Origin of the sequence: Asaia sp. W19, assembly GCF_003994335.1 — a bacterium.
In the GTDB taxonomy this organism is placed as follows: domain Bacteria; phylum Pseudomonadota; class Alphaproteobacteria; order Acetobacterales; family Acetobacteraceae; genus Asaia.
The window spans coordinates 1-57,671 of record NZ_PNQZ01000031.1 but is presented as its reverse complement, the minus strand read 5'-3'; the positions used below and the strand labels follow the sequence as shown (position 1 = coordinate 57,671).

At 59.2% G+C, this 57,671-nt stretch carries 45 protein-coding genes, 1 tRNA gene and 1 riboswitch (1 of these 47 running past the window's edge); of the genes, 30 read left to right on the top strand and 16 right to left on the bottom strand.

Annotated elements, in window-relative coordinates:
- From flgG to C0V97_RS07270, 8 genes are all read left to right on the top strand, one after another.
- Positions 1–746, top strand: partial view of a flagellar basal-body rod protein FlgG gene (flgG, locus tag C0V97_RS07305; RefSeq protein WP_023980023.1) — the 3' portion only. The gene continues 40 nt to the left of window position 1, outside the view; 746 of the gene's 786 nt are visible here — the last part of the coding sequence; its start codon lies off the left edge, out of view; it ends in the stop codon at positions 744–746.
- 7 nt (positions 747–753) lie between these two features.
- Positions 754–1,752, top strand: a complete 999-nt coding sequence (flgA, locus tag C0V97_RS07300) for a flagellar basal body P-ring formation chaperone FlgA (RefSeq protein ID WP_233582030.1) — start codon at positions 754–756, stop codon at positions 1,750–1,752.
- 32 nt (positions 1,753–1,784) lie between these two features.
- Positions 1,785–2,507 (top strand): flagellar basal body L-ring protein FlgH, encoded by a 723-nt coding sequence (gene flgH, locus C0V97_RS07295; RefSeq protein ID WP_127101974.1) that lies wholly within the window; start codon positions 1,785–1,787, stop codon positions 2,505–2,507.
- A gap of 787 nt (positions 2,508–3,294) precedes the next feature.
- The gene (locus C0V97_RS07290) at positions 3,295–5,076 is read left to right on the top strand and encodes a methyl-accepting chemotaxis protein (protein ID WP_127101973.1); all 1,782 of its coding nucleotides are present in this window, start codon (positions 3,295–3,297) and stop codon (positions 5,074–5,076) included.
- Positions 5,077–5,304: 228 nt separating this feature from the next.
- On the top strand, positions 5,305–6,618 hold the full coding sequence (locus tag C0V97_RS07285; protein WP_127101972.1) for a methyl-accepting chemotaxis protein: 1,314 nt from the start codon (positions 5,305–5,307) through the stop codon (positions 6,616–6,618).
- Between the two features lie 650 nt (positions 6,619–7,268).
- Positions 7,269–8,951 carry an Hsp70 family protein gene (locus C0V97_RS07280; protein ID WP_127101971.1) on the top strand — a complete coding sequence of 561 codons (1,683 nt, stop codon included), beginning with the start codon at positions 7,269–7,271 and terminating at the stop codon, positions 8,949–8,951.
- 17 nt (positions 8,952–8,968) lie between these two features.
- Complete coding sequence (locus tag C0V97_RS07275) at positions 8,969–11,569, top strand: hypothetical protein (RefSeq protein ID WP_127101970.1); 2,601 nt, start codon at positions 8,969–8,971, stop codon at positions 11,567–11,569.
- A gap of 145 nt (positions 11,570–11,714) precedes the next feature.
- The gene (locus C0V97_RS07270) at positions 11,715–12,620 is read left to right on the top strand and encodes a sugar phosphate isomerase/epimerase family protein (protein ID WP_233582029.1); all 906 of its coding nucleotides are present in this window, start codon (positions 11,715–11,717) and stop codon (positions 12,618–12,620) included.
- A 54-nt stretch (positions 12,621–12,674) separates the two neighbouring features.
- On the opposite strand, the gene C0V97_RS07265 is transcribed toward C0V97_RS07270, so the two are convergent.
- Complete coding sequence (locus tag C0V97_RS07265) at positions 12,675–13,892, bottom strand: cation:proton antiporter (protein WP_127101969.1); 1,218 nt, start codon at positions 13,890–13,892, stop codon at positions 12,675–12,677.
- Positions 13,893–14,099: 207 nt separating this feature from the next.
- On the opposite strand from C0V97_RS07265, the gene C0V97_RS07260 reads away from it, so the two are divergent.
- Positions 14,100–14,948, top strand: coding sequence for a M48 family metallopeptidase (locus C0V97_RS07260; protein ID WP_127101968.1), 849 nt, complete (start codon positions 14,100–14,102; stop codon positions 14,946–14,948).
- Positions 14,949–15,046: 98 nt separating this feature from the next.
- On the opposite strand, the gene C0V97_RS07255 is transcribed toward C0V97_RS07260, so the two are convergent.
- Entirely contained in the window at positions 15,047–17,287 is a 2,241-nt protein-coding gene (locus tag C0V97_RS07255; RefSeq protein WP_127102019.1) for a TonB-dependent siderophore receptor, read from the bottom strand.
- On the opposite strand from C0V97_RS07255, the gene C0V97_RS18875 reads away from it, so the two are divergent.
- Positions 17,189–17,446, top strand: coding sequence for a hypothetical protein (locus C0V97_RS18875; RefSeq protein ID WP_370265174.1), 258 nt, complete (start codon positions 17,189–17,191; stop codon positions 17,444–17,446). The two genes, C0V97_RS07255 and C0V97_RS18875, sit on opposite strands and share 99 nt — an antisense overlap.
- A 95-nt stretch (positions 17,447–17,541) precedes the next feature.
- Positions 17,542–17,744, bottom strand: a riboswitch (cobalamin riboswitch).
- Positions 17,745–17,872: 128 nt separating this feature from the next.
- Here the strand turns inward: C0V97_RS18875 and C0V97_RS07250 are convergent.
- From C0V97_RS07250 to C0V97_RS07230, 5 genes are all read right to left on the bottom strand, one after another.
- Positions 17,873–19,897 (bottom strand): phosphocholine-specific phospholipase C, encoded by a 2,025-nt coding sequence (locus C0V97_RS07250; RefSeq protein ID WP_127101967.1) that lies wholly within the window; start codon positions 19,895–19,897, stop codon positions 17,873–17,875.
- A gap of 17 nt (positions 19,898–19,914) precedes the next feature.
- Complete coding sequence (locus tag C0V97_RS07245) at positions 19,915–22,293, bottom strand: TonB-dependent receptor (RefSeq protein ID WP_127101966.1); 2,379 nt, start codon at positions 22,291–22,293, stop codon at positions 19,915–19,917.
- A gap of 119 nt (positions 22,294–22,412) precedes the next feature.
- Positions 22,413–22,841 (bottom strand): DUF2809 domain-containing protein, encoded by a 429-nt coding sequence (locus C0V97_RS07240; protein ID WP_158625366.1) that lies wholly within the window; start codon positions 22,839–22,841, stop codon positions 22,413–22,415.
- Between the two features lie 20 nt (positions 22,842–22,861).
- A complete protein-coding gene (locus tag C0V97_RS07235) occupies positions 22,862–23,743 on the bottom strand; it encodes a DUF817 domain-containing protein (protein WP_127101964.1) in 882 nt (293 codons plus the stop codon).
- A gap of 77 nt (positions 23,744–23,820) precedes the next feature.
- Positions 23,821–26,121: a TonB-dependent receptor domain-containing protein gene (locus C0V97_RS07230; protein WP_158625365.1), complete on the bottom strand. Its 2,301-nt coding sequence runs from the start codon at positions 26,119–26,121 to the stop codon at positions 23,821–23,823.
- Positions 26,122–26,279: 158 nt separating this feature from the next.
- Between C0V97_RS07230 and C0V97_RS07225 the strand changes: the two genes are divergently transcribed.
- From C0V97_RS07225 to C0V97_RS07210, 4 genes are read left to right on the top strand one after another with little or no spacing between them, the layout of a single operon-like run.
- Positions 26,280–27,212: a hemin ABC transporter substrate-binding protein gene (locus C0V97_RS07225; RefSeq protein ID WP_158625364.1), complete on the top strand. Its 933-nt coding sequence runs from the start codon at positions 26,280–26,282 to the stop codon at positions 27,210–27,212.
- Complete coding sequence (locus C0V97_RS07220; RefSeq protein WP_127101961.1) at positions 27,209–28,225, top strand: iron ABC transporter permease; 1,017 nt, start codon at positions 27,209–27,211, stop codon at positions 28,223–28,225. Before C0V97_RS07225 ends, C0V97_RS07220 begins: the two co-directional genes overlap by 4 nt.
- Positions 28,222–29,040, top strand: a complete 819-nt coding sequence (locus C0V97_RS07215) for an ATP-binding cassette domain-containing protein (protein WP_127101960.1) — start codon at positions 28,222–28,224, stop codon at positions 29,038–29,040. The genes C0V97_RS07220 and C0V97_RS07215 overlap by 4 nt, the downstream gene beginning before the upstream one ends.
- A gap of 19 nt (positions 29,041–29,059) precedes the next feature.
- Positions 29,060–29,374 (top strand): antibiotic biosynthesis monooxygenase, encoded by a 315-nt coding sequence (locus C0V97_RS07210; protein ID WP_127101959.1) that lies wholly within the window; start codon positions 29,060–29,062, stop codon positions 29,372–29,374.
- Positions 29,375–29,500: 126 nt separating this feature from the next.
- Here C0V97_RS07210 and C0V97_RS07205 read toward each other — a convergent pair whose 3' ends face one another.
- From C0V97_RS07205 to C0V97_RS07195, 3 genes are read right to left on the bottom strand one after another with little or no spacing between them, the layout of a single operon-like run.
- The gene (locus C0V97_RS07205) at positions 29,501–30,004 is read right to left on the bottom strand and encodes a CinA family protein (protein WP_127101958.1); all 504 of its coding nucleotides are present in this window, start codon (positions 30,002–30,004) and stop codon (positions 29,501–29,503) included.
- The gene (locus C0V97_RS07200; RefSeq protein WP_127101957.1) at positions 29,997–31,949 is read right to left on the bottom strand and encodes a lytic transglycosylase domain-containing protein; all 1,953 of its coding nucleotides are present in this window, start codon (positions 31,947–31,949) and stop codon (positions 29,997–29,999) included. Before C0V97_RS07200 ends, C0V97_RS07205 begins: the two co-directional genes overlap by 8 nt.
- A complete protein-coding gene (locus C0V97_RS07195; protein WP_255424175.1) occupies positions 31,936–32,532 on the bottom strand; it encodes a TerC family protein in 597 nt (198 codons plus the stop codon). Before C0V97_RS07195 ends, C0V97_RS07200 begins: the two co-directional genes overlap by 14 nt.
- A gap of 147 nt (positions 32,533–32,679) precedes the next feature.
- Between C0V97_RS07195 and purB the strand changes: the two genes are divergently transcribed.
- The 10 genes from purB to C0V97_RS07145 all read left to right on the top strand — a co-directional run bounded on the left by purB (position 32,680) and on the right by C0V97_RS07145 (position 41,052).
- Positions 32,680–34,011 (top strand): adenylosuccinate lyase, encoded by a 1,332-nt coding sequence (purB, locus tag C0V97_RS07190; RefSeq protein ID WP_127101955.1) that lies wholly within the window; start codon positions 32,680–32,682, stop codon positions 34,009–34,011.
- A 98-nt stretch (positions 34,012–34,109) separates the two neighbouring features.
- Positions 34,110–35,498, top strand: coding sequence for a sugar porter family MFS transporter (locus tag C0V97_RS07185; protein WP_127101954.1), 1,389 nt, complete (start codon positions 34,110–34,112; stop codon positions 35,496–35,498).
- A gap of 109 nt (positions 35,499–35,607) precedes the next feature.
- Positions 35,608–36,372, top strand: coding sequence for a phosphoribosylaminoimidazolesuccinocarboxamide synthase (gene purC, locus C0V97_RS07180; RefSeq protein WP_025886165.1), 765 nt, complete (start codon positions 35,608–35,610; stop codon positions 36,370–36,372).
- Complete coding sequence (gene purS / locus C0V97_RS07175) at positions 36,369–36,611, top strand: phosphoribosylformylglycinamidine synthase subunit PurS (RefSeq protein ID WP_127101953.1); 243 nt, start codon at positions 36,369–36,371, stop codon at positions 36,609–36,611. Before purC ends, purS begins: the two co-directional genes overlap by 4 nt.
- Positions 36,608–37,009, top strand: coding sequence for a Rap1a/Tai family immunity protein (locus tag C0V97_RS07170; RefSeq protein ID WP_127101952.1), 402 nt, complete (start codon positions 36,608–36,610; stop codon positions 37,007–37,009). The genes purS and C0V97_RS07170 overlap by 4 nt, the downstream gene beginning before the upstream one ends.
- Positions 37,006–37,707 (top strand): phosphoribosylformylglycinamidine synthase subunit PurQ, encoded by a 702-nt coding sequence (gene purQ / locus C0V97_RS07165; protein WP_127101951.1) that lies wholly within the window; start codon positions 37,006–37,008, stop codon positions 37,705–37,707. Before C0V97_RS07170 ends, purQ begins: the two co-directional genes overlap by 4 nt.
- Entirely contained in the window at positions 37,704–39,902 is a 2,199-nt protein-coding gene (purL, locus tag C0V97_RS07160) for a phosphoribosylformylglycinamidine synthase subunit PurL (RefSeq protein WP_127101950.1), read from the top strand. Before purQ ends, purL begins: the two co-directional genes overlap by 4 nt.
- Before the next feature lie 3 nt (positions 39,903–39,905).
- The gene (locus tag C0V97_RS07155) at positions 39,906–40,136 is read left to right on the top strand and encodes a BolA family protein (protein ID WP_127101949.1); all 231 of its coding nucleotides are present in this window, start codon (positions 39,906–39,908) and stop codon (positions 40,134–40,136) included.
- A gap of 104 nt (positions 40,137–40,240) precedes the next feature.
- Complete coding sequence (gene grxD, locus C0V97_RS07150) at positions 40,241–40,576, top strand: Grx4 family monothiol glutaredoxin (protein WP_127101948.1); 336 nt, start codon at positions 40,241–40,243, stop codon at positions 40,574–40,576.
- Between the two features lie 167 nt (positions 40,577–40,743).
- Entirely contained in the window at positions 40,744–41,052 is a 309-nt protein-coding gene (locus tag C0V97_RS07145) for a hypothetical protein (RefSeq protein ID WP_127101947.1), read from the top strand.
- A gap of 357 nt (positions 41,053–41,409) precedes the next feature.
- Here the strand turns inward: C0V97_RS07145 and C0V97_RS07140 are convergent, their stop codons facing one another.
- The 3 genes from C0V97_RS07140 to C0V97_RS07130 are packed head-to-tail and all read right to left on the bottom strand — an operon-like array spanning position 41,410 to position 44,239.
- A complete protein-coding gene (locus C0V97_RS07140; RefSeq protein WP_233582027.1) occupies positions 41,410–41,745 on the bottom strand; it encodes a YraN family protein in 336 nt (111 codons plus the stop codon).
- Positions 41,746–41,780: 35 nt separating this feature from the next.
- Positions 41,781–42,779 (bottom strand): porphobilinogen synthase, encoded by a 999-nt coding sequence (hemB, locus tag C0V97_RS07135; RefSeq protein WP_127102017.1) that lies wholly within the window; start codon positions 42,777–42,779, stop codon positions 41,781–41,783.
- A gap of 2 nt (positions 42,780–42,781) precedes the next feature.
- Complete coding sequence (locus tag C0V97_RS07130; protein ID WP_127101946.1) at positions 42,782–44,239, bottom strand: APC family permease; 1,458 nt, start codon at positions 44,237–44,239, stop codon at positions 42,782–42,784.
- 123 nt (positions 44,240–44,362) lie between these two features.
- On the opposite strand from C0V97_RS07130, the gene glyA reads away from it, so the two are divergent.
- Complete coding sequence (gene glyA / locus C0V97_RS07125; RefSeq protein ID WP_127101945.1) at positions 44,363–45,670, top strand: serine hydroxymethyltransferase; 1,308 nt, start codon at positions 44,363–44,365, stop codon at positions 45,668–45,670.
- A 145-nt stretch (positions 45,671–45,815) separates the two neighbouring features.
- On the opposite strand, the gene C0V97_RS07120 is transcribed toward glyA, so the two are convergent.
- From C0V97_RS07120 to C0V97_RS07110, 3 genes are all read right to left on the bottom strand, one after another.
- Positions 45,816–46,847 (bottom strand): succinylglutamate desuccinylase/aspartoacylase family protein, encoded by a 1,032-nt coding sequence (locus C0V97_RS07120; protein WP_127101944.1) that lies wholly within the window; start codon positions 46,845–46,847, stop codon positions 45,816–45,818.
- Positions 46,844–47,995: an acetylornithine deacetylase gene (gene argE, locus C0V97_RS07115; RefSeq protein ID WP_233582026.1), complete on the bottom strand. Its 1,152-nt coding sequence runs from the start codon at positions 47,993–47,995 to the stop codon at positions 46,844–46,846. The genes C0V97_RS07120 and argE overlap by 4 nt, the downstream gene beginning before the upstream one ends.
- A 72-nt stretch (positions 47,996–48,067) precedes the next feature.
- Complete coding sequence (locus tag C0V97_RS07110; protein ID WP_127101942.1) at positions 48,068–49,192, bottom strand: DEAD/DEAH box helicase; 1,125 nt, start codon at positions 49,190–49,192, stop codon at positions 48,068–48,070.
- A gap of 45 nt (positions 49,193–49,237) precedes the next feature.
- On the opposite strand from C0V97_RS07110, the gene C0V97_RS07105 reads away from it, so the two are divergent.
- The 5 genes from C0V97_RS07105 to C0V97_RS07085 form a co-directional block, all read left to right on the top strand.
- Positions 49,238–50,167 (top strand): mitochondrial fission ELM1 family protein, encoded by a 930-nt coding sequence (locus C0V97_RS07105; RefSeq protein ID WP_127101941.1) that lies wholly within the window; start codon positions 49,238–49,240, stop codon positions 50,165–50,167.
- A gap of 44 nt (positions 50,168–50,211) precedes the next feature.
- Positions 50,212–52,098, top strand: coding sequence for a hypothetical protein (locus C0V97_RS07100; RefSeq protein WP_127101940.1), 1,887 nt, complete (start codon positions 50,212–50,214; stop codon positions 52,096–52,098).
- 67 nt (positions 52,099–52,165) lie between these two features.
- Positions 52,166–52,240, top strand: a tRNA-Val gene (locus C0V97_RS07095).
- 1,094 nt (positions 52,241–53,334) lie between these two features.
- Positions 53,335–55,368, top strand: a complete 2,034-nt coding sequence (locus tag C0V97_RS07090) for a hypothetical protein (protein ID WP_127101939.1) — start codon at positions 53,335–53,337, stop codon at positions 55,366–55,368.
- 1,362 nt (positions 55,369–56,730) lie between these two features.
- The coding region (locus C0V97_RS07085) for an outer membrane beta-barrel protein (RefSeq protein ID WP_127102016.1) at positions 56,731–57,671 on the top strand (941 nt) is incomplete at its 3' end.

Sequence of the window (57,671 nt, the reverse complement as noted above, 5' to 3'; positions counted from 1 at the left end):
AGACGACGAACGTGGAGACAATTTCGAACAATATCGCGAATATGACGACGACTGGTTACAAGCGCCGTCGTGCGGAATTTCAGGATCTCATTTATCAAGACCTGCGTCGCGCCGGTACGATGAGCTCTGATACGGGCGACCTCGTTCCTGCGGGGGCTCAGGTGGGTCTGGGTGTCAGAACCGCAGGTATCTATCGTATCAACGAGCAGGGCACGCTGGAACAAACGGGTAATTCGCTCGATCTTGCGATCGAGGGGCGTGGCTATTTCCGTGTCACGCTGCCATCGGGTGAATATGCCTATACTAGGGACGGAACATTTTCCCTTTCGGAAGACGGCACGATCGTCACGGCTGACGGATACCCGCTCTCTCCCAATATATCTGTTCCGAATAACGCCGAAAACATCACAATCGATCAGTCAGGGCAGGTGCAGTACACATTATCGGGTCAAACGACCGCGCAGGTGGCCGGACAATTACAGCTTGCAACGTTCCAGAATGAAAATGGCCTGACTGCGATGGGTCAAAACCTTTTCACGGAGACGACCTCGTCCGGGACCGCCAATTTAAGCACGCCGCAAAGCGAGGGCTACGGCTCGGTCCGTCAGGGGTTCGTTGAAGAATCCTCGGTCAACGTCGTCACCGAGATTACTGCCTTGATCACTGCGCAACGCGCTTATGAAATGAATAGTAAGGTCATTACCGCTTCGAACGAGATGCTACAAACCCTGACCAATCTGCGGTGACATGGAAATGCGGGGGCTCACGATCGCTCTGATGGCGGGACTGATGCTGGTCTGCGTAACCGGGCCTGGCGATGCTGCGACGCTGCGCAGTTCGTCAATGATTTCCGCATCCACAGTCCGCCTCTCCGACATATTTTCCGGCCTAGAGCCGGGGCAGGATCGCGTACTCGGGCCGGGTCCCGCTCCTGGAACGAGTATTCAGGTCGGAGGTCAGCAATTGATTGCCTTGGCCGATCAGTACGGCGTTGATTGGGAGGATCAATCATCTTCCGCCTCAATGACCATTACCCGCGCAGGCAGAATTCTGGATGAAGCCTATTTCATCGCGTTGATACGGAAAAACTTGCCAGATCTCGGCGAAGGCCCTGTTTCCATCGCACTTCATGATTTCCATCCGATGATGGTATCGTCAGACGAGGCCGAGCCGGTCGTGCTTTCTGACGTCAAGTGGGATCAGCGAAGCGGCTGGTTTTCTTCCACTGTCTATAGGGCGCATCCTTCAGGGGATTTGACGTCAGACTCGTTCATGCTGACTGGCGTTGTACATGCCACTCAACGCGTGATGGTCTTCACTCACTCCCTTCCAGCTGGAAGCGTGATTACCTCGGCTGATGTCAGGATGGACGAGTCCTATGCCGGGCATATTCCGTCTCGTGCCGTAACCGATGAAAGTGAAGCCGAGGGGCAGACGGTCAGCCGCGGTGTCGTAGCTGGCGCCGCGGTCATCGCTCAAGATCTCCAACGGACCGTTCTTATGCACAAGGGAGACCCGGTTCTGATATCCTATGTCGCGCCAGGGTTGAGGCTATCGATTGCGGGACGGGTTTTGGAAGATGCCGCAGCCCGTCAGCAGGTACGGGCACTTAACGAGGCAAGCGGCATGATTGTAAGCGGACGGGTCATGGATAGTTCGAACGTTGAGGTCGAATTGACGAGCCATCCCGTGCCTTCTGACCCCAATACGATGCGTCGGCTTTCGGCGTCCCTGCGCAATCCCGCGCCTTGACAGATTATTGGCGATAAATAGGCCCCGATACGATGAAACTTGTGCTCTCAGGTGGCTCGTTAATTGCTCTGCTTCTGCTGAGCGGCTGCACGTCGTTGGCTGATCTGACAGAATTGGGGCATCCGCCTAGAATGACGCACACCTCGGATCCGACCCAGTCTCCGGATTATCGTCCGGTGACCATGCCCATGCCGCCTCTTCAGCCCCCGCCGACAGAAGTGGGCAGTTTGTGGCGTTCCGGCAGTCGCGCTTTTTTTAAAGATCAGCGCGCCTCTCAGGTAGGGGACCTGATCACGATCAATGTCAATATTTCTGACAATGCAGCTCTGAATGATAATACGACTGTTGCCGGGAGCGGTTCGCAAACATTTGGTATCCCGAGCTTTTTCGGTGCACAGGGTAAGGTACTATCCAGCAGCAGCGCGCTCGATACCAGTAGTGCAAGCGCGAATACCGGGGCCGGTGTCATTCGCCGCAACGAAACGGTCACTCTCGCTCTCGCTGGGACGGTGACGCAGGTTCTGCCAAACGGCAATTTTGTTGTCGTTGCGAGGCAGGAAGTACGTATCAATGGCGAGTTGCGTCAACTGATGGTCAGCGGGGTTGTGCGACCCCAGGACATCACCGAGGACAATATCGTTACCCACGACCGCATTGCGGAGGCGAGGATATCCTATGGCGGTCGTGGGCAGTTGACCACTGTACAAAGCGCTCGTTGGGGACAGCAGATCATGAACGGTGTGCTGCCATTCTGATCTGTCACCTCGATGCTCTACAGCTCAGCTTTCTGAATGGATAGTCCGGAAAACCGAGATCGAAAGCGGTGACGCGGTGAAATGCCCCGGCGCGTCAATGTCGAAAGCCAGGCTAGGAAAATGGAGCCGGCAAGGCTCCATCTCGACGCTGGCCTAACTGACACACTCGCCATATCTGACCCACGAGTTTTTTTTTAAGGGTTCTTCTCGCTTAAAGCCCCGCGATATTTCTGCCGAATCGATACAGAAGTATGGATCCCACCAAGGCTTTCCAACGCGCGTGGCTATGTTCTTTTAACGATTGGCCCCTACGAATCGAAGCTCTCGCTAGAAATAGATGATTGAGAGTATCGCATGCTAACGAAATTATTGGTCCTGTGCGCAGGCTTGGGGATCGCAGAGACATTATGCGTGGCGATATTGTCCGGTATCGGAGAATGGCTCGCGGATTTCGATCAATTCAATGGATCCTTGGAAAAACTAACGGCCATCTGCGAGATTTCAGCCGTGCTTTCTTTTTCGGGCGCAACGTTGTTCGGTTTTCTGAAGATGGCGCTGAGACCGGGCTTACCAAGCAACTTTGAGAAGCAAGATATAACCTCCGGCTAAGCGCTCATACCATTTTACAGCAGGGCTGTTCCTCGTCTTATAGGGCGGCAAAAGCGTTTTCCAGGATCTGATGTTGAGACGGTGTTTCGATAGCGGAATATCGCTCATCGGTGAGACGATTTTTTAATAATTATGGAGGACGAATGGGGGGTACGCTGAGAAAAGGCTCAACCTCCCCATGTTCAATGTCCTTCTCTTCAAAACCAAGATTGCGCTGGTTGCAATAACATTGACGCTTGTGACGTTCATCGGTGCCGGGTTTCTGGTGAGTAACCAGTTACAATCTGGCTCGCGATATCGATCCTTCATTAATTCTGATGACCGCGGCACCATTATGCTTGCGCGTATCAGTGATAAGCTGAACGCATTATTGTATGCTTCTCACTTGCTCATTGACCAGGCTGGCAGCCCCTTCATCGGTGATGTCGTCACACGCTTCCAGAAGGACATGAAAGGGACGCGAGAGATCTTCGCTGAAGCGGTGCGAGTCGATCCGCGTCTTATCCCGACGCTCGATCCGCTCTTGTCACGCTACGGCACCTTCGAACAGCAACTCAACAGTCTTCTTGCCGCACTGAACAAAGGGGATGTGGCGAAGATGCGCCTGATCGCACAGGCATCTGATCAGGATGGTGTTCATCTTGCAATCGACATCGGTGCCATTACCGGCCGCCGTATCACTCAGGTTGAGATCGCCTCGAACCGTCTCGCGCAGGAGACGAGTGTTTCCGTACGCAATTGTGTCATCGGTCTCGTCCTTGTTCAGATCATCATTCTCGTCATAACCCTCCTTATGAGCCAGAGAACAATCGTTGCGCCGCTCCTGAGGGTCCGTGATCGCATGCTTGGGATTGCTGAGGGGCGTTTGGACGACAATATCCCCTGCCTCGAGCGAGGGGACGAAGTGGGTGACATGGCCAAGGCTCTCAGCACGATCCAGGCCGGGTTGCAGCAGGCCAAGGCTCAAGCTGCCGAGCAAGCGGTCGAGCGAGAGGCCGTGGCGAAAGAGCGGGCCGAGAATGCCGCGCGCGTTGCCAAGGAATTGGAAGAAGAATCCCGTGCGGTCGAAGCCATACGCAACGGCTTGGCAGCTGCCGCCGAGGGCAATCTAGTTTATCGTATAGACGTGCCGTTGCCGCAGCGCCTTCAGGTGATGAAGACCGATTTCAACGATGCATTCGAGCGGCTCAACCAGACATTCTCGGTTATCCAGCAGAGCGTTATGGCGATCGGCTCCGGCACCGGAGAAATTTCTGTCGCCTCGAACGACATGTCGCGCCGCACGGAGCAGCAGGCGGCGAGCATTGAGCAGTCGTCGGCGGCCATCGAACGTGTTGTCAGTATGCTTAAAGATGCCGCCGATAGTGCCAAGAAGGCAGCAACCGTAACGGATGACACCCGCCTAGGAGCCGAAAAGTCGGGCTCGATGGTCCATAATGCCGTCAATGCCATGAGCCAGATCGAGAGCAGCTTCGCCCAGATTAGTCAGGTGATTGGGCTGATCGATGAAATTGCTTTCCAGACCAATCTGCTTGCCCTGAACGCGGGCATCGAGGCAGCGCGCGCAGGAGACGCGGGGCGCGGATTCGCCGTGGTCGCAACAGAGGTGCGGACCCTTGCGCAGCGTTCCACGGAAGGCGCGCGTCGGGTAAAAGAGATGGTATCAAGCTCGAGCGATTTCGTCTCCGATGGTGTCCGGCTCGTGCGCGAGGCGGGAGGCGCATTGGGCGTCATCCTCAATCAGGTAGCCGAGATCGACAAACTCGTTGCCGAGATTGCCCACTCTTCGACTGGGCAGTTCTCAGCAATGCAGGAGATCAATCTTGCAGTTGGCGAGATGACGAGATCCACACAGCAAAATGCTGCGATGGTAGAGGAGAATACGGCCGCCATCTCTTCGCTTGATAAGGCTGCAAGTGTTCTGCGCGATCGGGTTGCCCAGTTCCAACTGGAAAAATAATTCCTGTATCTGCACGCCGCTGCATGCAGTTTCTGGCCCGGTGATCGCATGCAACGCGATTGCCGGGTTTTTTTATGTGAGGGGATAAAATAAGATTTAACGAATAATGCGTTGTGAAGGGATACAGATCACTCGGCGGACGTGTAATTGATTGATCGCGAGCGGTATTTGTTCAAGTCCGCGTGCAGATCGTCTGTCATATATTTGTCATATATTGTGGGGTTAACCATGCTCGATACTCGGAACGGCGCATCAAGTTCTGCTCGCGGCGTCCATGAGCGCGCAATCCCTGCGCTGTATATGTCGGATATTGTGGAGGATGTCCCCGTTCTAAGAGCAAATGACATCGGCGCGACGCTCAATACGCTTTTTACTGGCCAGGCTGATTTGATGATGGTCGCCATTGTCGCTGAAGATGGGCGGCCGCTCGGGATTATTGATCGACAGTTCTTCTTCGGGGTAATGTCCGGTCGATTTGGCCGCGCCCTATACACGCGAAGACGTGTGGACTTGCTCGTGCAGAGCGAACCAAAGATTGTCGAGCACGATGTCGCAATAAGCGATTATACGCAGTTTTTGTTAAACGCCGATGTAAACGATCTCTATCAGGGTTTTATCGTCGTTCGGGAAGGACGTTACCTCGGTGTGGGGTCAACGCTCTCCCTCGTCCGAGCGATAAGCCGGCAAAGTGAAGAGTCTGCGCGTTACTCCAAGCAGACCGCAAACGACCTCCGTAGAGTGATCACAACCATTTCGTCGAGCGTGAAGACAGTCCATCAGGTCTCGGCGTCGATCAGGGAGGGAAGTCTGGCGCTTTCGGGGCGCACCCACAGGCAGACAGAGGATCTGACTGTGACCGCTTCGAGTATGCGTGAAATGAACGATGCCGTTCAGGCGACCGCAGAGAATGTCGATGCTGCTCGGCACCTTGTTTCCGATGTCAACGAGAATGCCGCCGCCTTCCGTATTGTGGTGGGTGAGACGGTCAAGGCAATCACGGAGATAGCAACGCGTTACCGTGATATGGTCGAGAGTCTCGGTCTGATTGAGGATATCAGCCTTCAAACACGGCTATTGTCATTCAATGCAGCGGTCGAGGCCGCGCATGCCGGTCAGGAAGGTAAAGGTTTCGGGGTCGTCGCTGATGAGATCAGAGCGCTGGCACACAGGTCAGCCGAAGCCGCACAGGTAATTGCCACGCTTGTCGCTGAATCGCGAGAGAGAATGACGATTGGGGTGCGTCTTGCCGAGAATGTGGAGCATGGTTTGGAACGAATTGTACGACAGGTCACAAGCGTCGACGAGCTCATCCGCGATATACGTGACACGACCCAGCAGCAGGCTTCCAATATTGGTGAGATTAATAGGAATATCAAATCGATCGAAGAAATTGCTGGAGACAATATGTTCATGACTGCCGGGGTTAATGAGACCTGTCTCGATCTCGATAGCAGGATCGGTTCTTTGAACGAATTTTTGAAGTCCTTCTCTCCTTCCGGAACCGAGGACGCATCCTCCGGTGTCGACTTGGAGTTCTCTTGACAGGATTAGAGGTCCTGGCCACCGCACATATCACCGTTGCAGAATCTGATGCGTCGTCGAGACGCATTAGGCTTTGTGACATAGGGTATGTTCGCGCTCGTGTGGTGCCCATTACGAAAGCAGAGACCGTGACTGACTGTTGAGGAGAACATTTCTAGCGCCTACGCTGCTCGCCAATTACGCCTCCTCGGTCCCATCATCATGGACCATTGGGGGAGAGCCTTTACTCTCTGCTCATCCCGCGCGGATCCTAGGCACGAGTACGCCTTTCCATGACGGTTCCGCCAGAATGAAATTTCAATGGCGGCGTGACTCACCCGAGCTCCGACCCACCCGCGAAAGGCGGCGCAGAATTTCACTTCCTAGATCCGTCACGTAGAAGCATGCATGATAGTGGCCTAAGAGCAGGGGATAAGTCCCCGCGGCGGATCGTCCTGCTCTTTGGCGTGTTTCGCTGTCCAGATCACCCTATCGACGCGCATGGAGCGGTTTTCCACAACGCCGTGACCGTCTTATTACCAACGCCGGGCCTCGCGTGATCGAGAAATAGTCAATTCTCATCCTCTTTTCTTGATACATCGCTCGTAGCATCTTCGGTCAAAGACGTGTCGCGCTCATGCGACAGACGAGGACCGAGAAGAAGTGCCGACGTGACGTGTATTGGAATTGATCTGGGGACCAGCAACTCGGTCGCTGCCTATCTCGAGGATGGCATACCCAAGCTGATACCGAACGCTTTAGGCGACACCCTGACGCCCTCCGCAGTCAGCATTGCAGAAGACGGCACGATACTGATTGGCAAGCCGGCAATCGACCGTCTCATTACCCATCCTGACCGTAGCACTGCTGGGTTCAAACGGTTGATGGGCACAAACACGACGGTCACGATCGCCAAGCGGGAGTTTCGTCCAGAGGAACTCTCGGCACTTGTCCTCAAGAGCCTGAAGCAGGATGCCGAGGCGCTGCTCGGGGTGCCAGTAGGGCAGGCGATCATCTCCGTTCCTGCGTATTTCGCGGAGCCGCAGAGACGTGCGACTCTCGCGGCGGCGCGCTTGGCAGGGCTGGAGGCATTGCGCCTGGTCAATGAGCCGACAGCGGCTGCCCTGGCCTATGGCCTCGAGAGCCGCCGAGAGGGACATTTTCTCGTTCTTGATCTGGGGGGAGGGACGTTCGACGTCTCGCTTCTCAACAAGTTTGAAGGCGTCATGGAGATACGGGCGTCGTCAGGTGACTCTTCCTTAGGGGGGAACGATTTCCGCGACCTGATCGCATCGCTTTTTCTCGCCGATCAGAAGGTCGAGGCAAGTCGCCTTTCTCCGTACGACTATGCGCAGATGTTGAGCTCGGCCGAGGCGATCAAGCAGGGCCTGACGAATAGCGACTGCGCCACCAGTAAGGTCGCCCTAGAGAGCGGCCCAGTCGAATGGTCGCTTACGCGTGAGCGATTTGAGGAGGCCGCTGCGGGGCTCATCGCGCGGTTGCGGGCACCGATTACCCGCGTGATCAATGACGCGTCCATTTCAGCTGCGGAAATTGACGAGATCGTTCTGGTCGGGGGGGCCTCGCGTATGCCCTTGGTACTTGGGCTCGTAACGCGTCTCTTCCATCGCTTCCCGCTTGCCCATGGCCGCCCCGATCATCTGATCGGGTTAGGGGCGGCAGTTCAGGTCGGCCTGGCTCAGCGCGACGCCGCGCTGGAAGACGTGATGATGACCGATGTCTGTCCGTTCAGCCTCGGTGTTGCCTGTCTCGACGGCACGTCAGGTGAAATGATCATGAGCGTGATCATCGAGCGTAATACAATCATCCCCGTTTCCCATAAGAGCTATTATCATCCGGTCGTTGACGGGCAGAAAGCCCTGCTCTTCAGGGTTCTACAGGGCGAAAACATTCGACCGGACATGAATGTCGAGCTTGGGACCCTCCAGATCACGCTACCACCCGGGAGCACGACGTTCGACAATATCGAGACGCGCTTCACCTATGACGTCAGCGGCGCTCTCGAGGTCGAAATTCTCGTTACAAGAAGCGGCGAGACCGCGCGAGAGATCTTCACTGGTCAGAGTGGCCTGTCTGAGGAGGAAGTGGAAAGCCGCTTCGCGTCGTTACAGGAACTCAAGCTTGCGCCGCGTGATCAGGCGGTCAATCGCGCATTGATCGCCCGTGCCGAACGACTCTTCGCGGAATGCGTAGGGTGGCAACGCGACCAGGTTCTCGAACAGTTATCGATGTTCCATGCGAGACTGAAGACCCTGTCGGTTAAAGATCTCACTGGCCTGCGCGAGAGTTTTTCGGCGTGGCTGGATGATTTCGAGAAAAATCTCAGGTTCTGAAGCTGGATTTCCGAACAATGACTCCCGCCCAAGCCTGGACCATCCTCGGTCTGAACCCCACGAACGACAAGCGTACGATCAACCGGGCTTACGCCCAATGTCTCCGCCGGACACGACCTGAAGATGATTTGCAGGCCTTCAGCGCCCTGGTCGAAGCGAGAAGAATGGCGCTTGATCTCGCCAACCTGATCGCGCCCGAGGATGAGGCCACGCAGCCACCTCCTGACAGGCCTGCCTCATCTTTGCCCGAGAAGCACGACGCGGACTCTGGTCCGGCCACAGGGCTCGATCCTGCTGATGTGCCCCCTCGTGATGAGACTCAACCGGATGCGTCAGCAGGGTCGACCGATGCACGACCGATCGACAACCTCTTTCCCCCGCCGTTTTGCGGACAACACCCTTACTCCGGAAATGACGACGCTGAGCCGCCTCCGTCGGGCGCTGACGATCAGGAGAAGGAGGCAGAAGAGCGCAGCGACGGGGCGCAGGACGAGATCGACAGGGCAAATGCTTCTCTCCCGGATGAGAGACCCGAGCCATCACGCCCCCCACCTGCACGCTTACCCCCCCGGTACTCTGGCACCATAGCGAAGGCAGGGAGCCACGTCGCGACCCTAGAGAACACGCTGGATTACTTTCTGGGGGTCACTCTGAATCGGAAGCCTACCCGGTGGAACCGTTCGGAGTGGGAACCGGTTCTGGCGCGCCTCGCGGAAAGTGGGATCGATGACCAACGGGAATCGTCGATGCGGCTTCTGAAAGGCCTGTTATCGATCTTGCCGCCGCCTGCGGAGATGTCGCCGGGATCCAAGAGTTTCGAAGCCATCCTATGGATTGTAGGCGTCCTAGCGGGGTATTGCGGGCACGATACGCCGAGCTTGGCCGCACGGATTTCGGTCAAGCAATCCCTGATCTGGTCGGACTGGCTAAGCATTGCAGGCAAGCGGTCTGAACTCTCGAGCCGGGATGCGACGATCTCCCGGTCGGACTGGCACGCCGTGTTGCCGCTTTCCTATCACCTGATGGCCCTTTTTCCGCTCAGAAAATCGGCCGGGAGCGACACGAGCGACTCTCCCCGGTTTTTTGTGCGGTTTTGGTCGCGTACCAAATTTGCCCTCACGACTCTCCTCTTTCCAAGCTACACGGCTTTTGAGGCCGGTATCGGGTTTTGGGGCTATCTCTGCGCATCGGTCCTGGCACTGGTGTTTGTCTGGGCGTTCCTGTTCACGCTCGGAAGTGCGGCGTTAGGGTCGGCGGACCTTTTCGTCATGGCTGCGCATCAGAGCCTGAAGGCCGTTCTCGACATAGCCGGAATGTCGCAGGCCCTTGTTCGACAGTATCTAATCACGACATCGCTCTGCGTGCGTGTTCTTCCGCTTTTGCTGATCCCATTTCTGATCGGCCGCTATGCGCGTGCCCGACTGCGCAGGGCGGATACGCGCTGTCTGGTCTCCCCTTCGCAGCGGGCGCCAGTGCTCGATCCGTGTCTCAATCGGTCCTGGGCGCAGGCCGGGCAGCTTCTGGACGTCCTCAGCCTGATTTTCATCGCCCTACTTTTCCTTGTAAGCCCCGGTGGAGCGCTCTCGGACACTGCCTGGCAGTTCCTTGGGGAGGCCGAGCCCCGCAGTCTCGCAGACCGCGGAAGCGCGCAGTTTCTGCAGATAGGCACTCATGATCGCAGAATCTATATCGGCTATCGTCTGGCAAGCTCAACGGAAGGGGAAGCTGAGGTCGGATTGTCTTCATGCCGCCCGGAGCGGGTTGGTGTATATCGATGCAGAGCTGACCTGCGTCTTCCCGGCAAATCGATGAGCTCGCTGGATAATCCCGACGGTCTGCCTGCCTTCCGTGTGAATACTCCCCCAGACGGAGGGGCGGTTCTCGATTTCTCACCAATCATATACCGGGGCGGACGTGACGGCGGGTGGATCCACCCGCCGCTGATCTCAATCTGCGCTCGCGGCGATATCGCCTGTCAGTTCTTTCTTGGACGCGGTGCCTCGGCAATCACGGCCGTAACACGCAAGACCGAAAGCGGGGCACGCCAGGCCGTCGCCCTGCTGAAACCCGCGAACCCAGGCGATCCAACGGTCAGTGTGCATCTGCAACCGACCCCCTCTCCTGGCGGCCTGGTCATCTGGCTTGACGGGGTAACGCGCAATGACGAGGCCCTGTACATGGTCGCCAACGGCACGGCTATGCCTCTTCTCTACGCTCAAGGCATGAACCAACCGCCAAGATTGCTCGGTCAGTTTCCGTCGCGTCCAGTTGACCAACTCGATGTGAAGATTCTGGGTGACAAACTCTTTTTACGGGGGTGGTTTGCTGCGCCTGACGGATCAGCGTTCAGAGGTTATATCGCAGAATCGGGGAGCATCAGGGAAGTCCTCCCTGAGGATCAGGTCATGCTCCTAAGGAAGGGAAGGGAACAGGCCGACAAGGTCTTCACGGAGGCGGATCGCCTGGATTACAGCGTGGATGGGGGCAAAACCTGGCGCCGGCTCATCCTGCCGAGAACTCTTAGGGACGCCATGTTCGTTGCTGACCGGACGCGGCTCTATGCCTATGGGCGCGCGGGTATTTATGTGCGGCCCCTCGCGTCTCTGGCTGAACAGTGACGCCTTGCTTCGTGCGCGCTGGGGATGATGGGATTCGATCAAGATAATCGGCTCGCACGCGCGGCAAATCGGCCATTCTCTCAGCAGGGACGACGCTCAGGATCTCTTCGAGATCCTGACTTACCCCGAAGACGAGGATACTGCCGTGAAGATCGCTCTAGATCCCTATATGCATCGCCATCTCAGCCTGGACGCCCTGTGCAGGAAGACCGCCGAGCTCGGATTTGACCATATCGAACTCTCTCCCAGGGAAGATTTCCTTCCCTGGTGGGTCCGGCCCCGGGCGCATGAAGAGCGGATCGCCTCGTTCAAGAAGTCTCTGAAGGATCATGGGGTCAGGCTTGCTTCCGTTCTGCCCATGTATCGGTGGGCGAGTCCGCATGAGGATGAGCGACAGGCGGCCGTACGCTACTGGATCGAGGCGATCAGGATTTGCGCCGAGATGGGTTGCGACACCATGAATTCCGAGTTTGGTCGCGGGCCATCACCCGATCGCGGGCATCGCGTCAATTGTTGTGGGGGGATGCACTCCCACGAGCATAGTGAAGCTGCCTGGTGGCGCTCGATGGAGGAGCTTGTTCCCGTGTTCGAGCGCGAGGGGATCATGCTCAACATGGAGCCCCATCCGGAGGACTGGTGCGAGACACTCACTCCGGCGCTCGACATGCTCAAGACAATCGGGTCGGATCACGTCCGCTTCCTCTACTGCGCGCCGCATACCTTCTATTTCGGGGATGATATGCGAGCGATGATCCGCGAAGCAGGACCCATGATCCGCCACGTGCATATTGCTGATACCTATGATCACAAGGCATCTTCGGGCCTGCGCTATATCGTCAATCCGCCGGGTGCCAGGGTGACAGTCCATCAGCACATGGATCTGCATCAGGGCGAGATCGACTGGGACGTCTTCTTCTCGACCCTCGCAGAGACAGGTTTCGACGGGATCGTGACCGCCTGCGTTTTTGGTTGGGAAGAGCGCGCCGACGAGTCAGGCCGGTTCATGCGGGCCGAGATCCAGCGTTATGTGGACAAGTATTTCCGGCGTTGACGCCCGAAGCCCCCCCCGACAGGGCTCAGGCTTCAGGCGGGGGGATCACAAGGGTCAGACAGGCGGGGACGGGCGCGGTTTGAACAGATGGAACAATGGTCCCGTCAGAATGGTCGAGATCACCGCCAGCACCATCAGGGAGGCGAAGGCAAACTCAGACAGCATCCCCTGCTCATGCAGGATCGTTGCGGCGACAATCTCCATCAGCCCCTTGCATTGCAACAGGGCACCAAGGCTGAGCGTCTGGCGTCGCGATAGATCCTTCGACGGGGGGAAGAGATATATCGAACCGATTTTGGCCACGATCGAGATCACGACGAGGGAGAGTGAGGCCAGAACCGAGGGCCAGGTCAGGGCATCACCGTCGATACGCAGCCCACTATGTCCGAAAAACAGCGGCGCAAGCCAGATGAGGCAGAATGTCGAGACGGTCTCGAAGGGAAGGCGTTTGACCCAAGAAGGCGGCATGAAGGCACCGGCAAAATAGGCGCCGATCAGTTCATGAAGCCCCAGGGTCATGCTCGCCCAGGAGCCGAGACTGAGATAGAGCGGTACCACGGCCCAAATCACCAGTTTGGGAGGATTGCGGATAAAACGCGAGGCAAGCGAGCCACCTAAGCCGAGAGCGACAAGCAGTAGGAGCGCCAAACACTCGCGTAGCCCCCAGCTATGCATGGCCGTCTGACGCTCCGCAGCAAATTGCAGCAGGGCGAGCCCGATCCAGAGCGTGGCGTCGTCAATCACCGCAAGCTTGAGCGCAAGCTGCCCCAGCGGTTTGTCGCGCGCAGGGAGTTCGCGCACGATCCCGATCAGAACGGGCAGAGCACTGACGGCAATACAAAGCCCGATCGAGGCTGCGGCGATGAGCGGTGTAACCGCGGGTGCATGCCAGCCCGGCAGTGGCAGAAAGAACATGTAAACGAGGATCGTACCGACCAGAAACGGCCCGCCAAGTGCGGTGGCTGCGCCCCCGAGAAGACGGGTGACCGGAGGCTTGGGCAGGGCATTTTCCGCAGCTTCACCTTCCGGATGCTGCCACATTTCCATGCCGGCCGTGAACGCCAGGACGAGTACTGCGATCCACCCGATCGTATCGCCGTAGAACGAGGGGACACCTATCGATTTGAGCGGAAGATGCCAGACGGCAGCGAGGATTCCGATCAGGATCGGGATGACAGCAATCGGTACCACGCGCCCCATCACACGCCATAGAATCCATGGAACGCAGACAAACAGACCCGCATCGGCGAGAAGCGCGGTTAGATCGCTCATACATGCCCTTTCAATCTTTGATGAAAAGATAGCGTGAATTTGCGTGCGAGGGAAATCCAACGCCATACCGCGTGGACGCGTGGCGTGTCATGATGGACGTTGGTGGGCATCATTACATGGCTTTCGTGTGCAGGCATTGTCTTGTACCCAAGCTGTCTGGTGAAACTTCTCAGATCCACCTTCGCGCAATAATAAAAAGGTCAAGCAATGCCACCGGTCCTGCAGAAATATCGTCATCCCAATGAACGTCTCTATGGCGGGCTCCTGACCGGAACAGGGCTGATCCTCTGGCTCCTCCTGGGGATCATCGCAGTCGCGGCCTCGATCACCGATCCGCGTGCCGCCGCAGAATTCGTGGTGTTCGCGGTGTATGCCGTGTCCTTCATGCTGGCCCTCGTCATTTTTGCCGCGCTGTATCGCGCGTACGCCATGGGGCACATGGTGCTCCTGTCCGAGAAACAATTCCCGCACCTCCATTCCATGTTCGTCGAGGTGAGCCAGAAGCTGGGCCTGGATGAGACACCCACAGCGTTCATCTATAATTCCGGTGGCATCATGAATGCCTTCGCGATCCGGTTACTGCGCGGCCGCTATGTTTTCCTGACCTCTGCAATCGTCGAGGCTGAGGAGGACGAACAGATCCGTTTCATCATGGCGCATGAAGTCGCTCATCATGTTTTGGGTCATCTGAGTGGTTTCAAGCACTCTCTGCGCTTGCCCGCCTACATGGTTCCGTTTCTCTATCGCGCCTATTCGCGCGCGCGCGAACATAGCTGCGATGCGGTGGGCGCATCCGTCCTGCCCGATGCGCGTCACGCGCTTGGTGCGCTTCAGATGCTGGCCTGCGGCGTGAAGCGTCTCAACGCTTCGATGAACGTCGAGGCTTTCGCGGCGCAGGAATATGCAGTGCCTAGTGTCGCAGGGTTCGTGCTGGAGATCTCGTCGACCCATCCGCGCACGACGAGACGTGTCGCGCGGATACGGGCGCTCTTTGCGATGCGTGACGCCCCTCAATTGGAGGCGAGGGCCAGACTCTCTCCTGATATTCTGGACTGATTGGGGTAACGGGGAGAAAGTCCAGCGCCACTTGCCCATCGAGAGGGAGCGATGTGCCAGGGCGCTCCCTTTCGAAATGATGGCGCGTGAAGATGGAGTCAGAGGCTTGCCTGCAGGCTGAGCGAGAAAGACCTCGGGGCACCGATAAGCACCTCTGATGGGTAGCTCGTATCCGCCCACTGCACGAAATGCTTGTTGCCGACGTTGTCAATGCGGCCATAGAGCGTGAAGCCTTTGCGGATATGCCAGGCCGCGAAGACATTCACCAGGGCGTAATCTTTGAGCGCGAGGGTGTTGGCATAGTCCCCCTTGCGGGCTGAGACGTACCGCATACCGGCGCCCAGATCGACTGGCAGATTGAGCGCCGAGCTCCAGATTCCCCAGAGATTGGCGGTAACCTTGGGCACATTCGGCACCTGGTTGCCCGAGGCGTCGGTCGTCGCATCCGGGAAGAACGTGCCGTAATGGGAGTCCGTATAGGCGACATTGCCGGAGAGGCTCCAATGTCTGGCAATGCGCCAATCAGTCTGAGCTTCCATCCCGCGCGACTTCTGGCTACCAGCGGTGGAGACGCTGTCCTGTCCGGTCTGTACCAGGACGCGGGTCCGCCTGATGTCGAAGAGCGCGAGTGTCGTGACCAGATGCCCTGAAAAGGCTCGCGCCTTCAGGCCGATCTCGCCCTGTCGGGAACGCGAAAGGCGTGAGAACTGACCTCGATTGGCGAGAAACAGGTTGGACCCCGGAGGGTCTTCGGCGGTCGTGTACACACCGTAGAGGCTGAGATCTGGAAGAAGATCATAGACCGGGCCGATACGGAAGTTGGCCGGGTTGTAATGGCCCTTGAAGCTGGTCGCAGCGTTGAGCTGGCCGTTCTGGTTGTAGTTTTGCCTGTCGAGTGACAGCCAGTCATAGCGGAACCCGCCTACCAGACGCAGCTTTTCCGTCACCGAAAGCGTATCCTCCAGGAACAGCCCGGCATCAATCATGGTGGTAGGCGATTTGCGATAGGGGTACTCCCCGGCGAAGGGACCGACCGAGCCCCCTTGGGGGTTCACCAGCGAGACGCTATCGGCATAATCTGCATCAGGAAAACCACGGTTGCGAATGAAGCGCAGGTAGTAGGCATCACCCCCGATCACGAACCGATTGCGGAGCCCGAACAGGTGGTGGTCGACCCGTGCATCGATGCTGTCACCGAGCTGATGCTGGTTCTGATAAACGTAAAAGCGGTCGCGACCGATGCTTCCGGGGACGATCGATGCGCCGCTCGCGTCCACGGCGCCCGTGCTGCCGATATAACTGTAAGTCTCAGCGTTGTTCCAGCGGCGCTTGGCGTAGAGGAAATAGGCCTTGTCATGCAGGGTGATGTGCGGGCTCAGGACCCAATCGAGATGCAGGGTCGGGGTCGCATTGACAGAGCTGGCCTGCGGATTGGAAACATTGTAATTGCGCCAGAGCGATGCCCTGCTCACGACAAGTCCCTTAGACGAATGCAGCAAGCCTCCCGTGGCATCAGCGACAGCCGAGCCTGGTACGAGCGGGGCACCGTAATAGGTGGAGAGTTCGTCAGTCAGATAGTCCATGCCCAGGCGCGCGGCGAAAGACGGTGACGGATGCCAGAGCACTGTAGTCGTCCAGTCATTGCTGTGAGGACTGGCTCCTTTGACATAGCCATCTGATGAGGTGCGGCTGAAGTCGCTCCTGATGGCAAGGCTGCGTGAAAGCGGCACGGAACCGCCGAAACCCGCGTTCCAGCTGTTGAAGCTGCCATAGGAGACGAGCGCGTCGGCGTGCATGCGTTCCAGGTCGGGGGTGCGGGTGCGCATATCCACGGTCCCTCCCACGGCACCCTGACCGTAGAGAACGGAGGAAGGCCCCTTGAGCACCTCGACTGCCTCCAGATTGAAGGCATTGAGGGGGCGGTTCACCATGGTGGTCGGGCCAAAATAGACACCGTCCTTCAGAATGAGAATCTGGTTGCCGGTAAAACCGCGCATCATCAATTGTGCCGGGCTGCCGGGTGATCCGCCGGAGGTCACGCCGGGCGCTGAGTCGGCAGCCTCTTCGGCATGGGTATAGCCCCGCTGGAGAATGGTCTTGCGCTCGATCACAGAAATCGAGGCCGGATTATGCTGCAGGCTGAGGCCAAGCCGCCCGCCGATGGCGGGCCGTGCCTTGAGCCCCGTACTCTGGCCCTTGGCGGTTATATATTCATCCGAGCTTGTCTGATCCGGGCTAGTTTGATCTGGGCCAGTCTTATCAGGGCCAGTCTTATCAGGGCCAGTCTGATCCGGGTCAGTCTGGCCCAAGCGAGTCCGCTCGGGGCGGGTTTGCTCCATGCCCTTCAGCCCCAGGGGAGCACGAGCCGGAGCAGTCCGGGCCTGGGAAGCTTGAGTCGCGCCAGTTTGCGTCGCGACAGTTTGGGCCGAGGTAGCCCTGGACAGGGCAGGCAGGGCGATGGTCGACAAGGACAATCCTGTCAGAAGGAGGGCGCGTGAGGAGCGCATGAGCTGCGTTCTATCCCATATTCACGTCACTACGATGGGCGCGCCATAACGCGCCACCTTCGGGACACCCCGCCCGTCGGATCTCGTCCGTGACCATGCGTGATGGCAGGTCTCCTGGCTCGTGCGTCCTCATGCGGTCACTGGCCTTCCCGGGGATAGAGACCCAGTGGCTGGGCCTATGGGCCCGCATGATCGCACTCGTCACCTACAGTTGCGGGGGCAGCCATGGCGTCAGACCATGTTCCCTTTTCATCCCGGTCGCCCGGGAACCATCAAGGCGGACCCTAGCGGGGCTGAATGGGGTGTCAACGAAATGGTATAAGAACCAGATGTTTCGGCTCGAGAGTGAGGCATGGCGGGCACAGCGCGGTGGGAGTGCGTCAATGTTGAGAGGCGTTTGATTGCGTCGATCGAAGGTTAGGCGGGGCCATTGGCTCTTCGGGCGAAATGCGGGTCAGACAGGCTGGGCGTTCCATTCTCGCTATGGCCGGCCAGAGCGAGCAGCGTGGTTCCGTCCGGCGCGCGAAGCTCGATGTGATACCAGCGATCACTGCTGGCGAGCATTATCTCCTTCGTTAAACGGGTTTGTGGCGTGAGTGCGCGCTTGATGGTTTGACCGGAATAATGATCAATCAGCAGGACGTCGTGGCATGGCGGGTGACCGATCTCGATGGTGAGTGTCATCCGATCATTCTCTTCCCTGTGACTCACACCAAGTCCGCTTCTCGGATGATGGAGCCGATAAAAGCCATTCGGCCCATAGATCTCGACAGGGGCGTCCAGCGCGCAGGTACATACCCTGGTCGATTGGGCGGCTACCGTCAGATGCTGCGAAGCATGTCCCTTCTGACGGATACGGAACACCGCGCCCTGATCTCCTGAGTTCGAGAAAGCGAGCGCTGTAGGCGCATCGGCCCGCGTGGCAAGCGCGAGGCGATAAGGCAAGGCGCGGGTCGGCCTCTGTCCGGCCTCCTGATCGGGCAGGCTACCATTCTCAGGCACAAGGGGCGGCGGGTGGGCACAGGAGAGACGCGTCTGGAGCAGATACGTATCCGTGTTCGGCAAATCGGCTGACCAGACGGGGTCTGGTTTGCTGAAATCGAAGACAGAGGTCAGATCGCCACAAACAGCGCGGCGCCAGGGGGTGATGGTAGGGCAGGGGATACCAAAGCGTTTCTCGAGAAACTGGATCACAGAGGTATGGTCGAAAACCTGCGAGTTGACCCAGCCTCCTTTGGTCCAGGGCGAAATGATCAGCGCGGGAACGCGTGGTCCCAGCCCAACCGGTTCACCGTGGAAACTCTCTCCCCTTGTGGAGACGCTTCCAGCGCTCTCCGACGCACCATCGAGCGCCGGGACTGGCGGCGGTACATGATCGAAAAACCCGTCATTCTCGTCGTAATTGAGGATGAAGACGGTTTTTGACCAGGTATCCGGGTGGCGAACGAAGATATCGATCAGTTTGGAAATCAGATGCTCGCCGAATCCCGGTGGTGCTTCCGGATGCTCTGACAGCGCAGCAGGGGGGACGATCCAGGAAACCTGCGGCAGAGTGCCTTGGGCGATATCCTTCTCGAATGCGTCCAGCAGATAGCGGCCCTCGAGTTCGTGCATATTCTCCTTCGTCGATCCGGGGACGATGGCGCGGGCATTGCGGTAGCGCCAGTCTTTCGGGTCGAGGTTGCGGAACTGCCTGAATGAAGCGAGAGGGTTATCGCCGAAATTGTCGTATTCCTGATAAAACTTCCAGCTGACACCGGCTTCCTGGAGGCGTTCCGGATAGGTCGTCCAGTCGAAGGGCGTGAAATGCGGGTTGTCATGCGCCATGTCGGCAGACCAGTTGCCGTCATCCACATTCTCGACCGCCTGCTTCCCGTCTGCCCCTACGGAGAGGCCATTGGTGCCGGTGAAGAAATAGAGGCGGTTCGGATTGGTCGGCCCGAAGATGGAGGCGTGATAGGCGTCACAGATGGTGAAGGCGTCAGCAAGCGCATAGTAATAGGGGATCTCCCGCCGCGTGAAATACCCCATGGTCATAGGGGTTTTATGCGGAACCCACCCCTCCCACTCATTCCAGGCGGCCTGCGTGCCTTTCCAGCTGTGATCGAGGCTTTTCAGGCAGGCGGCCGAGGTATGGATCGTGTCGAACAGGAAGGGCCAGACAGCCCGGCCTTTGGCATCTTTCTGCGCGAAGACCGAACTGCCATCAGCCTGGGTCTCGGCCCGTGGGTCGCCGAAGCCGCGTACCCCGCGCAGGGACCCGAAATAATGGTCGAAGCTACGGTTTTCCTGCATCAGGATCACCACATGCTTGACGTCCTGTATCGTTCCCGTTTCGCGATGGGCGGGGATGGCAAGGGCCTTGCGCAGATTATCGGGCAGGGCGGTTCCGGCCAAAGCGGCAGCACCAAGGGAGAGAAATTGCCGACGGCCGGGTTTCATGCTGGGGCTTCCGGTTCTCAGTTGAAATGCTTGCGGATGGTGAAGAAGACCATACGCGGCGCAGCGGCCTGGAGCGTCTGGAAGGTGCCGGACGGATCAGAGTTTATGAACCCGTTGCTGCCCACAGTGGCCACGTAGCGCTTGTTGAACAGATTGGAGACGTTGATCTGAGTGTCGAGCCCACGCAGCCAGAAATTATGGCTCTTGAAGCGATAGCCGAGGTTCAGGTTGAAGACGTCATTGGCGGGAACGTAGGCGTCATTCGTATAGGTGTAATAGCGCCGATCCTGAATTTGCATGAGCACGTTGCCCCAGATTTGCCCGTCATCATAGCCAAGCTGCACATTGGCCAGGTTACGCGGCATGCCCACGACATTCTTGCCCTTGATCGCTGCGGAGACCTTGCTATCCGCCATCACGTTGTCCTGGTAGAAGGAGTTATTGAAGGCGTAGGAGGCGAAGATCGACCAGTTCGGCGCGAACTGCCAGTTCACGGCGGTGTCGATACCGCGTGAGATCACGCCACCCACATTGGAGAGTACCGAGGCATTGCCCTGAATGCCCACACCCTGGGTGACCGAGAGCAATCGGTTTTCGAACTCGACGTAGTAACCGGTCACTGTCGCCTGGAAGGTTTTGGTATGATAGCGGTAGCCAAGTTCCTCGGTGTTCGACATTTCGGGCTTCAGCTTGCCCTGCAGTGCCTGGAAGCCAGCTACCGTGGTCGAGAACGGGCCTGAGGTTTGCGCGCTGTCAAAAGCCGCCATATTGCGGCTGTAATCGACGAAGATCTCATGGTTACGGTTGAAGCGGTAATTCGCCCCGATCTGCGGCAGGAAGCCATTGGAGGCATTCAGCGTACCGGAGGGATAGGCCGTAGCCACCGGCATTCCCAGATAATTGCCGTTCATGGCACGCGCCGTGTTGTCGACGATCAGGGACTTGAAGCCGTAATTGACCTTGAGTTTCGGCGTGATCTTCCAGGTGTCGCCCAGGTGGACCTGATAGGTCTTTGTGTTGAAAGCGCTCTGCCACTGCGTGGCAAAGGCATTGTTCTTGTACCAGTGGATCGAGGAGGGTGACCCATCGAGCGCGAGAGGATAGAAGCGACGCGCCTGATTGAAGTTGTTGTTTTCGAACCAGAAGCCGCCTTCGATGCTGTGATTGGCAATCTTGTAGGTCAGGCTTCCGATGAACCCGGCACGGTGGATGTCATATTCGGTCGTACGGGTGGAAAGCGGTGAGCCGCCGAGTTGCGCCGGTGTCGCGCTATAGGGCGTGACCCATACGCCTTCGCCACTATTGGTGTGGCCATAGCCCGTGACATAGCCGGTCAGACGGTTATTGATCTTGAAATCCAGCTTGCCATAGCCCAGCGCATCCTCACGAAGGCCGCCTGCATTATAATAGACGGTATCCTGGTTTTCGATGCCTTTAGGGAAAGCCGTGCCGTTCTGATAGGCATAGGCGATCTGCTTGGCGAGCGCGTAGTTGCCGGTGATGTTGTCCAGATTATAGCCATAGGTCTTGATCTGGGAGAGCGACAGATCCTGATAGTCGTTTTCGGCGCGCTTGGACCAGTCGCCGAAGACCGTGAGCTTCAGGTTGTCACCCAGAGGCTGGACGTACTTGGCGTTGGCCTGGTCCTGACGCTGCACGCCATCGCCCTTCCACTTATTGGCGTCCTGATGATCATAGGACACATAGAATTTGCCGCCCCCCTTCAGCACGCCGCTGTTGATGCGGGCGAATGTGCGCCAGGTCGAGGCGGAGCCGATGGTTCCGCTGACATCGGCACCAAACTTTTCGGAGGGATCGATCGAACTGAATTGCAGCGCGCCGCCAAGATCGTTGGAGGCTGCAACGCCGACCGCTCCCGCGCCCTGTGTCAGCGTGGCAGGACCGTTATTTTCTGTCTGAAGCGCACGGCCGATCGAGAGACCATTGTCATTGCCATACGCCAGGTTGCCGAGCGGCACGCCGTCGAAGGTGAAGCCCAGGCGGCTCTGGTCGAAACCACGAATGATGATCTGCTGCGACCATTCATAGGAGCCAAGCGGATCGGATGAGGTGAACATCACTCCCGGCAGCTTGGACAAGGCCTTGAAGGGGCTCGTCCCGGGTGTGTATTCCTGTATCGCCGTGCGCGAAATGGTCTGGGTTTCACGAGCCTGTCCGGCGCCGAGAACGATCACGGTTTCGGAGCTTTTGGCCTCCACGCTTGCCTTCCGAGACGGAGCTTCAGCGTTCCGTTTCTTGCCCGGCTGCTTCTTGTTGACCGGCACGCTTGCCGAGTTTGCTGTATTCGTCACGGTTTGCGCATGCGCCACAGACTGCGCGGCAATGATCAGGGCAGGGAGGCTTGCCGATAGAACAAGACTGAGTCTGAGTTTCATGAAAAAGAGCCGTTTCGTCCTGAGGTCGAGTTGCGGCCCGTAGATATCGTGACACTGCGTGACACAGTATTATGGTTTTATTAAATCAGATCGGAAACAAAACAGTCATGGATCTGTCATTATTCTGACTTGATAACGTTTGCTCGTTCTTTTATCGGGGCGCTACCCGAACCGGACCCCGGATTTGGGCAAACCCGCAGGGGAGTGACGAGCGCCATGCCCAGCAGATAGGCGCCCATATTGCTCCATGAAAAATGCTGCCCCAACAAGAAGCGTCCCGCAGAAACAGACCGGAGCGCGTCGAGCGGTTCGATATGGACCAGTTTCAGCCCTTCACTGCCGAAGGCGCCGAGACAGGCGAGCGCGAACAGGGCGGGGCGCTGGCGGCCGGGCAGGGTGAGTGCAGCGACGCACCAGAACAACGATCCCCAAAGGATCGATCCGCCCCATTTCCGTAGGGCAGGGTCGAGGTCAAGCGGGGCGAGGCGGCAAGCAATGCCAGCGGCAATGATGATCAGTGTGAGCAGGACCGTCGGCCTCCGGCGCATCTCGTGCCCCCATGGAAGAATCATCGAGAGGCTGGGCTTCGCGTCAGGGAAGGAACCTCACGATCCGGCCTCAAAAGAAGCGTGACCGTGATAAACGCGACATAGAGCAGGAGATACCACGACACGAGCTTCTGCGGATGGACGACCCAGGTGAATTGCCGGTGAGCGTAGAGCCATGTGCCGGTAAAAGTGCCGATATTCTCCGCGATCCAGAGCGCGATGCTCGAGAGAAACGCCGCGAGGGGAAGCCTCATGCGCCATTGCGTATCGAACACGCGATAAAGGATCGTGCAACGCCAATAGATTCCGATGGTGGCGAGCACCAGAAGCCAACGCAGATCCGGGATGAAATGATGGGTGAAGAAGTTGAGATAGATCGCCAGGGCCAGAGCAAGAGAAAAGCCGGAACGCGGATAGGCGAGGAACCTCATGTCAAATAGCCGGATCACACGGGCAATATAGCTGCCGACCGAGGCGTACATGAAGCCGGAGAAAAGCGGCACATGCAGGATCTTGAAGAAACCGGGCTCGGGATAGGACCATGACCCCGCATGGACCTTGAACCACTCCATGGCTGTCCCGGTGAGATGAAACAGAAGAATGATCAGCGCCTCCTGGCGCGTCTCCAGTTTGCAGGCGAGGAACACGGCCTGGGTCAGCAGCGCGAAGAGGAACAGCGCGTCATAGCGATGGAGCGGCCAGCCCGGCGACCAGAGCGCGTGGCTGATGAGAATGGCCCCCAGCATCAGGCCGCCGAAGAGACAAGCCCAACCCTGCTTGAGAACGAAAAGGATGAAAAGTCCTGAGAAACCGTCCAGATGACGTCGAATCCTTTGGCCCAGACGCAGTTCGAGCGCGGTTGTCGTATCCGTCTGGCCCGGGGCGTTCGTGGCGGCGTTCATGGCGCGGCTCCTTGTTGGTTGCCGCGCCATTGCCCGATTACCGTCCCTCGAACAAGAGTGGACGGGCAAGGCACGCCTTAACGTGACAGGGCAAAATTCAGCCCTCCCATCACGGTCAGCCCCTGGTTGGGGATTGAGGAGATCTGGCTCGTGTAATAGCGACGGTTGGTAACGTTATCGGCATTGACGAACATCTGGATCTGCTTGGTGATCTGATAGGAGCCGAACATGTCGAAGACGACATAGCCGCCCTGTTTCGGGAAGCCCGGCGTGCCGCTCTTGGGTTGGCCGAGCGTCTGCGTGGCTGCACGGATACGCGCGCCCACGGAAAGCTTGCTATCGAACAGGTGCAGCCCCACCGTTCCAGCCAGTACCGAGCGCGGCGGCGTGGTCAGGATCGCGCCAAATCCGGTGTAGTCGGGGCGAGGCAATTTGGTGGTGGTGTTCGTGTAGGACAGGGTGGCGAAGACGAAGCGGTTGTCGTATTTCGCCTGCCCCTCAAACCCGTGAGTGTAGGTATTGCCCGCCATATTCTGGTAGAAATACCCATAGACCGGAATATAGGAGCCTGGGGCGGGACGGCCGATCACGCGTGTCTGGGCAATATAGTTCTTGATCCGTGTATCGAAATAGTCGCCATCGAATTCGACTTTGTCACCTTCAGCAAGCACGTCGCGGTAATGCAGCTTTGCGCCGGCCTCCCACCCATAGGTTTGCTCGGGTGCCAGATTAGGGTTCGGAATGAATTTCAGGAAGCCAAGACCAGGATGCGAACTGGCCATGAGCGTCTCAGTTGTCGAGGGCGGTCGAAAGCCGAGCCCGTAGCTGCCATAAAGCTGCAACCCATGCACTGGCGTGACTGCGAGCGTGACCTTCGGGTTCACCGCGTCCGAACTGGTGCTGGTATGAAAAGCGCCCGCCGGAATCGAGGTAAACCCGGAGGCCTGGTTCACGCCGCCGCCGGAAAGATGATAGGCGTCGTAACGCAGCGCGCCGGTGAGCTGGATAATTTTCCAGTTCAGGGCGAGCTGTGTAAATGCACTGCCCACTTCGCGTCCGCCTGATGGCGTTGCGCCATCATAGCCGGTTTGGTCCTTGGTCTTGACCGAGTCATGATAGTACTCCCCGCCATAATTGAGTGAGGCCAGTACGGGTCCGAGAGGGAATTGCGAGGTGTTGTCAGCCTCGAACCCCAAGGTGGTGAGATCGTACCGGGTCATGTTCGCGGCAGCCATTGTGAGCGCACGATAGGCGGGGGTGGCGTTTTCCAGTCCGGTCGACACCACATAGCCCTTCACGTGGAGGGAGACGAGCTTGTTATCCTGAGGCGTGAACCGATACTCGATATTGCCCTGATTGTTCTGGATACTATTCGCCGTCGCGATCCCCTCGGTCCCCTGACCGAACTGGTTATGATAGATCACGGTACCCAGCGTCAGGCTCTGATCGATGCCGGGTTTGATATCGATCTTGAACAGGCCCGACTGCAGACGCTGGTAGCTGTTGGGAACCCGCGTGCCAGCGCCGTCTTCGTAATCGCCCGAACTGCGCATGCTGAAAGCGGCGGCGATGCCGAACCACGGTCGCACCCGCACCCCGGCACCGACCACACCCGAGCCATCGTAATTATTCGATCCACCCAGAGCGCGGGCCATCACGCCATAACGCTTGCCTGACGCGACCAGGTCATCCACGCCGAGCGTGTGCATATTGACCACGCCCGCAATGGCTCCCGCGCCATCGGCAGTCGAGACTGTGCCACGGGCGACATCGAGCCCGGCGAGGAGGGCAGGGTCGACGAAGACGCTGCCATTGGCGCCATGATTACTGGTCTGGAAGTTCTGGCGCGCCCCATCCACCATGACATTCACACGGCCGAAATCCTGCATGCCGCGTATCGATATGGCCAGTGCCGGCGACCCGTCATTCTGGAAATACACCCCCGGCAAACCGGTCAGGATCATGTAGGGCTCGGTCGGATTGACGCGAAGCATGTCCTCGCGCGTCAGGGTCGCGCTCGCCTGTGGCACCGTGGTCTCGTTAACGCCGTGCACGCGGACACTTGGCAGAGCGATGGCGTCCCCGTTCTGCGCGGCGCTGGCCGCGACAGCTTCCTTTTGGGTGCCCCCGACTGTTCGGCCCGGAGGAGGCGCTGCACGCGACGCGGTGTCGAGCTTCGCCATTTGGATCGGCTCGGCTGGGGATGTTGCGGAGGCTCTCGCAACGACCGTTTTTTCATGCGGGCCGGTTCCGGGCGCGCGGGCGGCGGCGTTTCCCGCCGATGGGGGCATGGCGGATTGAGCAGAAGCCTGTTTGACGGGGAGGGCTGTCAGGACAAGAGCGGAGGACAGGAAAAGTGCCCGGCGTTTTGTGATCATCGTTTCGGCCCTGCGAATCGTTAACGGATGTGACGATGGGTTATTGAGAATGACTCGCACTTGCAAGAGAGAAAAACTTCCTCTAAAGCTCCGCCGCATCGGGTGAGGGAATGACGCAACAGCTTCTCCTCGATCGGTTAAGAGAAGGGTCAGGGTTCATGAGCATCAGATTGTTCAGCCGACGCCAGTTCGGCTTGACGGCCTTCGCCACCGGCGTATCGGGCGCAGCAGCGCGTGGTGCGCGGGCAGGCGAAAAACGGCCGCTCACGATCGAGGATTGCCGTGGCCGCCGGGTCACTCTGGGCACGATGGACCGCATCGTCTCGATTGGGGGGACGATTACCGAAACGCTTTATGCGCTTGGGGCCTCAGGGCGCGTGGTAGGCGTCGATATCACCTCTACCTACCCGGTCGCCGCCCTGAGGGAGAAGAAATCAATCGGCTATATGCGTCAGCTCTCCGCTGATGGGATCCTGTCGCTCAGGCCTGATCTGGTTCTGGCCATGAATGACTCTGGACCGCCTGCTGCGATCGACCAGATCATGAACGCGTCGATCCCCACGGTCATGATCGACGCAACACCCTCACTCGACGGGGTACGCAAGCGTATCCTGACCTTGTCGAGTATCATTGGCGCGGGGGAGCAAGGCGCCTCGATGGTGGTGCGCTTCGATAATCAGCTACGGACGCTCAAGGCTTGGAAAGAACTGCATCCGCAGCAACCGCGTGTTCTGTTTGTGATGCGTGTGGTCAATGGCCGCCCCATGGCTGCGGGCACCGGAACGGCGGCCGATGCCATCATCACGCTTGCAGGGGGCACGAATGCCGGAAGCGCCATGCAGGGTTACAAGGCACTCGAGCGTGAGGCATTGATCACGCTTCAGCCCGACATGATCCTGATGATGAGCCAGGGCGGACAGGCCATGCGCGATGCGTTGCTGGAAGATCCTGCCGTTCTGGCGACCCCGGCCGGCAGGAACAGGGCGGTTATCGACATGGAAGGTGAAAAGCTTCTTGGTTTCGGCCCGCGCACGGCTGAGGCCGCGCTGGAACTTGCGCAGCAGATCAACGGACATATGAAGCCTGCATGACGATACGCCGCCTTCCGGCGCTTCCGGCTCTCGTCCTGCTGGGGCTTGGTCTTGCGGCCAGTGTTCTGCTCGCTCTCGCCTCGGGAGCGACCGGTTTCGGGTTCGCGCCTATCCGAGCGAGCGACCCCCAGATGGCGCGTATGATCATCATGGACATCCGTCTGCCCCGTGTGGTTCTGGCTCTGCTCGTCGGAGCAGGGCTCGGTGCCGCAGGGGCTGTGATGCAGGGCCTGTTCCGCAACCCTCTGGCGGATCCGGGGCTGATCGGTGTGTCATCCGGGGCAGCCTTGGGTACCACACTGATGATCGTTCAGGGACCAATCTGGTTCGGCGCGGGCATCATCGCGCGCTGGGGAATCCCCGCAGGCGGGATGCTCGGTGCCTGCGCCCTGACGCTCGTCTTGCAGGCGATGTCCACGAGGCAGGGCGGGATATCGACCAACAGGCTCGTACTTGCGGGCGTGGCGCTTGGGGCCCTGGCCTCCGCCGCAACCGGCATTCTGCTTTATCGCGCCAATGACACCGCCCTGCGTGACCTGACCTTCTGGTCCATGGGAGGTCTATCGGGCGCGCGCTGGCCGGAGATCGATATTCTGGCGCCCCTCATCCTCTTGGCGCTGCTCCTGCTGATGGCGCTTACTCGGCCACTCAACCTGCTTCTGGCTGGCGAGGAAAACGCCATGCTGATGGGATGTCGGGTGAGGGCCGTGAAGTATCTGAGCCTTTTTGCCGTGATGATGGCGGTTGGGCCGGCAGTGTCGTTTTCAGGGGTAATCGGCTTTGTCGGCGTCATCGTGCCGCATCTCGTCCGTCTTGTGTGCGGCCCGGATCACCGTTTTCTCATCCCGGGCAGCGCCTTGCTGGGCGCGATCCTGCTGGTGTTGTCCGATACGTTGGCGCGTGTGATCGCATCCCCCGCAGAGGTGCCTGTCGGGATCATCACCGCCGGACTTGGCGCTCCGGTCTTCATCTGGCTGCTTCTCCGGCTGAGGGATCAGGAGATTCCTGCGTGAGCCTCGAACTGATCAATGTCACGGTCATGCGTCAGGGCCGTCTGTTGCTGGACGATTTTTCCCTCTCGCTTTCTCCGGGAGAGATGGTCGCCGTGATCGGTCCGAATGGTGCGGGCAAGACGACACTCATGCGTGTGGCCGCCGGGTTGCTCACACCCTGTATCGGTGAGGTGAGCCTCGATGGCCGTCCCTTGCAGGCATTCACCCCGGCAGAACTTGCGAGATACCGTGCCATGCTGACGCAGGACCAGGGGATGGAAGCCCGTTTTTCTGTTGCCGAACTGGCGGGTTTCGGTGTGGCCGCTCGTGGAAGCGCGTCAGAACGCGCCCGGCTGAGCGCGCTGATTGACTCGACGCTTGCCGAGGTGGGTCTCATGCACCTTGCCGGGCGTGATATTACGAGCCTGTCCGGCGGCGAGCGGCAGCGCGCGCATCTGGCACGCGTGTTCGTCCAGCTGCGCTGGCATGGAGACAAGGGATACCTGTTGCTGGACGAACCGGTTTCGGCACAGGATATCGCCCGCCAGGGACAGGTTCTGTCCCTTGCGCGGGCGCATACGGGCAAGGGCGGATCATGGGGGTCGGGGGCATGTCTTGCCATCCTGCATGACCTGAACTGGGCAGCCGCCTTTGCCGATCGGGTTGTGGTGATCGACAAGGGGCGGCTCTATGCGGACGGCCCTGCGGACAGGGTCATCACCTCGACCATGCTTCGGGACATATTCGGCCTGACCGATGTCGTTCTGGGGCGCCATGGCGAGACGGGGCGGCCTTTTCTTCTGCCGCATGATCTCGTTCTGCCCGGTTTGTCATGAAGAAATGAAGGTATCGTCGATGTATATCGCAATGAACAGGTTTCAGGTCCTCCCCGAGAGCGAAGAGGCATTCCGCCAGCGCTGGCTCGATCGCGAGGTGCTGCTGACAACCGTACCCGGCTTCGTCTCTTTCTCGTTGCTGCGTGGCCCGGTAAAGGATGACCATATCCTGTGGTCCTCGCACACGATCTGGAAATCCCAGGACGCGTTCAAGGACTGGACCCAGTCAGAGCAGTTCCGTAAAGCCCATGCCGGTGCGGGCGGCAACAAGCCCCTGACGCTCGGGCCGCCGGTATTCGAAGGCTTTGAGGTGGTCCAGCACATCGATAACTGAGACTTGCCCGAGCGTTTTGCGGTTTCCCTCAGAAGGAGGCCGCGAAACGGTCGCCGTCGCGCTTCCCACCCCCATTTGGTGCGCGCTTGGGCACCCGACCTGATGGGATGCTTCCGGGGCTCTGTATCAGAGCTTTGTGAGGATCAGGTCGAAGATACGTGCGACTGTTGCCCGTCGCACGGCATCCCGGTCTCCCGGAAAATGGGCGGTTTCGAGCACGGGATTGCTGATACCTCGCATCAGGCACAGACAGACGGTCCCAACCGGTTTGTCAGCCGTCCCACCGGAAGGTCCGGCGATACCAGTCACGGCCACCGAGACATTGGCATCCTCGGCGCAGCCCAGCGCGCCCATGGCCATTTCGGTCGCGGTGGCCTCGCTCACGGCACCATGACGCTCGAGCGTCGACACCGAGACACCCAGCGCCGCAATCTTCATGGCGTTGGAGTAGGTAACCAGCCCCCCCTCGATCACATCCGACGATCCCGCAAGCGCGGTGAGCGTGGCGGCAATCAGTCCGCCCGTGCAGCTCTCGGCGGTCACAAGTTTTTCCCCCCGGCGACGCAGCAGCGCAAGAACCTCGACGGCCTTGTCGGTCAGAGCGGCGGCATTCGGCGCATTGTCAGCCATGGGCACCAGTCTCCAATACGCGGTAGAGAGCCATGTTCTCCTCGACGCGCTGGATATAGGAGCGCGTTTCCTCATAGGGCAGGCTCTCGATCCAGTCGATCAGACCGTCCTGCGTCAGAGGCTGGGGCAAGGGCAGGCTGGCCAGCCATTGATCGGTGCGATGGGGCCCCGCATTATAGGCAGAAAGGACGAGTGGCACGACATTGCCAAAGCGTGCCAGAAGCTGCGCCAAATAGGTGCGTCCCAGGGTGAGGTTCGTCGCCGGGTCACGCAGACCGCTGGCGCTGGTATCCAGCCCGGCCAGGCCGCCGCGCCGCGCGACGTCTCTGGCGGTTCCCGTTTGCAACTGCATCAGGCCGATTGCCTTCGCCGGGCTGACCACATGCGCGTCGAAACTGCTCTCCTGGCGCGCCACACCCAGAGCCAGACCACGGGGCAGGGCGTCGCCTTCTGCCTGTGCGGCATCGAGAACCGGCCAGCCCTCAGGATAAAGCGCCGAACCAAGACGCCCGGTGCGGCGGGCCGCGAAAACTGCAGGCTCATATGAGTCGATAGAAAGGGCAAACCGCGCGAGAGCCGCCTGACCTGCGGCATCCTGAACCTGGCTGTAACCGAGCATCAGGAACTCGCGCGCATGGTCGTCATCACCGCGATTGTGCAGGAGGCGCGCCGCTTCAACCAGATCGGCACGGGATACAGGGCCTGAAGCGAGGGCCGGTATGTTGTTGAGCGCCTGAGCCAGACCCGGAACATCGCCGCCTCCCGGCAATAGCGTATCATCACGGCCCGCCATGGCGGCCAGTGCGAGCTGACCGTAATAGGTTGTTGGCATCGCCGCAGCCTGACGGTACGCGCTGCCTGCCTGCGCCGTATCTCCCTCGGCGGCATAGGCGCGCCCGAGCCAGTAATAACCCCGGCTTTTCGTGATCAGGCTCGTCTGTCTCGACAGGGGGGTAAAGGCCTCGCGCGCCTGGGACGGGTTTTTGAGAAAGCGCAGGTCGATCCAGCCGCGCAGGAAGCGTGCTTCAAGACTGGCCGTGATCGGGGGGGCAAGGGTCGCATCATCTGCAAGACTGCGCGCCTGGGGGACGTTGCCCTGCATCAGAAACGCTCGGGCGAGCCCAAGGCGTTCGGTCGTCCAGTCGGCGGAAGGTGCGGCTTTCTGGGCGGCGAAACCCGTTGACTGCCAGAGGGCATAGGCACCGGCAAGATCGCCGGCGCGGCGCATCTGCCGAAGGCGCGCCAGAAGGACCTGTGGGTCGGATTGAAGAGAGGGGGGCAGCGAGACGAACTGCACCTCTGCATCAGCAGCGTTCGAGGCGAGAGCGATCAGTGCGCTCGCCAGCGCCTGCTTCTGGGGAGCGAGCAGGGGCACCTGACGAGTAGCGGCCGAGAATTGCCGCGTACGAAGCTGACGCTGGAAGCGCGCCCAGTGATCGTCCGGGGTGAGGGCCGCGCTGTATTCGGCAAGGATCAGGCTCGAATCCGTTTCCCTGTCGGCACCATTGCGCCAGATGCGCCTTGCCTGACTGGCTGCGTCCGGAAGAAGGGAGGCACAGCGGATGAAGGCCTGGACGTTTGTGAGTGGCTCACGGGGGCAAAGCTTAGGCAGCTCGGCGTCACTGGCGCGTGTGGCAAGGGCTGCCTGGTAGCGGGCCACCATCGTACCCCGCTCGGGCCAGGCGGGAGTGATATCGAGAAAATCGGCATAGGCGCGTGCCGAAGGGGGCGTGCTCGCCTCCACAAGAGCCAGCCACATATCGAGCCTGCTCGCGACGTTGTCGAAGCGTGTCGGGACTGCCGGGGTCAGAGCGTCCTGCGGAGTATCGGCAGTGCCCAACGTCTCGCTTGAGGGCGCGGTGGCTTCTGGTTCCTGCGCGTGGGAAGAGCATCCGCCGAGAAGAAGAAAGGTGCCAGCGAGGAGAAGAGACTTAACCCGCAACATGATGGACCACCTCGATACTCCCCTTATAGATCAGCTCGCATGCCACGAAGGCGACGATCGCAAGACCCAACCACGCGATCCAGCGATAGCGCTCGAGCAATCGGGCCACCAGAGTGGCGGCAACCCCCATGAGCACGACCGAAAAGGCGAGACCAGTCACAAGCACGTAAGGATGCCCGAGTGACGCCCCCGCAACGGCGAGGACATTATCGAGGCTCATGGACAGATCCGCGAGGATGATCCGGAAGATTGCCTGGCCCAGCGTGCCGTTTTGGGTGCTGCCTTCCACCTCTTCCGGGTGACGCATCTCCTGATACATCTTCCAGCACACCCAGAGCAGCAGTACTCCGCCTGCAAGCGTCAGCCCGATCACCGCGAGAAGCTGTGACGCCACGAGCGCCAGAACGATGCGCATGAGCGCGGCACTCGCCACCCCGACGATAATCGCCTTTCGCCTCTGGGTTGCGGGCAGGCCGCGTACGACCATGCCGATGACCACCGCGTTGTCCCCGGCAAGGGTGATATCGATCATGACAACCTGGGCGAGCGCGATCAGGGCATGCCAGGTAAGATCAGGCGCCACATCATCCTCCAATACGACAGATACACGAAAGCCTAGAGAAAGCGCTCCCGCCGCGCAATTGAGTGGGATGACAAGGATGGTGTTCGCGGGCGCCGAGTTGCGGTAAGAGGGCGCAATCCGCGTCCCAGACATTCCAGGAGCCAAGCCATGGTGCCTCGCTACAGCCGCCCCGAAATGACCGCCATCTGGTCTCCCACCAATCGCTATCGCATCTGGTTCGAGATCGAGGCCTTGGCCTGTGAGGCAATGGCCGAGCTGGGCGACATGCCGAAAGAAGCCGCCGCGGTCATTCGCGAGCGTGGCGATGCCGCGATGGCCGCGTTCTCCGATGCAGATGTCGCGCGTATTGACGAGATTGAATCCGTAACCCGTCACGATGTGATCGCGTTCCTCACCTGGCTGGCCGAGAAGATCGGCCCCGAGAGCCGCTTCGTGCATCTCGGCATGACGTCGTCAGACGTGCTCGACACATGTTTTTCAGTGCAGCTCGTGCAGGCGACGGACCTCCTGCTGGAAGACATTGACGCGGTTCTGGCGGCATTGAAGAAGCAGGCTTTCGCGCATAAGAATACGGTCACGATCGGACGCTCGCATGCCATCCATGCCGAGCCCACGAGCTTCGGTCTCAAGATTGCCGGGCACTATGCCGAGTTCGCGCGCAACCGCGAGCGTCTTCTCGTGGCCCGTAAGGAAATCGCGATCTGTGCGATTTCAGGCGCGGTCGGCACCTATGCTCATATCGATCCGCGCGTTGAGGAATTCGTCGCTGCGCGCCTGGGTCTGGCTGCCGAAGACGTCTCTACCCAGGTCATCCCCCGTGACCGGCATGCCGCATTCTTCTGTGCGCTGGGTGTGATCGCCAGCGGTATCGAGCGTCTGGCTGTTGAAGTGCGTCATCTGCAGCGTTCGGAAGTGCGCGAGGCAGAGGAATTCTTCCATCCGGGCCAGAAGGGCAGCTCGGCCATGCCGCACAAGCGCAACCCGGTGCTCTCCGAGAATCTGACAGGTCTGGCGCGTCTGGTGCGTTCGCATGTCGTCCCGGCACTCGAAAACGTTGCGTTGTGGCATGAGCGCGATATCAGCCACTCCTCCGTTGAGCGCAATATCGGGCCCGATGCGACGGTGGGGCTCGATTTTGCCCTGATGCGTCTGGCCGGGATGATGGACAAGCTCGTTGTCTATCCGGAGCGCATGATGGCCAATCTCGAATCGCTGGGTGGCGTGGTCCATTCCGGCGAGGTTCTCCTGGCTCTGGCGCGTTCAGGCATTTCGCGCGAGGACGCCTATCGTATCGTCCAGCGCAATGCGATGGAGACCTGGACCAAGCTGGGCGAGCCGGATGGCCGTAGCTTCCGGGAGAATCTGGAGCAGGACCCGGAGGTAGCGGGGCGTGTGGATGCCAAGGTGCTGGATGAGGCGATGGACAGCACACGACATCTTGTTGCGGTAGACCGCATTTATGACAAGATTTTTGGTTAACTTCCCACATTGTGTGTTGACCTTGTGGGGGCATAGTGTGGAAGTAACGTGTTTGTAATCTCAAGCACGTTCACCTGGATCAGGACGAAAGCTCACCAATGGCTTCCACAACGCGCCCGCGAGGGCAGGCACTCACCAATTTTATCGCCGTGATCGCGGCGACCGGTGGTCTTCTTTTCGGTTATGACACCGGCATCATCTCGGCGGCGCTTCTCCAGCTGACCCCCCAGTTCCAGCTGACAACGGAGAGCGCCGAGGTGGTGACCTCTGCCGTGATTCTCGGCGCCCTGATCGGGTGCATCAGCGCCGCGCCGCTTTCCGATCGTCTGGGGCGCCGCCGCACCATTATTGCCGCTGCGACCTTGTTCCTGATCGGTACCGTGATCGTGACATTCGCGCATTCGGTGGCCGTCCTGACCTTTGCCCGTCTGATCCTCGGCCTCGCCATCGGCGCGTCGTCTCAGATCGTGCCGATCTATATCGCCGAGATCGCCCCTCCGGAGCGTCGCGGCTCGCTCGTGGTGGCATTTCAGTTTGCCATCGCTTTCGGCCAGCTGATCTCGTTCATCACAGGCTATGTGCTGCAGGATTACTCCTGGCGTCTGATGTTCGGTCTGGGCGTGATCCCGGCCGTTATCCTGTTTGTCGGCATGTTGTTCCTGCCCAACAGCCCGCGTTGGCTGGCCATGCAGGGCGAATTCGAACGTGCGCGTCAGGTTCTGCGCAGCGTACGCCGTACAGATGCCGAAGCCGATCGCGAGTTGCAGGAAATCCAGGACCAGCATGACGAGAAGGCACCGTTCTCCGAGGTGTTCAAGCCCTGGGTCCGTCCAGCGACGATTGCTGCGGTTGGCATCGCCCTTCTCTGCCAGCTCACGGGCATCAATGCCGTGATGTATTACGCCCCGACCATCTTCGCGGATGCCGGATTCGGCCAGTCTTCCGCGCTACTGACCTCGGTTGCGGTAGGCGTTTCGATGGTGGGTACGGTGGCTTTCGGCGGCTGGGCTGTCGATGCTTGGGGGCGTCGTACGCTGATGCTGCGCCTGATCCCGGGCGCGGTGGTCTCGCTCATCCTGCTCGGCTTCATGTTCTTTACCGGTCAGACGCATGGCTGGGGCGCATTCGTGACCGCTGCCGCCGTTGTCGGCTATGTTGTGTTCAACGTGGGCAGTCTTTCGGTGGCCATATGGCTCGTAGGTGCAGAAGTGTTCCCGCTTTCCTGCCGCGGCACGGGCATGAGCCTTGTCGCTGCCAGCCATTGGGGTGCTGATCTGATCATCTCGCTCACCACGCTCAGCATGGTGAAGGCGCTTGGTGCAGGCGGCACGTTCTGGCTATTTGCCGCTGTGAACGCTGTCTCCTTCTTCTTTGTGCTGCGCTATGTGCCCGAAACGCGCGGTCGTTCGCTTGAGGAGCTCGAAGCCTCACTGCGCAATGGTACCTTTGCTCCGGTCGCGCATGAGAAGGCTGCTGCTGCCGAGTAAGCGCGGGCGCCACGCCCTGTCGTAACGACAGGGACGATCATGGGTATGAACGGCGTTGCTCCGCTGCTATATGCGGGACAACGCCGTTCACCGTTTTTGAAAGATCGTCATGGCACGCCGTCGTCAGCTCTATGAAGGAAAAGCCAAGATCCTGTTCGAGGGGCCCGAGCCCGGTACACTCGTGCAGTATTTCAAGGATGACGCCTCCGCCGGGAACGGCGTGAAGAAGGGCATCATCACCGGCAAGGGCGTGCTGAACAATCGTATCAGCGAGCATTTGATGCTCCGCCTGCATGAAATCGGCATTCCGACACATTTCGTCCGCCGCCTCAACATGCGTGAGCAGCTGATCCGCGAAGTCGAGATCATCCCTCTCGAGGTGGTGGTCCGCAATGTCGCTGCGGGCTCGATCGCCAAGCGTCTCGGCCTTGCGGAAGGGACGCGTCTGCCCCGCTCCATTCTCGAATACTACTACAAGAACGATGCGCTGAACGACCCCATGGTGTCGGAAGAGCATGTCACGGCATTCGGCTGGGCCAATGCCCAGGATCTCGATGAGATCAATGCCTACGCTTTGCGCACCAATGATTTTCTCACCGGTATGTTCCAGGGGATCGGCATCCAGCTGGTTGATTTCAAGCTGGAATTCGGTCGCCTGTGGGAAAATGACGAGATGCGTATCGTTCTCGCCGATGAAATCTCTCCCGATAATTGCCGCCTGTGGGACACCAAGACGAGCGAGAAGCTCGACAAGGATCGTTTCCGCCGGGATATGGGGCGTGTCGAGGAAGCGTATCAGGAAGTCGCTCGTCGCCTTGGAATTCTGCCTGAGGCAGGCAATGGCGATCTCAAAGGACCGGAGGTCATGCAATGAAAATTCGCGTCAATGTCATGCTGAAGGAAGGCGTGCTCGATCCCCAGGGCAAGGCTATCGGTCATGCCCTCGAGGTGCTGGGCTTTGCCAATGTCGGTGAAGTGCGCGTGGGCAAGACCATGGAGCTCGAGATCGCGACTGATGACCGCGAAAAGGCTCTCGCCCAGGGTGAGGCCATGGCGCGCGAATTGCTCGCCAATCTCGTGATCGAGGATTTTGCCGTAGAGGTCGTTGGATGACCCGCAAGCTGGCTCTTCTGGCGGTGGTCGCTCTTGCGCTGCCCGCAGGCGGTCTGGCCGGTACGGCTCAGGCCGATGAGCATCGCCTTTCTTCCATGCAGGCGGGTCGCTTCGGCGCCATCTGTTCCAAGCCGCAGGGCAAGGCTGTGTGCGATGCCTATATCGCCGGCATGGCTGATTCAGGAGCGCTGTCTGCCCTTAACGCTAAAAGCGCTGGCGATAGCGCGACTGTTGTCGGTTTCTGTGTGCCGGATGCGGAAACGACCGACGCCATGCGTGGCAAGGCCCTGTCCTGGCTGAAGAGCCATCAGGATGTGCTGAAATATCCGGTTGGCAAATCCGTGTTTGCTGCGCTGCACGAGGCCTATCCGTGTTCGGGCCAGGGAGGAAAGCCATGAAGGCCGGTATCGTCGTTTTCCCCGGCACGAACCGTGAGCGCGACATGGAGCAGGCGCTTCGCCTCGTGAGCGGCAAGGCGCCCACCATGCTCTGGCATCGTGACACCAGCCTGCCTGACCTGGATCTGATCGTCCTGCCGGGTGGCTTCAGCTTCGGCGATTATCTGCGTTCGGGCGCCATGGGCGCGCACTCGCCCATCCTGCGCGAGGTTCGTGCCTTCGCCGAAAGGGGCGGATATGTGCTGGGCGTGTGCAACGGGTTCCAGATCCTGACCGAGGCGCAGCTCCTCCCCGGTGCGCTGTTGCGCAACGCCGGGATGCGCTTTCTCTCGCAGGACGGGTTCCTGCGTGTCGAGACGCAGGACACGGCCTTCACGCGCGACTGGGCGAAGGGCGATGTGTTCCGTGCGCCTCTCGCTCATGGCGATGGCAACTATACGGCTTCCGAAGTCGAACTCGACCGCCTCGAAGGCGAGGACCGCGTGGCCTTCCGCTATGTCTGTGCCCAAGGCACGCTTGATGCCGCCAATCGCGTGAGCAACCCCAATGGCAGCCAGCGCTCGATCGCAGGCATCCTGAGCGCCAATAAGCGCGTCTGCGGTCTGATGCCCCATCCTGAAAACCTGGTCGATCCCGATCTTGGCGCGACAGAAGGCGTGCCGCTGTTCTCGGGTCTGGTGAAGAGTCTCGTCGCATGAGCATGATCGTCAACGCTGAACTCGCCGCCCGCTTCGGTCTCTCCGCTGAGGAATACCAGAAGGTTCTGGACATCATGGGCCGCGTGCCGAGCCTGACAGAACTCGGCATCTTCTCGGTCATGTGGTCCGAGCATTGCTCGTATAAATCCTCACGCGTGCATCTCAAGACCCTGCCGACAACGGCTCCCTGGGTGATCCATGGACCGGGCGAAAATGCCGGTGTGGTCGATATCGGCGACGGGCTCGCCGCCGTCTTCAAGATGGAAAGCCATAATCATCCGTCCTTCATCGAGCCCTATCAGGGTGCGGCGACAGGTGTGGGGGGCATCCTTCGCGATGTCTTCACCATGGGTGCGCGCCCCGTCGCCAATCTGAACGCGCTGCGCTTCGGCGACCCGTCTCTTCCGGTGACGCAGCGTGTGATCGATGGCGTCGTGCGCGGGATCGGGGGCTATGGCAACTGCGTGGGCGTGCCCACGGTCGGTGGTGAGATCAACTTCCATCCCGCCTATAACGGGAACCCGCTCGTCAACGCCATGACGGTGGGTATCGCCCGTCAGGATCGCATTTTCCTCTCGGCCGCTGCCGGGATCGGCAATCCGGTGGTCTATGTCGGCTCCAAGACCGGGCGTGACGGCATCCATGGTGCCACCATGTCGTCTGCGGAATTCGATGAACATGCGGCCTCGAAGCGCCCGACGGTGCAGGTGGGCGACCCGTTCACCGAAAAGCTGCTGATCGAGGCATGCCTCGAACTGATGGCGACCGACGCGATTGTGGCCATCCAGGACATGGGAGCGGCTGGTCTGACGTCCTCTGCCGTAGAAATGGCAGGCAAGGGCGGGGTGGGTATCGAGCTCGACCTGGACAAGGTGCCGCAGCGCGAAACCGGCATGACGGCCTATGAGATGATGCTGTCCGAGAGTCAGGAGCGTATGCTCATGGTGCTCAAGCCCGAACGCACCGACGTGGCCCGTGCCATTTTCGAGAAGTGGGACCTCGATTTCGCGATCGTGGGCGTGTTGACCGACACGGCGCATATCACGGTCAAGCATCTCGGCAAGACGGAAGCCGATATCCCGCTGGCGCCGCTCGCTGACGAGGCTCCTCTCTATCACCGCCCGATGACCCATGCAGAAAAGCCGGGTCGTCTGGGTACGGTGGCCGATCCCGCGGGTGTCGAACATGCCCTGCTGACCCTGCTGGCCTGCCCGGATCTCGCCTCGCGCGCCTGGGTCTGGAACCAGTACGACAGCGGTGTGGGCGGCCAGACCGCACGCCGTCCTGGCGCAGCTGACGCCGCCATCGTGCGCGTTGAGGGCACGAAGCGCGGTCTTGCCATGACCACGGATTGTACCCCGCGCTATTGTCAGGCCGATCCTCATGCAGGTGGCGCGCAGGCGGTCGCGGAAGCATGGCGCAATATCACAGCAACAGGCGCCCTACCTCTGGCCGTGACGGATAACCTGAATTTCGGCAATCCCGAGAAGCCAGAAATCATGGGTCAGTTTGCCGATGCCATCAAGGGCATGGGCGAAGCCTGCCGTGCGCTCGACTTCCCGGTCGTGAGCGGCAATGTCTCGCTCTACAACCAGACGAGCCATCCGAGCGGTCTGTCGCAGCCGATCCTGCCGACCCCCGCCATTGGCGCGATCGGTGTGATCGACGATGTGAGCAAGGCCATCGGTCTTGGCATGCCCGAGCACTGCGAGCTTGTGCTGATCGGTGAAATCCGCGGCGAGCTCGGTCAGTCGCTCTGGTTGCGCGAGATCTGCCACCGCGAGGATGGCGCCCCGCCGGTCATCGATCTTCACGCCGAGCGCCGTAACGGCGACTTCGTGCGCAAGATGATCGGGGAAGGGCGCGTCGAGGCGTGTCACGACATCGCCGATGGGGGTTTGCTGGTCGCAGTCGCCGAGATGGTCATGGCCAGTGGCGTTGGGTGCCATCTTGACAAGCCGCATTATGGCACGAGCCTGCACGCCTTCTATTTCGGTGAGGATCAGGCCTGTTACGTGATCGCCACCAAGCACGCTGCGGCCCTGATCGATGCAGCGGAGAAGGCCCATGTTCCTGTGCGCCATCTGGGTCGTACAGGGGGTGATGCTCTGGTTCTGACCGATGGTATGTCGCTCTCGGCCGAGCGTATGCGCAAGGTCAATGCCGAGTTCTTCCCCAAGCTGATGGAGCGCTGACCCATGCCAATGAGTGCCGAGGAAATCGAGCGTACGATCAAGGCTGCCCTGCCTGACGCCAGGATCGAGATCCACGATCTCGCCGGGGACGGGGATCATTATGCTGCCACCGTGACCAGCTCCGCTTTTGCGGGGCTGCCACGAGTGCGCCAGCACAAGCTGGTTTATGACGCCTTTGGCGGGCGTATGGGCACGGAGCTGCATGCGCTGGCCCTGAAGACTCAGACACCCTGAGGCGCTGATTACGCCCGAATATTAACCCCCTGACAATAGAGACCGGTTGGGTCTATAATCTCGAGACGATAGACCCAGCGCGTTTTGCGCACAGGAGAGACCCCATGGCTGAAGCCGTTTTCCAGCATATCCAGCAGCTGATCGATTCCAACCCCGTCATGCTTTTCATGAAGGGTGACAAGCTGTTCCCGCAATGCGGATTCTCGGCACGTGTTGTGCAGATCCTCGGCCATATGGGCGTGGATTTTGAGACTGCCAATGTTCTGGCCAGCGCCGAAATGCGTCAGGGCATCAAGGATTTCTCGCAGTGGCCGACGGTTCCCCAACTCTATGTCAAGGGCGAGTTCATCGGTGGCTGTGACATCGTGACGGACATGTTCCAGAGCGGCGAACTGGAGTCTCTTTTCGAAGAGAAGAACATCGCCAAGAAGGTGGCGTGATCTTGCCTTGATTAGGCCATAAATTCTGCGTTCTGCCATGGTTTTGACCCAAACTGTGGCAGAATTGCAACGCGCTCCGGTGGAGTGAAAATTATCTCCAAACGCCCCTTGTTGCTCCTTATTTCTCCCGCATAACCTGTCCCCAGGTCATTCAAAGGGAAGTAAAAATGCGGCGTCTTTCGGTTCTCAAGCTTGCCACTTCAGTCATCGCCGCAGGAGCCGCCTTTGCTTCGCACGGTGCCAGCGCAAGAGAGATCACCGACTGGGAAGCTTCGAAGCTGACGCTCGATGCCCTGACCGCCACCCCGGTTTATCACCGCCCCGCCGTTTCCCATTCTCATCATGGTGCAACCGTTCATCAGGTCGCCTCTCATCGCAGCGTCGGTCAGTCGCGCAGTGCCCTGGTTCACACGGTCGTCTATCATGCCAAGGCTCCGGCGAGCGCCAAGGGTCATCACGCCCGCCGCCACGGCTGATCTTTCTCTCCCTGATATGACGGTTAGAGGCGCCTCCCGCAGCGCCTGACGTCTCCATACCCATTCAAGTCGCGCACGCGTGCTTTGAAGCTGATGTGAGGCGTCGCCCCCAGAGAGCGGGGCCTAGCGGGGTAGAAGGTGCCGATATCAGAGTGAGCGGACATCTCGTGACGTTCCTACCCAGTCACGACCGAAGACTCTTCCCCCGCTCTGCAACGATCAATGCGTCGAAAACGCCCGGTGAGTGGCCCCATTGTCTGTGGCCTGAGCCGATGAACCTAGCCGTCCGGTCATAGCAGGGACGATACCATGCCCCACGATTGCGTTTCCGGGCGAATGGTGCGTTCCCAGCTTTCCTCAGAACGCGCGCAGGATGTCTTCGCGCCATTCCAGTTTTCCCCACTCGTCACGCATGATCAGATCGATCCGCACAGCCTCTCTGTGCCATTCAGGTCGGGTCTGGATCAGGTAATCAGCAGCCTGGAGAACCCGACGCTGTTGCGCAGCAGCCAGTGCGAAAGCAGCTTCCGTAAGGGATCTGCGTTGCTTGACCTCGACAAAGATCAGCGTGGTGGGAGAGGCGGCCACCACGTCGATCTCCCCAAGGGGCGTCCGGCAGCGCCTGGCCATAATGCTGAAGCCATGCTGCGCGATGAGCGCACAGGCATGACTTTCCGCTTCCTTACCCGCCATATGAGCGGCACTTCCGCGCATATGGCGGGTAGACGTCACAGCTTTGAGTTCAAAAGCCGTGCGGCTTCCACAGCGAAATAGGTGAGGATCCCGTTGCATCCGGCCCGTCGGAAGGCCAGCAGGCTCTCGAGAATGGCACGGTCGCGGTCGAGCCAGCCATTCTGGATGGCCGCCATCATCATCGCGTATTCGCCTGATACCTGGTAAGCGAATGTCGGCACCGCGAAATTGTCACGGACGCGCCTGATGATATCGAGATAGGGCATCCCCGGCTTGACCATCACCATGTCAGCGCCTTCCTGCAGGTCCTGCGCAACCTCACGCAGGGCTTCGTCGCTATTGGCCGGGTCCATCTGATAGGTCTTCTTGTCGCCTTTCAGGAGCCCTCCGGAGCCGAGCGCATCCCTGAACGGCCCATAAAAAGCAGAGGCATATTTTGCCGCGTAGGACATGATGCGCACATGTTCATGGCCAGCCTTGTCCAGCGCCGTACGGATCGCTCCGATACGTCCGTCCATCATGTCTGACGGGGCTATGATGTCGATCCCGGCCGCGGCCTGATTTTGCGCCTGCAACGCCAGTATTTCTACCGACGCGTCATTCACCACGTACCCATTCTCGATGAGGCCGTCATGGCCGTGATCGGTGTAGGGGTCGAGGGCTACGTCTCCCACCAGACCAAGGTCGGGGAAGAGACGTTTGATCTCCCGTGCCGCCCGACACATCAGATTGTCTGGATTTGTGGCCTCGCGACCCGTGGCATCGCGGATATCGGCGGGGGTGATCGGGAAGAGGGCAATCGCGGGAATGCCCAATCCGACAGCTTCGCTCAGATGCGCCTCGAGCAGATCGACGCTGACGCGCGCGACGCCGGGCATGGAAGCCACCTCACTGCGCTGGTTCTGGCCGTCACAGACGAAGATTGGCCAGATCAGGTTGTCGGTGGTCAGCGTGGTCTCGGCCACCAGGCGACGCGTGAAGCCGTCAAAACGGTTGCGACGCGGCCTCGTGGTTGGGAAAGCCCCGGTGATCATCATCACATCTCCTTCGAGGTGAGTTTGCTCTTCTTGATCCCATAGGCGGCGTAGACGAACAGCCCCGCGCCCAGCCAGAGAACCAGCCGCAGCCAGGTCAGTCCGTCAAGGGACAGCATGACGGCTGCGCAGCTCAGGATTCCACAGATCGGCATCAACAGCCCGCCTGGCGCCTTGAAGATGCGCGGCCGCTCCGGTTCGCGCACACGCAGGATGAGCACGCCCACACAGACCAGTACGAAGGCAAGGAGCGTTCCGATTGACGTCATGTTGCCGAGCACGGAAATCGGAACGAGCCCCGCAAGCAGACATGTCACCACCAGGAAGATGAGGTGAGAGACAGCAGGCGCACGGGTACGCGGGCTGAGTCTGCCAAAAATGGCGGGAAGAAGCCCATCATGGGACATGGCGTAGAATACGCGCACCTGTCCCATGAGAAGCCCCATCAGTACGGAAATATAGCCGAACAGGATGCTGAATTTCAGCGCGCCCTGAAGCCAGAAGAGATGGGTTACGTCAATGGCGGTCGCGACCGGACTGCCGTCATTTTCCATCTGGCGATAATCGACCACGCCGGTCAGAACCAGAGCGAAGGCGATGTAGATGATCGTGCAGATGGCGAGACTGCCCAGAATGCCCACCGGCATTGTGCGACCCGGATTGCGGGCTTCCTGCGCCGTCGTGGCGATGATGTCGAAGCCGAGATAGGCGAAAAAGATCATGCCTGCTGCGCGCATGATGCCGGAGACGCCGAAATGTCCGAACTCGCCGGTATTGGGCGGGATGAACGGCGTGTAATGGGCGCTCTGGATATAGGGTGTGCAGAAGACGATGAACGCGCCAACCACTGCGAGCTTGAGCACGACCACCACCGCATTGATACGCGTCGATTCCGTAATACCGCGCAGCAGCAAAAGCACGATGACTACCAGCGCCGCCATGGCGGGAAGATTGATCCATCCATGGGCCGAGCTGCCATCGGGCAGGGTGACCATGGTCATCGGCGAGGCCATCCAGCGCGGATCGGGGTGGAGGTTCCATTGGCCCAGTATGGACGCCAGATAACTCGACCAGCTCGAGGCTACCGCCGCAGCACCCACGGTATATTCGAGCACAAGATCCCAGCCGATGATCCAGGCGACCAGTTCACCAAGTGTTGCGTAGGCATAGGAATAGGCCGAACCGGCTGTCGGGATCATGCTGGCCAGTTCGGCATAGCAGAATGCCGCAAAGCCGCAGGCGATGGCCGCTACGACGAACGCGAGAATGACGGCAGGTCCTGCATTATGGGCTGCCGCGATACCCGTCAGCGAGAAAAGTCCCGCGCCCACGGTTGTTCCGACCCCGAGAGCGATCAGGGAAAACGGCCCGATGACACGATGAAGCCCGTGTTCAGCATGTTCGTCAGGGGCAACATCGATCGGTTTACGCCGCCAAAGGGCAGCGAGGGGCTGGGCCATTCAGTCTTCCTCTAAAACGTCTCGTCCGCGCTAAACGGGTTGGCGGCGGGGGGAAATCTGGGATATTGCCGTTCGTGATACGCCATTTTGTGCGTCTGTGCGCCCCCTCTGGGAGAGAAAAGAATGAGCCCTCGCGAGAACATGTCCGCCCAGCACGACTTCTTTCACCGCGGCCTCAATGAAGCCGACCCTGAGGTGGCCGCCATTCTGAACGCCGAACTCGTGCGCCAGCAGGATGGGATCGAGCTGATCGCGTCCGAAAACATCACGTCCTTTGCCGTGCTCGAGGCCCAAGGCTCGGTTCTGACCAACAAATATGCCGAAGGCCTTCCCGGCAAGCGCTATTACGGCGGCTGTGTGGATGTGGACCGCGTCGAGAATCTGGCCATCGAGCGCATCAAGGCGCTGTTCGGTGTCGAATTCGCCAATGTGCAACCCCATTCCGGTGCAAATGCCAATCAGGCCGCCTTCATGGCCCTCGGCAAGCCGGGGGATACCGTGCTGGGCATGAGCCTTGCTGCCGGTGGCCACCTGACCCATGGCGCTGCGCCGAATTACTCGGGCAAGTGGTTTAACGCCGTGCAATATGGTGTGCGCGCTGAGGATGGGACGCTCGACTACGAGGAAATGGAGCGTCTCGCGCGCGAGCACAAGCCGACCATCATCGTCGCCGGTGGTTCTGCCTACCCGCGCCATATCGATTTCGCACGCTTCCGTCGCATCGCCGATGAGGTTGGCGCTTACCTCATGGTTGACATGGCGCATTTCGCAGGCTTGGTCGCAGCCGGTCTCTTCCCGAGCCCAGTCCCACACGCCCATATCGTGACCAGCACCACGCACAAGACCCTGCGCGGGCCGCGCGGTGGTATCGTTCTGACCAATGATGCCGAAATCGCCAAGAAGGTGAACTCCGCCGTGTTTCCCGGTCTGCAGGGCGGTCCGCTGATGCACGTCATCGCGGGCAAGGCTGTCGCCTTTGGCGAAGCCCAGGGCGAGAAGTTCAAGGCCTATCAGGGTGCTGTCGCGGAGAATGCCCGCGTTCTGGCTGAGGAGCTCGTCGCCCGTGGTTTCGACATCGTCACCGGGGGAACCGATTGCCATCTGGTACTGGTTGATCTGCGTCCGAAAAAGGTGACGGGGAAGATCGCCGAAGCCGCCCTGGAACGGGCCGGCATCACAGCCAACAAGAACGCCATCCCCTTTGATCCGGAGAAGCCTTTCGTGACGTCCGGCATCCGTCTGGGCAGCCCGGCCGCCACATCGCGCGGTTTCGGGGTGGAGGAATTCCGTGTCATTGCCCGCATGATCGATGAAGTGCTCAGCGCCTATGGCACGTCGGAGCAGGATGCGGTCGAACAGCGCGTCCATGACGAAGTGAAGGCGCTGTGCTGCCGCTTCCCGATCTATGACGTCGCTTACCCCGGGGCCTGACCGCCTCCCTGCGGGCAATGTTCCGCAGGTTTGACCTCCAGCCTTTGCCTCTCTTCAGTCGGGCGGGGCCGGGTTCTCCCTCCCGTAGGGAGAACCCCAGGGTGATATGTTTTGGTCGATGGGTGTGTCGCTGGAACCCAATCGCTCAGATGAGTCTGGCGAGCCTTACGGCAAGCTGTCCGCGTCTGACGCATAGATTGGGCATGATCAGGACGCAGTGATCATAGGGTGTGCAGATCTCGTCGTCGCCATCTGTCGCGATGAGTGTGCCTGCCTTCTCGATCACGCTTCCGCCCTGAAAAGCTTCGGTGAAGGCAAAGCTGGCACTGCGCGCCACGACATTATCCGTCACCATGGCCTGATGCGCGGCGGCGGCATTCTCCGTGTCTTTCGCGCCGAAATGGAGGAACCCGGCATTATCGACGAAGTGACGAATGACGCGTTTGCTGATCTCGACCGTCTCCGCGCGCCAATGCTGCCCGGCTTCGAGCAACACGCTGCGCGCGCCGCCCGTCTGGGTCACGAAGCGGTTGTGCTCGATCAGCCGGGCGCCACCGACATGGCCCAGATCCGTGAGAGTCAGGAACGGTGTGTCGGATTGAGAGGAGAGGAGTCCTGCCAGCGTGACTGAACGGGCGGTCTGGGGGGAAATGAAGAGAGGCGCTGACTCCCAGAGCATGGAATGCAAGTCAAGCAGCAGATCGCTGCGTTCTATGATTGGCAGCAATTCGATGGCGCGCTCCATCTCGACCGAGCCGGGCGCGTGAGAGAGGCGGTCGTGGGACCAGACCCGGTTCAGATCCTCCGCGATGAAACGTGAGGCTGTAGGATTTTGAGGGGTGAATCGGTCAAACGCATCCATATTGGCAAAGACGACACGCAAGACGCCGCATAACGGGCGTATGTCCTCGCGTAGCAGCGCATCGGCGGCTGCTGCTCCGGCAAATTCATTGCCATGAATGAGTGAGACGACCGTGATTTCAGGCCCCGCCCGTCCGCTATCGCGCTCGATCACGCCGGGAATACCATTATTGCCCGTCCGCCACTCAGTCAGATCTGGCGGTGTGATGAGTACAGGGAAATCAGGGAGGCGGCGCGGAAGGGTCAGATTGGGCAGGAGCCGCTGACGCCTGCGGCGCACGGGATGATGGTCGCGCGGGGAGGCGCCGCAACTCATGACGCCGCGCAAACGCGGCGGACCAGGCGTTCGATCATGGCATCGCAGCGATCGAGCTGATCGCGGGCGATCCACTCATCGGGTTTGTGGGCCTGGGCAATATCACCGGGACCGCAGACGATGGTGGGCAGTCCTGCCTGCTGATAGATCCCGGCCTCGGTCCCATAGGACACATATCCGGCAGAATTGCGCCCGGTAATCTGCTGCATCAGCGAAACGAGCGGTGCGTCCGGAGCAAGATCCAGCGGTGGCAGATCGACCAGAGGCGTGTAATCAATCCCGCATTCCGGGCTCAACGCGCGCAGAGCGGCGTCGATGGGGGAAAGACGGTGCCGCAGACGCGCCAGGATCGCTTCGTTATCATCCCCGGGCACGGCACGCCACTCCACCTCGAAAGTGGCGTGCTCCGGGACGATATTGAGTATGCTGCCTCCTTTGGCCAAGCCAACTTGCATGGTGGTGTGGCTGGGCTCAAAGCCCGCCACATGAGGGCCGTCGCGCTCGAACCCTTCCGCCATTTCTGCAATTTCGGCAATCGCCCGGCCCATTGCATGCAGGGCATTGGCTCCCAGAGCAGGCTGTGAGGAATGCGCAGGGCGCCCGCGTACATCGATGCGGATAGTGAAGCGCCCTTTATGAGCGATGATCGGTGAGAGGAGCGTAGGTTCGCCCACGATGCAGAGATCCGGCATCAGATCACGCGCCGATACATCCTCGATCAGATGGCGCGCCCCGTTGCAGGTGATTTCCTCATCGAAGGTGAAGAAAAGATGCACCGGCTTGACCAGGGGCAGGGCTGACAGGGTGGGTACTGCCGCAAGCATCGCCGCGACAAAGCCCTTCATGTCCGCTGAGCCGCGCGCGAAAAGTTTGCCGTCCTGCTCGCTCAGCGTGAAGGGATCTCGGCTCCAGTCCTGTCCATCCACCGGCACGCAATCGACATGCCCCGAGAGAGCCAGACCACCGCGCCCGACCGGGCCGAGAATCGCATGGAGATTCCACTTTCCGTCTTCTGGTCCATGGCTTCGTGTGTGGGGCACCGCATGGGCGTCCAGCCAGGATTCGATCCATTCGATGATCGGCGCCGTCGCGTTGCGGCTCGTCGTATCGAATGAGACGAGCTTTTCCAGAATCGCAACGGTATCCATGGGACGGGCCTTGGGCGGGGTCATGACAGGGAGTTTAGACCCCGCATGGGAGAAACCTCAAGGCCGCGTGAGTCAGGAAACGATGCTTATGCGGTAGCCGATCTCTTTCTCGATGGCGCGCAGCAGCAGACGATCATCGCGCGTGCAGAAGGCGAGCGCCGCGCCGCGCTTGCCCGCGCGCGCCGTGCGGCCGATCCGATGCACATAAGTCTCGGCCTTTTCGGGCAAGTCATAATTTACGACCAGAGCGACGTCGTCGATATCAAGGCCGCGCGCCGCAACGTCTGTGGTCAGCAAAATACGGGCTTGCCCGCTGCGCAGCGCCTCGACTGCTTTCTGACGCGCCGTCTGCGCTAGGTCGCCATGCAATACGGCTACTGAAAGCCCAGCCTTGCGGAGATGCTTGCCGGTCTGATCGACTGAGGCCCTGGTGCGCAGAAACACGATCTGACGCCCCTCGGTCTCACTGCACAGGCGTGTCAGGGTCGCGAGCTTCTCCTCGGCTTCGACGAACATGGCGCGCTGCTTGATGCGACGCGGCGTGACCGTCTGCCCCGCAAATTCGAGTGTCACGGGCTTGTAGAGCAGTTTGTTTGCCAGAGCGCGCCCCTGTGCAGGCAGGGTTGCCGAGCACAGCATGGCCTGACGTCTTGCTGGAAGATGCGGGATGATCTCGTCCATAGCGATGAGGAAATCCTCATCGAGCATCTGATCGACTTCATCCACTATCAGAAGGGTGGTGGCATCAAGGCGGCATGCGCCGCTCATCAGTAGATCTATAAGGCGTCCTGGCGTCGCAACCGCAATATCCACCCCCTCGGCCAATGCCTCCACCTGCGCGTCTTTCGGCAGGCCGCCGCAGAGCAGTCTCGTCCGGAAGGGGAGGCGACGTCCGATCTGGCGGCAGACGCCTGCGATCTGGGTGACGAGCTCGCGTGTCGGGGCCAGCACCAGAACACGGGGCGCTGCGGGCTGGCGCTCCTGACCCTCCCTCAGGAGATGGTCGAAAATGGGCGCGGCATAGGCCGCTGTCTTGCCCGAGCCTGTTTGGGCAATGAGCAGGACGTCGCGCCCGGCCAGCAATTCGGGCCAGACACGGTTCTGAACATCGTTCGGCTTCTCGATGCCAATCTGCTTGAGGCCGGCAGTGATGAGCGGATCGAAGGGAGGGGTTTCGGGCGAAGGGACATCGGTCATGGGTGCTTCTTGCCAAAGTTCCGCCGTTGAAGGAATTGTTCAGTTATGAGTGTTGCAATCATAGCTGAAGATTTTGCGGGAATGCGTGCCCAGGCGAGTGGTCTGGTCGAGCGCGTGGGGATGAGCTGGCATTTCCACCCGGTGCAGATGCAAGGGGTCTGGAAGCGCCTCCCCACGCGTTTCTGTCCCAGCCCGTTGCGCGCCACCCTGCCCATAGAGCTGCCTACGGATACGAGACTTCTGGTCAGCGTAGGAGGTACCGGGGGGGCAGTGGCCGCCGCTGTGAGAAAGCGCAGCGGCCTTCCCCTTGTGCAGATCCAGAACCCGCGCATGGCGGCGCGCCATTTCGACCTGATCATCGCCAATGTTCATGATCGCATCGCCGGGCGTAATATTCTTTCGATCCGTACCGCACTTCACGGGGTCACCCGACAGAAGCTCGACGGCGCGCGGGCAGCCTGGCAGGCGCGGCTGCGCAGTCCGGACAGGGCGCTGCTCTCGGTACTGATTGGGGGTGCCAATGGCCGCTACTCCTTTGGCAAGGCGCAAGCTGAGGCGTTGGCCGGTGATCTGATTCAGATCATGCGTACGTCCCCTGTGTCGATTGCATTGACGCCCTCCCGACGCACCGACCCTGAGGCTCTGGCTCTGCTGCGCGAGAAACTCGCCGCTCATCCGGCATGGATCTGGGATGGACAGGGAGAGAACCCCTATCACGGCCTTCTGGCCTGCGCTGACGTGATCGCCGTGACCACAGATAGTGTGTCGATGATCTCCGAGGCCGCTGCGACCGAGGCACCGGTGCTGGTCATCGGCTTGCCGGGGCGCTCGCGACGGATAGCGGATTTTGTGCAGACTCTTGCGGAGGCTGGACGGGTACGGCCGTTTCGGGGCGAATGGGCACCCTGGGCAGTAACGCCGCTTGACGATACCGACAGAGGGGCAGAAGAGGTAAGTCGGCGTTTCGCTGTTTGACTTGAGAGCAGGCGCCGCAACGAAGAAACGGGTACAGGACGACCATGCTCGATATCATCACTTTCGACGCTCAGGGCGGCGGAAACATCCTCTACAAGGCTTTTGCCCACCCGCTGGCGAGTGAGGCTCTGGAGAGGCTGGAAACGATACTGACAGCAGAGGGCGCTTTTGCCGTGTATGATCCCGGCAATACCCTTCATACGCTGGTCGCCCTTTATCCCGGCTTTAAACCCACCGCTGGCGTCTATACGCATGATAGCGAAAAGGTCGGGCAGGATGACGGGTTTGGCGGTGTCCGCCTCGCCCTGACAGATCTGGACAAAAGCCCGGCCAGATCCGTGCTCGCTTTGTCATTCGAACACGAGAAGATGCTGTCGCGCCTCGCCCGCGTCACGCATTCTGACCAGCAGATCTTTTCGCTCGAACCGGCCAGATTGCCCGACATGATGCTGAGCAATCCGCGCCATTATCTCGACAAGCTCAATTTCGCGACGAACTTTGCTTTCTTTCGTGACGATGAGCGGTTCAGCACGCGGCTCGTCACCGCCAATTACTGGTGCAATTACGATGCTACCGATGTTCGCTACTGGTTGCGCCTCTATGACGCGCAGGGCGCCATTCTCGCCGAGTGGGAGCATGAAGTGCCGAATGGCCCGGCGGGTATCGTCGTGGATAGCGCGGAGATCCGGGCCCGTTTCGATCTGCCGGAGTTCTGCGGACAGCTTTTCGTCCATGTCCTTGGCGCCCGGGGGCATGACGTCGTCAAATACGCGCTTGATACCTACGGAAAGTATGGTGAAGCGAGCCTTTCGGTCACGCATGATGCCAATGCCTGGCCGTCACCCCGTTTTGCCACGCTGCCAGCGCCGCGCCCGGATGAGAAGCTCATACTGTGGATTCAGAATAGCCACGCTGCACCAATTCCCGCTGGAGCCATCACGCTCAACCAGATGGGGGAGGAACAGGCTTTCGCCGTACCGGTTGAGGTAGGACCGTTCGCCACCTATGCGCTCGATGTCGGTGCGCTGGTCAAGAATGTGGTCTGGCCAGCACAGCTCGAACTACGCTCAGGCAATCATATCGTGCGTCCACGCTACGAGATCACTCAGGGCCCACTCACTCGTATTGCCCATCTCAATGTCGAGCGTCGCGATCTGAGCCCGGAACCCTCGCTCCGAAATCTTCCAGATTCCATGGGGCGCGGTTTTGTGCTGCCGTTCCCCATTCTTGACCCAGCGCTTTTCACGAGCGTGGTGCAGCCCAATCCGATGTCGGAAAAAATCACGAGCCTGCCTCTGCGGCTTGATATCTTCGATGAGGCAGGAACACTTCTGACCCAAAAGTTTCTGGGTAATCTGCCGCGTAATCATGAGACGGCCATCGCGCTGCACGAGTTGACGGATCAGGCGGGGCACGCCGATCTCGTCTATGATTTCCGCGATGGCGGGGAGGGTGATGGCTGGCTCCACGCCATGATGCGCTACGAGAACCGCGAGAATGGCCACGCTGCGGAAACCAGTTTCGGCGGGCATATTTTCAATACACTCATGACCTGGCGCTCCGAGCCTCAATCCTACTCTGGTCCGCCTCCGGGACTCACCACACGTCTGTTCCTGAAGCTCGGCCAGGAAGGGCATGAAAGCTTCTCCTGCCTGATCCACCCGGCTTCCGTGGAGGGTACGGCCCCGTCAGAGACGATCCTGCATCTCTATTCCAATTCCGGGGTAGAGCTGGAGCGGCGACGGATAAGCATCAATCCTTCGGGCTCTTACATGGTCTGGCCCCATGAGATCTTTGGCGCCGAGAAACTGGCTGAGGCGGGCATTGGGGGTTATGTTCTGATTCGGGACATGAGCTGTCGTTTGTTCGGCTATCATGGCCAGAGAAACAAGGTGGGCGGCTTCTCGCTCGACCACATGTTCGGATTCTGAGCAGAAAATTTCGTTTTCCATCTTGCCGCGTTTCTCGCCCTTTGGTAGAGACGCGGCACCGCAGGATGGGTGCGTAGCTCAGCGGTAGAGCACTGCCTTCACACGGCAGGGGTCACAGGTTCAATCCCTGTCGCACCCACCATCCTCCCCGCAGAAAATATCTGTTTTTGAAGGTCGACCACTCCGGCTCTTGGTCCGTTTCGGTTCATAACGATACGTTTCGGACCGAGGCATACCGTGTCAAGCTGTGCCAGATCCGTGCCACTTCTCGCGAGTCGTTTTCCCCTGGTACTGCCCCGCCATATCGTGCGATTCTGCGCGGACTGCGGCGGCGTGCATGGATACGCGGGAGAGGGCTCTTCCTGAGCGAGATCATGCGCCTCACCAGCCAAGAGCAAGCGCTTCAGACGGTTAATCGGAGGAAAGGCCCTATCGGCGCGTGAGCGCCCGTCAGCGACAGCCGGTATCGAGCCCGGTACGCAGCAATCATCGTGGTGGTGATAGGCGGTCGGCTTTGGGGTCTCCCTTTGCTTTTGGGGCGGTTTTGATTGACTCCCACTCACGTTCGATCTCTGTTCTCATCCATGACGGACCTGACCCCCGCTTCCGAAGAAGACGTGACATTCGGCATCTGTATGTCGATCTTGCTCTACTACAGAAGCAAGACAAGGCGCGTGAATGCGAAGATAACCGGGGTGGAGATGGATGCGCTCGCTCGGACGAGCGCCGGGCAGTCGACGCGCTCCCAATCTGTGACCGCATCGAGGCCCGTGTACGCCCGAGCACTAGGCGTCGAACTATTCGACAGCGTGGCAAAGCGTAGAGGTGTCTTCGCATTCTGGATCGAGCGAGGGCTAAGAGGGGCTGTAAGCAATCTATCGAGCATTGCAGGATCACCCGGATAGCGTTCGCCTTAGAGCATCAACGAATTCTATCGAGCTTTTCGTGACTTTAAGAGATTTAGCGTCACGGCGGTAATGGCACACTCGACGGACCATCTCATATAGAAGATGAGATGTTCCATCGAGATTACTGACCCTAGAACGCGCTTTGCTGAACGCGGTAAATACCAAGTATATGTTATAGAGTCCGCACAATACCACAACACCATGATGAATTTCATATCTATATTTGTATATAATAGATAATAGACATATTTTGATAGAATTATATTGTTGAATCCGCGTATTTTTCCTGTTTTTAGTAACATAACGCAACGAAATAATACGGCTTCTCATGTCCGACGCGCTCTTGCTCCTCTCTCCCGGCCCCTACAAGCTAGACCTCCAGCTCACTCAGCCCGATAATCCGTCAAGTACGGTCGGCATGTCGGGCGCTATAGTAGATACGGCTCTCTTGACGGTCGGAACCGGACCTTTTTCGAATGCGCTTTCGGTTCCTGGTGTGGTATCAAGAAGTATCGGCGATCAGCTCGACATCATTCAGTCCGCCAACGCATCCTCGCAGTTAGCGGCGGGGCAGCTTTGGGGGACTGCCAAGCTGACTGAAGATAGCAGCGAATTCGGGAACGTAACTCGAGGAAACACTTTCGACGTGGCACCTGGCACCGCCGTCTCGGCGGTTCTACCCTCGGGCCAGAACAGCGTTGCATCCTTTCCCTCGGACACGGCGATTAGTCAGCCGAGGATGCGATTTCTCAGCGAAGAGACGGCTCTTAGAGTCGCGCCGCAAACTCAAAACAACATGACGATTGTTACAGACAGTCGACCTAATAGTCTCCTAAGGTCTGTCGGCGGGTCTTCGGCAGCAGTTGATCAGCTGAAAGAAATTATTGTTGCGACGCAGGGACGTCCGTATCAGACGTCGGACGATGCCTGGGTCCAGGCACAGCTGGACAGTATAAATCGGGGGCAAACCACAGTGCTGCAGGTGCGTCAGTCACTTGCCCAGTGGTCTGCCGAGCATGGCGAGTATGACAGCACTTACTCCGGCGTTCATGGTCGGCCACCGAGCGACGCAGACCGGCAATATGCGGCGACGATGATAGGTAATGGTTGGTCCTTGCAGGATTATCGCTCGAATGAGGCGTACAGCGATGATGTAGGACGAACCATACGGGCCCTTTACCGAGATGTCGGCAATGTCACTGCGAATGACGGTCAGATCAACTCGTGGAAAGCTGGCCTCACCACAAACACGACCTATGCTGAGATGCGCGCCACGATAGCAAACAATGAAGGTGCTGCTGCACTTGATGATTTAGCTCATTCTGCTCTCAGTCGTTCGTTCACCTCCGAGGAGCTGTCTGCTTATAAGGCACAGCTTGTAGATGGGAAAAGTCTTGATGATATCGAGGCGTTCATCCGGCGAAGCATATTTTCCGATCCGAGCCTTTACGGTCCTAATCTCGCGATAAACACCCAAGGCGTTATAAATGGTCAGGTCCAATACAACGGCTACCCCTCTTCTCTCAATGGCGATACTTCCCCTGATTGGGGTGTAATCCAATGGAAAGGTCAATCAGCGCTAGACCCTGCCGCAGGGACATCATCCCAGGTCTGGGATAAAAACTTCGGCAATTCTGTAGGTCACTGGACGCAGGGATCGGCGACGTCGAGTGCCGGGAAGACGGAGTATAACGTCTTTCGCGATCCGAAGGATGGACATTACGTTTATCAAATGGCAGCACAGGGAGGAAATCTCCTCGACGTCCAATTGGCCACATTAGGCTCGGTGGATCATCGATACTCTTTCGATCATCAGATCACAGCCTCTTTGGATCAAGGCATAAGCGATTACCAAGGCTATAGCGGAGCTTACCAAGCGGGTGTGAATTTCACTATAAACTACCATAGCGACAATCTAAATTTTGGTATCTTTTTGCAATTTGAATCCATTGACTATACAGGAAGGCCCGGTTCTTACAGCAGTTTGCAGCCTGGGTTTTCAGGATCGATATTCAATATCTCAGGCTCGCAAGCTGCTTATATCAATCCTTTGCTTAAGCAGAACGATGGCGTGATGTACCATACTGAGATCAATATAAACCAAGGTCTCATGTCCGTGATAGGGGCACTTGTTGCGAAGCGCCCGGAGTACGCCGCAGAGCTGCAAGATATGTCAAATTGGTATCTGAATAGTGTTTATATCGGGGTAGAGACAATAGGTTCTGGACGGACCAGTGATGTGACTGGAAAATACAATGTGAAGGACCCTATCGTGACTTACAATCAAGACAAAAAGGTGTCCTATACCGATAAGTCGAGAGACGCCGCAATAGTGACAATGACGCCCATTCCCAAGGCCTGATTACGATGGTTGGCCGAACGTACGACCACACAAATTACTCCCGACACACACGCGCCAGGTCCCGCATCCCATAAAACCCGTAACGCACAGTTCACTTGTGATAGGTGCTGGTACTAGCGGCGCTCGTGCGTTAATGCGAGCGCCGCATCGATGTCCATAGTTTGCGACCTTCGTTGGCGAGGCCGCCGTTCCCACGCGGAGAAAAGTGCTTACTCGACTAAAGGAACTGGCTCCTAGGGACAGTTGCCATGGACCCAGACCCATTTCCCCGGATCTGTGGGATCGATCCCGCGACACCATTCATGCGTCTTTTGGGGAGAAAAGAGACGAATGTCGGCTGATGTGTGCGGGACTCTCGAGGCCAGAGCGGTCGAGTAAGCATGGGGCGCGGCGATCATAGCGCTAAGAGCTAGAGTAGCGGTCAACATTTTCTGCATGACTAAGACTCCTCACCGCATCATTGCGGTAACGGAACGTATCATTATTATTCGCGGGTGGGCAACCAAAAGTCGAGGGGCAACGCGCCTAAGCACAGAAATCATAACCGGAACATGACGGTTTCGGCGAGGGCGATGAAGCAGAACTAGACGGTGAAGTATCTGGAAAAGCGTGTTCAGACATGCTTTAAGTCCTTGAGCTACTCAAATATGATCCCGATGCGGTTGTGTCTCTTGTGTTTCCGCCAGTTCCATTTCCCCGCTTGTATGCGGGATTCCCGTCTCAAGATGCGGGGTCTTCTCCCTTTCTCCTCTAGGGCACCTTTGAGCCAGTCAGCGTACTAGCAGCCCTGGTCTGACAGCACGCGTCCGGCTGATGTGAGACTGTCCAGAAGGGCAGCGGCACCGAGGTAATCACCGATCTGCCCTGCCGCCATGTGGGATCTGGACGTACGTATGCTCCTTTCGGTCACATCGTGCAGTATCCTCCTCATCCCGTTGGTGCGTCAATTCAAGTAACCTGAATTCTCTCTATCTCAACCGTAAGCTTGAATCTGTGCGGTGTGCCGCGAGATAGGCTCCATTTATTAAGATATCCTGAGGGTCTGCATCTCCAGCAGCTAATCCATCCGTTGTCCGGATAAAGGCCACCATAGCGCTTCGGCGCAGATAGCCTGATTCGCGCAGCTGGGGCCTTCAAAGTAACGCCAGTGACTGCTCTTGGCGCCATGGCAAAGCTCCGAAGGCGACCCAGAGAGCTCTTCAGAAGAGCCGCGTTGGACAAGCCGATCCCTATAACTCTCCTATAAAAGCGGGTATGTGCGCTCAATATCATCCCTATGCGCCGGAGAGGCAAAACTCGTCTCGTTCATCGATGGGAGCCTTTATCTTGCTGCGCTATCTCAAAAATCACTCAACACGGGCTATGGCGGCCGGAGCGCTCACGCTTCTGGCAACGACTGCCATGCAGGAGACTGCCCATGCCCAGATTGCTGTCTTCAAATCGGCAGAAAGCCCGTGGCTGAAGGATATCGTCCTGACCGGGCTGATCGAGGGGGGCATCACCGCCAATCCTGCGCGTCCCGATAACGGCATCAATTTCGGCAACTTCCTTGGGGATCACGCCAACCAGGCCCAGCTCAACCAGCTCAGCCTGACACTGACCAAGCCGATCGATCCGACCAAATCCACCTATCAGGTCGGCTTTACCATTCAGGGGCTCTATGGCTCCGATGCGCGCTATTATCACCTGCTTGGCGTGTCCAACCGGGCTATCGGCGATCGCTACCAGCTGATCCCGGCGCAGGCCCATGTGGATGTCCATGCGCCGCTTCTGACCCCTGGCGGGATCGACATGCAGGCCGGCATCCTGCAGGCCCCCATGGGCGTCGAGGTTCTCGACCCGACGGCGCGTCCCTTCTACACCCTGGCCTATACCTCCCAGTATTCCGTACCCTTCGAGCATCTTGGCGCCATGTTCCACTGGCACATCACCAAGATGTTCGATTTCAACTTCGGCATCGATACCGGCAACCAGACCACCTTCGGCGGTAATGACAACAACAATGCCGCAGCCGGATATTTCGGCTTCAACGTGAACGGCCTCGCAGACGGCAAGCTGAACATCGTCGAATTGTCACGCGTCGGCCCGGAAAACGGCGTGGGCGCACTGGGGCCGATCGCCAACACGGCGCAGCGCTTCTGGAACGATATCGCCGCCTATTACACCCCGACAGACAAGCTGAGCCTGACGGGTGAGTTCAATTTCCTGCATGACAACGGTCTCCACGCGGAGACCTGGAGCGTGGTCACCTTTGCAGGTTACAAGATCACGCCCAGCCTGACCTTCAACTATCGTGGCGAACT

Excerpts from the sequence above, each read along its gene's own strand:
- flgA (WP_233582030.1), top strand. The coding sequence starts at position 754 with ATGCGGGGGCTCACGATCGCTCTGATGGCGGGACTGATGCTGGTCTGC.
- flgH (WP_127101974.1), top strand. The coding sequence starts at position 1,785 with ATGAAACTTGTGCTCTCAGGTGGCTCGTTAATTGCTCTGCTTCTGCTG.
- C0V97_RS07290 (WP_127101973.1), top strand. The coding sequence starts at position 3,295 with ATGTTCAATGTCCTTCTCTTCAAAACCAAGATTGCGCTGGTTGCAATA.
- C0V97_RS07285 (WP_127101972.1), top strand. The coding sequence starts at position 5,305 with ATGCTCGATACTCGGAACGGCGCATCAAGTTCTGCTCGCGGCGTCCAT.
- C0V97_RS07275 (WP_127101970.1), top strand. The coding sequence starts at position 8,969 with ATGACTCCCGCCCAAGCCTGGACCATCCTCGGTCTGAACCCCACGAAC.
- C0V97_RS07265 (WP_127101969.1), bottom strand. The coding sequence starts at position 13,892 with ATGAGCGATCTAACCGCGCTTCTCGCCGATGCGGGTCTGTTTGTCTGC.
- C0V97_RS07260 (WP_127101968.1), top strand. The coding sequence starts at position 14,100 with ATGCCACCGGTCCTGCAGAAATATCGTCATCCCAATGAACGTCTCTAT.
- C0V97_RS07255 (WP_127102019.1), bottom strand. The coding sequence starts at position 17,287 with ATGGAGCAAACCCGCCCCGAGCGGACTCGCTTGGGCCAGACTGACCCG.
- C0V97_RS07250 (WP_127101967.1), bottom strand. The coding sequence starts at position 19,897 with ATGAAACCCGGCCGTCGGCAATTTCTCTCCCTTGGTGCTGCCGCTTTG.
- C0V97_RS07245 (WP_127101966.1), bottom strand. The coding sequence starts at position 22,293 with ATGAAACTCAGACTCAGTCTTGTTCTATCGGCAAGCCTCCCTGCCCTG.
- C0V97_RS07240 (WP_158625366.1), bottom strand. The coding sequence starts at position 22,841 with ATGCGCCGGAGGCCGACGGTCCTGCTCACACTGATCATCATTGCCGCT.
- C0V97_RS07235 (WP_127101964.1), bottom strand. The coding sequence starts at position 23,743 with ATGAACGCCGCCACGAACGCCCCGGGCCAGACGGATACGACAACCGCG.
- C0V97_RS07230 (WP_158625365.1), bottom strand. The coding sequence starts at position 26,121 with ATGATCACAAAACGCCGGGCACTTTTCCTGTCCTCCGCTCTTGTCCTG.
- C0V97_RS07225 (WP_158625364.1), top strand. The coding sequence starts at position 26,280 with ATGAGCATCAGATTGTTCAGCCGACGCCAGTTCGGCTTGACGGCCTTC.
- C0V97_RS07220 (WP_127101961.1), top strand. The coding sequence starts at position 27,209 with ATGACGATACGCCGCCTTCCGGCGCTTCCGGCTCTCGTCCTGCTGGGG.
- C0V97_RS07210 (WP_127101959.1), top strand. The coding sequence starts at position 29,060 with ATGTATATCGCAATGAACAGGTTTCAGGTCCTCCCCGAGAGCGAAGAG.
- C0V97_RS07205 (WP_127101958.1), bottom strand. The coding sequence starts at position 30,004 with ATGGCTGACAATGCGCCGAATGCCGCCGCTCTGACCGACAAGGCCGTC.
- C0V97_RS07200 (WP_127101957.1), bottom strand. The coding sequence starts at position 31,949 with ATGTTGCGGGTTAAGTCTCTTCTCCTCGCTGGCACCTTTCTTCTTCTC.
- purB (WP_127101955.1), top strand. The coding sequence starts at position 32,680 with ATGGTGCCTCGCTACAGCCGCCCCGAAATGACCGCCATCTGGTCTCCC.
- C0V97_RS07185 (WP_127101954.1), top strand. The coding sequence starts at position 34,110 with ATGGCTTCCACAACGCGCCCGCGAGGGCAGGCACTCACCAATTTTATC.
- purC (WP_025886165.1), top strand. The coding sequence starts at position 35,608 with ATGGCACGCCGTCGTCAGCTCTATGAAGGAAAAGCCAAGATCCTGTTC.
- purS (WP_127101953.1), top strand. The coding sequence starts at position 36,369 with ATGAAAATTCGCGTCAATGTCATGCTGAAGGAAGGCGTGCTCGATCCC.
- C0V97_RS07170 (WP_127101952.1), top strand. The coding sequence starts at position 36,608 with ATGACCCGCAAGCTGGCTCTTCTGGCGGTGGTCGCTCTTGCGCTGCCC.
- purQ (WP_127101951.1), top strand. The coding sequence starts at position 37,006 with ATGAAGGCCGGTATCGTCGTTTTCCCCGGCACGAACCGTGAGCGCGAC.
- purL (WP_127101950.1), top strand. The coding sequence starts at position 37,704 with ATGAGCATGATCGTCAACGCTGAACTCGCCGCCCGCTTCGGTCTCTCC.
- C0V97_RS07155 (WP_127101949.1), top strand. The coding sequence starts at position 39,906 with ATGCCAATGAGTGCCGAGGAAATCGAGCGTACGATCAAGGCTGCCCTG.
- grxD (WP_127101948.1), top strand. The coding sequence starts at position 40,241 with ATGGCTGAAGCCGTTTTCCAGCATATCCAGCAGCTGATCGATTCCAAC.
- C0V97_RS07145 (WP_127101947.1), top strand. The coding sequence starts at position 40,744 with ATGCGGCGTCTTTCGGTTCTCAAGCTTGCCACTTCAGTCATCGCCGCA.
- C0V97_RS07140 (WP_233582027.1), bottom strand. The coding sequence starts at position 41,745 with ATGGCGGGTAAGGAAGCGGAAAGTCATGCCTGTGCGCTCATCGCGCAG.
- hemB (WP_127102017.1), bottom strand. The coding sequence starts at position 42,779 with ATGATCACCGGGGCTTTCCCAACCACGAGGCCGCGTCGCAACCGTTTT.
- C0V97_RS07130 (WP_127101946.1), bottom strand. The coding sequence starts at position 44,239 with ATGGCCCAGCCCCTCGCTGCCCTTTGGCGGCGTAAACCGATCGATGTT.
- glyA (WP_127101945.1), top strand. The coding sequence starts at position 44,363 with ATGAGCCCTCGCGAGAACATGTCCGCCCAGCACGACTTCTTTCACCGC.
- C0V97_RS07120 (WP_127101944.1), bottom strand. The coding sequence starts at position 46,847 with ATGAGTTGCGGCGCCTCCCCGCGCGACCATCATCCCGTGCGCCGCAGG.
- argE (WP_233582026.1), bottom strand. The coding sequence starts at position 47,995 with ATGGATACCGTTGCGATTCTGGAAAAGCTCGTCTCATTCGATACGACG.
- C0V97_RS07110 (WP_127101942.1), bottom strand. The coding sequence starts at position 49,192 with ATGACCGATGTCCCTTCGCCCGAAACCCCTCCCTTCGATCCGCTCATC.
- C0V97_RS07105 (WP_127101941.1), top strand. The coding sequence starts at position 49,238 with ATGAGTGTTGCAATCATAGCTGAAGATTTTGCGGGAATGCGTGCCCAG.
- C0V97_RS07100 (WP_127101940.1), top strand. The coding sequence starts at position 50,212 with ATGCTCGATATCATCACTTTCGACGCTCAGGGCGGCGGAAACATCCTC.
- C0V97_RS07090 (WP_127101939.1), top strand. The coding sequence starts at position 53,335 with ATGTCCGACGCGCTCTTGCTCCTCTCTCCCGGCCCCTACAAGCTAGAC.